Source organism: Pseudomonas sp. TH08 (genome assembly GCF_016651275.1).
In the GTDB taxonomy this organism is placed as follows: domain Bacteria; phylum Pseudomonadota; class Gammaproteobacteria; order Pseudomonadales; family Pseudomonadaceae; genus Aquipseudomonas.
Genome location: NZ_JAEKEE010000001.1, coordinates 243,971 through 301,332, shown reverse-complemented (window position 1 = coordinate 301,332; position 57,362 = coordinate 243,971). Strand labels below are relative to the sequence as shown.

The window sequence follows — 57,362 nt, the reverse complement described above, 5'->3', positions numbered from 1 at the left end:
CGGGGGTTCTGATGGCCAAGGCCAAGCGCATGTACGGCTGCACCGAGTGCGGCGCAACCTTTCCCAAGTGGGCGGGCCAGTGCGGTGAATGCGGTGCCTGGAACACCCTGACCGAAACCATGATCGAAAGCGGCGGCGCCACGGCGCCGACCGGTCGCACCGGTTGGGCCGGGCAACAGGCGCAGATCAAGACGCTGGCCGAAGTCAGCATCGAGGAGATTCCACGGTTCTCCACGGCTTCCGGTGAACTGGATCGCGTGCTCGGGGGCGGTCTGGTCGATGGTTCGGTGGTGTTGATCGGCGGTGATCCGGGTATCGGTAAATCGACGATCCTGTTGCAGACCCTGTGCAACCTCGCCAAAAGCATGCCGGCGCTGTACGTCACTGGCGAAGAATCCCAGCAACAAGTGGCCATGCGCGCGCGCCGTCTCGGCTTGCCGCAGGATCAACTGCGGGTGATGACCGAAACCTGCATCGAAACCATCATTGCCACTGCCCGGCAGGAAAAGCCCAAGGTGATGGTGATCGACTCGATCCAGACCATCTTCACCGAACAACTGCAGTCGGCGCCCGGTGGCGTATCTCAGGTGCGTGAAAGTGCGGCGCTGTTGGTGCGTTACGCCAAGCAGAGCGGCACGGCGATTTTCCTCGTCGGTCACGTGACCAAGGAAGGCGCGCTGGCCGGTCCTCGCGTGCTGGAGCACATGGTCGACACCGTGCTGTATTTCGAAGGCGAGTCTGACGGTCGCTTGCGTCTACTGCGCGCGGTGAAAAACCGTTTCGGCGCGGTCAACGAGTTGGGCGTGTTCGGCATGACCGACAAGGGTTTGAAAGAAGTATCCAATCCTTCGGCGATTTTTCTCACCCGTGCCCAGGAAGAAGTCCCGGGCAGTGTGGTGATGGCAACGTGGGAAGGCACCCGGCCGATGCTGGTCGAAGTGCAGGCGCTGGTCGATGACAGCCACTTGGCCAACCCGCGCCGGGTGACGTTGGGTCTGGATCAGAATCGCCTGGCAATGCTGCTCGCGGTTTTGCATCGCCATGGCGGCATTCCGACTCACGATCAGGACGTGTTTCTCAACGTCGTCGGTGGGGTGAAGGTGCTGGAGACGGCCTCTGACCTGGCGCTGATGGCCGCCGTCATGTCGAGCTTGCGCAATCGGCCATTGCCGCATGATCTGCTGGTGTTTGGCGAGGTGGGTTTGTCTGGAGAAGTTCGCCCCGTGCCAAGCGGTCAGGAGCGCCTGAAGGAAGCCGCCAAGCATGGCTTCAAACGCGCGATCGTGCCGAAGGGTAATGCGCCAAAGGAATCCCCTCCAGGCTTGCAGATCATCGCCGTCACCCGCCTCGAACAGGCCCTCGACGCACTCTTCGAATAAAAAACTATCTTCTGGTGAATTCTGTGGCGAGGGGATTTATCCCCGATGGCTGCGCAGCAGCCCCTTTTTTGGGGCCGCTACGCGACCCATCGGGGATAAATCCCCTCGCCACAGAGTCCCCACAGGGCAGATTGATTTGTGTTGGCGCTAGATTTCGATCAGGGCGCCCAGTTCGCGCTCAAGCTCGGCTTCATCCGCCAGGTTCAGTTCGATCAATCGGCGCAGACGCTGGATCGATTCCAGGCTGATATGTCGGCAGACGAAGCCCAGTTGTCCGTGATCTTCGTGCTTGAGTTGCACGTCCATCTCGATGTCGACGTCATCGCTCAGATGAATGTCGACGTAAAAAACCTGATCGACATTTCCCAGCCATGGCTCCGGCCGTTCGATCAGCAGGCCTTTGAGTGACAGGTCGATCAGCTTTACCGGCCAGATATATTCACCTTGGCGTAATTCGGTTCTGGCATCGAACGCAATTCGTTTGAAGCGGCGACGATTGGCAGGGTGCTCGCTCATGGCGCAATCCTCCGGATGTTCGCTGACTATAGACCCGCATTCTTCAACCGTGCCAGTGCAGACAAGCGTCTAGACCAACGTCGGGGTATGGTCTTTGGCGCCAGTAGCGCTAAACTCGGGGTGGCTGTCTTTCTTGTCCACCCTGGCTGGAATAATAAAATGAAAAATAATAATAGCCTGCTACGCCACTTACCCTGGCTAGTGCTGGCAATCGTAGGAGCGTGCGCCCTTGGCGTAGTGGCATTGCGCCGCGGCGAGGCGATCAACGCCTTGTGGATTGTGGTCGCTGCCGTGGCCATTTATCTGGTTGCGTACCGTTACTACAGCCTGTTCATCGCCAACAATGTGATGCAACTCGATCCGCGTCGGGCCACCCCCGCCGTACTCAACAACGACGGTCTGGACTATGTTCCGACCAACAAACACATTCTTTTCGGTCACCACTTCGCAGCGATTGCTGGCGCAGGCCCTCTGGTCGGCCCGGTGCTGGCGGCGCAGATGGGCTATTTGCCCGGCACGCTGTGGCTGATTGCCGGTGTGGTGCTGGCGGGCGCCGTGCAGGACTTCATGGTTCTGTTCATGTCGACCCGTCGCAACGGCCGCTCCCTGGGCGACATGGTGCGTGAAGAAATGGGCCGCATTCCGGGCACCATCGCACTGTTCGGCTGCTTCCTGATCATGATCATCATCCTCGCGGTGCTGGCGCTGATCGTGGTCAAGGCACTGGCGGAGAGCCCGTGGGGCATCTTCACCGTGATGGCGACCATCCCGATCGCGATGTTCATGGGCATCTACATGCGCTACATCCGTCCGGGCCGCATCGGTGAAATCTCCGTGGTCGGCGTGTTGCTGCTGCTCGGTTCGATCTGGCTCGGTGGGCAGATTGCCGCTGATCCGGTGTGGGCCAAGGCGTTCACCTTCACGGGTGTGCAGATTACCTGGATGCTGATCGGATACGGTTTCGTCGCGGCCTCGTTGCCGGTCTGGCTGATTCTGGCGCCACGTGACTACCTGTCGACGTTCCTCAAGATCGGCACCATCATCGCGCTGGCGATCGGCATTCTGGTGACCATGCCCGAGCTGAAAATGCCGGCGCTGACCCAGTTCGTTGACGGTACTGGCCCGGTCTGGAAGGGCGGCCTGTTCCCGTTCCTGTTCATCACCATTGCTTGCGGTGCGGTCTCCGGTTTCCATGCGCTGATTTCTTCCGGCACCACGCCGAAGCTGCTGGATAACGAAACCAACGCCCGTTACATCGGTTACGGCGGCATGCTGATGGAATCGTTTGTCGCGATCATGGCGATGGTTGCCGCCTCGGTGATCGAGCCTGGCGTGTACTTCGCCATGAACAGCCCGGCTGCGGTAGTCGGCAGTGATGTCGCTTCGGTTGCGCAAGTGGTCTCCAGCTGGGGCTTCGCGATCACGCCGGAAGCGCTGCAAGCGGTGGCCCATGACATCGGTGAAACCACCATCCTGGCCCGTGCCGGTGGTGCGCCGACCCTGGCGGTCGGTATTGCGCAGATCCTGCACAGTGTCCTGCCTGGTGAGAACACCATGGCGTTCTGGTACCACTTCGCGATCCTGTTCGAAGCGCTGTTCATCCTCACCGCTGTGGACGCCGGTACCCGTGCCGGGCGGTTCATGCTGCAGGATCTGCTCGGCTCCTTCGTGCCGGCGCTCAAGCGTACCGAGTCGTGGACCGCCAACCTCATCGCCACCGCCGGTTGTGTGGCGATGTGGGGCTGGTTGCTGTATCAGGGCGTGATCGATCCACTGGGCGGTATCAACACCCTGTGGCCACTGTTCGGTATCTCCAACCAGATGCTGGCTGGTATCGCGCTGATGCTCGGCACCGTGGTTCTGATCAAAATGAAGCGTCAACGCTACATCTGGGTCACCCTGCTGCCGGCTACCTGGCTGCTGATTTGCACCACCACTGCAGGCTTCATCAAGCTGTTCGACGCCAACCCGGCGATCGGCTTCCTGTCGCTGGCCAAGAAGTACAGCGACGCACTGGCCAACGGTCAGATCCTCGCCCCGGCCAAGAGCATCGATCAGATGCAGCACGTGATCTTCAACGCCTACACCAACGCAACGCTCACCGCGCTGTTCCTGTTCGTGGTCTTCAGTATCCTGTTCTATGCGCTCAAAGTCGGCATCGCCGCCTGGGGCAAAAAAGAGCGTACGGATAAAGAATCGCCATTCCAGGCTCTGCCGGACGCGTAACCAGAGGATTGCACCATGTTCAATGACCTGAGTCGCCTCGGTAAATACCTCGGTCAGGCTGCGCGCCTGATGGTCGGCATGCCCGACTACGACACCTACGTCGAGCATATGCAAACCAAACACCCGGACAAACCGGTGATGAGCTACGAGATGTTCTTTCGCGAACGTCAGGAAGCCCGTTACGGTGGCAAGGGTGGGCCGAAGTGCTGTTGAGCTGACAGCCTGAGGCCTGAGTTGTCCCCTGTGGGAGCGAGCCTGCTCGCGAATACGGAGTGTCAGTTGATGCATGGGTGACTGACACACCGCTTTCGCGAGCAGGCTCGCTCCCACAGTTGTTTTTGTGTTGTTCATTCCTTTTGTGAAGGGGGTCGATTTGACTTCTCCAATCCCGGTCACGGTACTCAGCGGTTTCCTCGGCGCCGGCAAGACCACCTTGCTGCGCCATATCTTGAAAGCCGAGCACGGCCTGAAAATCGCCGTGATCGAAAACGAATTCAGTGACGCCGGCATCGACACTCAGTTGCTCGGTGACGAACCGGTGCAAGTCATGACCCTGGCCAACGGCTGCGTCTGCTGCACCATCCACACGGATCTGACCAAAGCCCTGTACTTGCTGCTCGAGCGCCTGGACAGTGGCGAAATCGCCTTCGATCGTCTGGTGATCGAGTGCACCGGTCTGGCCGATCCGGCGCCCGTCGCGCAGACCTTTTTCATTGATGAAGAACTGCGTGAGCGTTATCTGCTCGACGGCATCATCACCTTGGTCGATGCCGCTCACGCCGATGTCCATCTGACCCAGACCATCGCTCAGGCGCAGATCGGGTTTGCCGACCGGTTATTGGTGAGCAAGACCGATCTGGTCGATGAAGCGGCTTTCACTGCGCTGAGTGAGCGCCTGACGCGGATCAACCGTCGCGCGCCGATCCGCATAGTCGAGCACGGCAGCATCGATCTGGCTGAACTGCTGGATGTGCGCGGCTTCAACCTCAATGCCGACCTTGGCGGCGGCTTGAGCCTGCGTCCGGTGAGCAAGGCGCCGTCGATTGATCGCATCTCCAGTCTGGTATTACGCACCGACCAGCCGCTGGATATCGATCAGCTCAGCGAATTCATGAATGAACTGCTGGAGGAGCACGGCAAACAATTGCTGCGTTACAAGGGCGTGCTGAACATTGCCGGCGAAGATCGGCGGTTGGTGTTTCAGGGCGTGCTGAAACTCTATGGTTTCGACTGGGATACCGAATGGGCCGAGGGTGAAACACGGGAAAGCGTGATCGTGTTTATTGCCGATGATTTGCCGGAAGAGAAGATTCGCGCGGGGTTTGCCGGAGTAGTAGCAGGCTGATGATTCTCGGCAGTCAGTAATGGCCTCTTCGCGAGCAGGCTCGCTCCCACAGTGGACTGCTTTCTTTCAGTTGGAATGCATTTCCCTGTGGGAGCGAGCCTGCTCGCGAAGGCAGTCTAACCGGTAACACAGGCTTCATGGGCTGAACCCAGCAACGTCTGCTCAAGATGATCCAGATGCCGATTCATCAGCATGCCAGCCCTGCAAGCATCGCCACGCTCCACCGCCTCAACCAGTGCCAAATGCTCCTGCCACGCGCAACAGCTGTGCGTCTGACATTCACTTCGCGCAATTGCCAGGGACGTCAGTGGCACCAGACTGCCGAGAAAATGCGCCAACGGTGCATTCCCCGCCATCTGCGCCAATTGCAGATGAAACTCCCCAGACAACCGAATCGCCGCTGCCCGCCGATCTTGCTCGACTGCCTGGCGCTCGCGCTCGATCAGTGCTCGCAGACGTTTCACCCCATCAACCGATGGCCGCTGACACGCCAGCCGCACCAACGTGCTTTCGGCCAGGCGCCGGGCATGCAGGGTCTGTCGCGTTTGCTCGGCATCCGGCGCGGCAACGCGCGGTCGATGGTTGGCGCGCAGCACCACGATTTGCTCATGGGACAACTTTGTCAGCGCCCGCCGAACATCCGCGCGACTGACGCCGAACATCAGCTTCAGGCTGTCTTCGGTAAAACGGCTGGCCGGGTCGATACGTTGTTCGAGAATCGCATCGAACAGTCGCGGATACAGATCATCCACCGGCGCCCGCAGTCGGGAGAAGGGCAGGGGCGCGGCGCTCGGCTGGGCGTGCGAGGGTGAAGCGAAACTGTTCATGGCCTGTCTCCATAAGGGCTCAGCGATTCAAGTTGTCTTCCGGAATATTCAGCTCGATGCCCATGCGCTGACCTTCGCGCAGAATGTGCCGGCGCATTTCGGCACTGGCCTGGGCGCTGTTCTTGCTACGGATCGCGCGCACCACGGCTTCGTTTTCTTCGAGGCGTTCGGCGAGGTGTTCCGGGGAGTTGCGCAACACTTCGGCGCTTTGCTTGAGGGCATTGCTGGTCTGCTGCACGACACTCTGGAAAATCGGGTTCGAGGTCAGGGTGAACAGCTCTTCGTGGAAGGCGATGTAGGCACTGACCCCGGCTTCGCTGTCGCCGGCCTCAAGGGCTTCGCGCATGTCCATCAGGGTCAGGCGTAACTGGCCGACTTCCTTGCTGCTGATCGACTGCGCGACCAGGCCGACAATAAACGGCTCGAGGGTGTAACGCAGTTGCAGCACGTCTTCGAGGCTGGCGCCGGCCACTGCACTGTCGTGGCTTTGGCTGTCGTTGAGCTGCGCGTCGAGTACCACCACGCCTTTGCCCGGCATCGAGCGCACGAGGCCGAGGGTTTCCAGAACGATCACCGCTTCACGCAGGCTCGGGCGACTGATGCCCAGTTGTTCGGCCAGTTCGCGCTGGCCCGGCAACATGTCGCCGGTGCGCCATTGACCCCGGGCGAGGGCGGCGCGGAGTTTTTCCACGACTGAGTTGACGACGGTTGATGTGCTGATCACTTGTCTTGCTCCATGTGCCTGTGGGAGGGAACCGCAAACTCAAGATCAACAGATCGCAGCCTGCGGCAACTCCTACAGGGGTTAAATCAGAACTCTTGCTGGTGCGCAGGAGTTACTGGTTTACGCGGTTGAAAGGTGTAGCCCTGCTGACCGCTGAGTACTTTGTTGGCGCGTTGTACGTCGATGTCTTTTTCCCAACGGGCGATGGCGACGGTGGCGACGCAGTTGCCGATGAGGTTGGTCAATGCCCGGCCGATGCCCATGAACCAGTCCACGGCCAGCACCAGTACCAGGCCGACCACCGGGATCGCTGGAATCGCGGTCAGCGTCGCCGCGAGGATCACCAGCGCCGAACCTGGAATGCCGTGGGCGCCTTTCGAGGTGATCAGCGATACCAGCAGAATCGTCAGCAAATCGGTCATCGCCAGCGGTGTACCGGTGGCGTTGGCGATGAAGACGATGGCGAGGGTCAGATAGATCGAGAAACCATCGAGGTTGAACGAGTACCCGGTCGGAATCACCAGACCAACCGTCGAGCTGCCGATGCCCAGATGTTCGAGTTTGCGCATGATCTGTGGCAACACGGCGTCGGACGAGGCGGTGCCCATGACGATCAACAGTTCTTCACGCAAGTATTTGAGCAGCGGCCACATGCGCAGACCGGACGCGCGCATCACCAGACCGAGAATTACGCTGACGAAGGCCGTGCACGTCAGGTAGAACAAACCGACCAGACTGCCCAAGTGCTGCAGCGAATCGAGGCCATATTTGCTGGTGGTGAAGGCGATGGCGCCGAATACGCCAATCGGCGCCAGACGGACGATCATGCCCATGATGCGAAAGATCACATGGCTCAGTTCGTTGATCAGCCGGGAGATCCCGGAAGCAGCTTCGCCGACCAGATTCAACGCGCTGCCAAACAGCACAGAGAACAGCAGCACTTGCAGGATGTTGTTGTCGGCAAAGGCGCCAATCACCGAGGTCGGGATCAGGTCCATCAGGAACTGCGTGGTGGTGTGCATGTGCTGGCCACGCTGGGCGATGTCGCCCATGTCGGCGGCAGACAATTGCTCCAGATGAATATTCGCGCCGCTACCGATGCCGGTACTGAACGCAAACACCAGACCGATCACCAGGGCGATGGTCGTGAGGATCTCAAAGTAGATAACTGATTTGAGGCCGATGCGCCCGACCTTCTTCAGGTCGCCCGCGCCGCTGATGCCGCTGACCACCACGCAGAACACGATCAGGCCGATGAGCATCTTGATCAGTTTGATGAAGCCGTCGCCGAGCGGTTTGAGCTGGGCGGAATATTCGGGAAGGGTCAGCCCGCAGACGATGCCGAGCACCAGTCCGAGAACCACTTGGAGGAAGATTGAACGCGAGCACCATCTGAGCATGGGAGGAATCCTGGTCGGTGTCCTGGCTGCCGTGCGCTTGGCGCATCAGATTCAGAACTTAATTATTGTGGTCTTACCGGTATGTCCAGTGCAGGCGCAGTCTACGCTCGGTTTTTTGGTGATCGCAAGTGAAAAATGACAAATTGGTTTGACCGGTCTGACCAGTTGGTCTGTGAGACCCATTCTTGAGCGGACAAGGCGTGAAGACAATTTTTGTTGGCGATTGGCAGTTCCGGAATGTGTATGCCGCTCCGTTGACAGGATGAAGTCGCGAAAATGCTTGTCGAGGGTTGTTGTCGAAGTCCTCACCGCGGACTTTAAAGCGCAGTGGCGGTGAGAACTTCTTCCGGTTTTATTGAAATTGTATGCGGTCGTTATTTAGCGCCGCGCTTGATGATGTCGAGTTTAAAGTCGAGTACCTGCCCGCCTTCTTTGCCAGTGCACACTAGTCCACCCACTTTTGAGTTTTCACGAACACTGAGTTTACGGCCGCCGCGGGTTTGAATCTTCAGGTTGTGTGTGTCCCCATGGAGTTGGTCGAGGGTGACAATCCGGTTGTTGGCATCCAGCAAGTTGTATGAGGTTTGATCGGCATTGTCGGTAAAGGCACTGATCAGGTCACGGTGCTCGTTACTCAAGGCGTAATTGTGATAGTGACTGCCCGTCAGCAAATAAATGAAGTAGTAGTCTTCAATACAGCGGAAGTGGAATCGGAGCTGGTCTGCCGGCACCTCCGGATGCACGCACAGTGTGTTGGATACATCGACGTGGGCGTCGAAGGTGAAGGCTTCGTAGTACCAGCGTTTTATGAAGGTCTTTTGTCCATAGGAAATGCGCGGCACGTGCAAGTTGCCATACTGGGTCTGCAGACGTGCAGTGAAAGACTTTTCTATATTCGTGCTCATGGGTATCTCCATCCATAGATGATAGGTAAATAATATTTTTTAGGTGCAATTTGTGCTGAAGGAAACTTACCAGTGTTCGTGCTGGTTGTTTTTTTATGCTGTTTCCGTGTTTTTCAACAGTCGGCAAGTTGCCGTTGATGTGTTCAATTGTTTTTCTTGTGTGGTTTGTTCAGGGCAAAAAAAGCCCGGCCAATTGGCCGGGCTTTGTGTTTCAGTTGCTAACTATCAAGCGCCGTACACCGGCAGTTTCTTGCAGATGGCTTTGACTTTCTCACGAACGGCGTCGATTACCGCTTCGTTGTTCAGGTCAGCCAGAATGTCGCAGATCCAGCCTGCCAGTTCTTTGCACTCTGCTTGCTTGAAGCCACGCGTGGTCACAGCTGGAGTGCCGAAGCGCAGGCCGGAAGTGACGAACGGCGAGCGTGGGTCGTTAGGTACGGAGTTCTTGTTCACGGTGATGAACGCTTTGCCCAGAGCGGCGTCGGCGTCTTTACCGGAGATGTCCTGCTTGATCAGCGACAGCAGGAACAGGTGGTTCTTGGTACCGCCCGAAACTACGTCGAAACCGCGTTCGATGAACACTTCGGCCATGGCCTGGGCGTTCAGCACCACTTGTTCCTGGTAAGCCTTGAACTCAGGCTGCAGTGCTTCCTTGAAGCAGATCGCCTTGGCAGCGATCACGTGCTCCAGCGGGCCACCCTGGGCGCCCGGGAATACTGCGGAGTTCAGCTTCTTCTCGATGTCGGCGTTGGCGCGTGCCAGGATCAGGCCGCCACGTGGACCGCGCAGGGTCTTGTGCGTGGTGGTGGTCACGACGTCAGCGAAAGGCACCGGGTTCGGGTAGACGCCAGCCGCGACCAGACCGGCTACGTGAGCCATGTCGACGAACAGGTAGGCGCCCACCTTGTCAGCGATTTCGCGGAAGCGCGGGAAGTCGAGGATCTGCGAGTAGGCAGAGAAACCGGCCACGATCATTTTCGGCTTGTGTTCAACCGCCAGGCGCTCGACTTCGTCGTAGTCGATCAGGCCGTTGGCGTCGATGCCGTACTGCACGGCGTTGTACAGCTTGCCGGAGGAGGAAACGCTGGCGCCGTGGGTCAGGTGACCGCCGTGGGCCAGGCTCATGCCCAGAATGGTATCGCCACCTTGCAGCAGGGCCAGGTAAACAGCGGCGTTGGCTTGCGAACCGGCGTGCGGCTGAACGTTGGCGTAATCGGCGCCGAACAGTTCTTTTGCACGGTCGATAGCCAGTTGTTCAACGATGTCGACGTACTCGCAACCACCGTAGTAGCGCTTGCCTGGATAACCTTCGGCGTACTTGTTGGTCAGGACCGAGCCTTGAGCTTCCATCACCGCTGGGCTGGTGTAGTTTTCCGAAGCGATCAGCTCAATGTGTTCTTCCTGGCGCTGAGCTTCTTGCTCCATGGCGGCAAAAAGGTCGGCGTCGTACTTGGCAATAGTCAAATCACGGCTGAACATGGCGGTCCTCAAGGATCGGGGGCAGAAAAGGGGGGCATTCTAACCCAATGGGTTTTGTATGGCATATGAAACGACATCATGTCGCAGACAAGTGGCGTTCATGAAAGATGTGCGGTGCTTTTGAAGGCCTCTTCGCGAGCAGGCTCGCTCCCACAGTAACCGAGGCAGGCCTGCGATTTTGTGATCGACATCAATTCGTGTGGGAGCGAGCCTGCTCGCGAAAGCCGCGCCACAGACTCTCAGTCGAACATGAAGAGGGCGTCATTGCTGAACTGCGCCTCAAACCGACTCGCCGGCATCGGTCGCCCGAACAGATACCCCTGAACCTCATCGCAACCATGCTCGCGCAGGAAGTCCAGTTGCTCGTGGGTTTCCACGCCTTCAGCGATCACCGCCAGATTCAGGCTGTGGGCCATGGCGATGATCGCCCGGGCGATCTGCGCGTCTTGCTCGCCAGACGGCAAACCATCAACAAACGTGCGGTCGATCTTCAGCACGTCGATCGGGAATTGCTTGAGGTAGTTCAGCGATGAGTAACCAGTGCCGAAATCATCAACCGCGATGCTCAGGCCAAGGTTTTTCAGCCCGGCGAGAATCTGCATGGCCTCGCTGACTTCACGCATCAGGATACTTTCGGTCAGTTCCAGCTCCAGACACGCTGGCGGCAGACCGGTTTCGCGCAGGATCGTGGCGATCCGCGTGCCGAGTTGGCCGTCGGAGAACTGTCGTGCGGAAATGTTTACCGACACCTTCGGTACGCGCACGCGGTTCTGGTGCCAGGTCTTCAGTTGACGGCAGGCCTCGCTGATTACCCAATCGCCAACGTCCACCACCAGCCCGAGTTCTTCCAGCACCGGAATGAAATCCCCCGGCGGCACCAGTCCGCGACGTGGATGACGCCAGCGCAACAGGGCTTCGGCACCGGTCAGACGCTTGCCGTCACCGCTGAATTGCGGCTGGTAATACAGCACGAATTCGTCCTGCTCCAGGGCATGGCGCAGGTCGCTTTCCAGCTCCAGACGCTCCAGCGCACTGGCGTTCATGTCGGCCTGGTAGAACTGGAAGTTGTTCTTGCCGCGTTCTTTGGCGTGATACATCGCAGTGTCGGCGTTCTTCATCAACTGGCTGAGTTCGTTGCCGTCCTGCGGGCTCAGCGCGATGCCGATACTGGCGGTGACGAAAAACTCGCGACCCTCGAGCACGAACGGTCGCACCAGGCTGCCGAGAATCTGTTCGGCGACATGGATAGCTCGGTTCAGCGCCATTTCGCGGCTGGACCGATGCTGCAGCAGCAGGGTGAATTCGTCGCCGCCCATCCGCGCCACGGTGTCGTCATCGTCGACGCAGGCCAGCAGGCGCGTGGCCATGTCCTTGAGCATGCGGTCGCCCGCAGCGTGACCAAGGGAGTCGTTGATCGGTTTGAAACGGTCGAGGTCGAGGAACATCAGCACCACCCACGACTTTTGCCGCTCAGCCGATTGCAGCGCGGTGTGCAGGCGATCCTGGAACAGCGTGCGGTTCGGCAAATGGGTCAAAGCGTCGTAGTAGGCGAGGCGGTGGATGCGCTGTTCGCTGGCCTTGCGCTCGCTGATGTCGCTGAAGAAGCACACGTAACTGGCCAGATCACCTTCATCGTCGAGCACCGCGGTGATGCCGACCCACGCCGGGTAATGCTCGCCGTTGCGGCGCTTGAGCCAGACTTCGCCTTCCCAGGTGCTGTGCTGATGCAGTTGCTTGAGCACGTAACGCAGATGAGCATCCTGTTGTTCGTCGACGGTGAGCATGTTCGGCAACTGGTCGAGCACTTCGCTCACCGCATAACCACTGACGCGGCTGAACGCTTCGTTGGCCTGAACGATGTAACCGGCCGGGTCGGTGATCAGGATCGCCGACGTCGAGTGCTCGAATACCGTGGCCGCCATGCGCAGGTCTTTCTCGGCGCGGCGTTGCTGGCTGATGTCGCGACCGACACCCAGCACGCCTTCGAATGCGCCGTGCTCGTCCCACACCAGCACCAGACGCAGCTCGATCGGGATCTTGCGGCCGTCGGCGCGCAGGCAGTCGAACAGGAACATTTGCGTCTGCACCTGGCTGCGCAACAGCGCCAGTTGCTCGGGTTTGTCCAGTGCTTTGCTGACTCGGTCCATCAGGGTGTAGATGCCGCTCAGTTGCTGCGGATTGGCGATGGTCGATTGCCAGCCGTTCTGGAAAATCCACTCGGCGTCGTAGCCCAGCACCGCTTGCACCGAGGGGCTGACGTAGTTCAGCGAGAGCTTGCTGTCGGTGGAGAAGATCACGTCACTGATGCTTTCGGCGAGCATGCGATAACGCTGCTCGCTGTCGCGCAGCGATTCACTGGCCTCGATCTGCTCGGTGATGTCCTTGGCCACACCGATGATCCGCGTGACCTGATCGTGCTTGTCGCGCGCCAACGCCTGTTCGCGAATGTCGAAACGCCGCCACTTGCCGTCGCGGTGACGGAAGCGCAGTTGGCATTGCAGTAACTGGCTGTACCCGGCGTGCCGCTGCATCTGCCGCGAACGATGGTAATAATCGGCGTCTTCCGGGTGCAGGAGGATTTCCCAGAAGTACTCGCCCATCTGGTGCAGTTCGGTGCGGTTGTAACCGAGGGTCTGGCCGAGGTGGTGGTTGCTGAAAATCATCCGCTGGCTGATCACGTCCTGCACATACAGATGGTCCGGCACTGTGCGCACCACGTCCGACCAGAACCCTTCGCGCTCCAGCAGCGACAGTTCGATCAGCTTGCGGCTGGTGATGTCGTTGATGCTGAGGATCACCGCTTTATAGTCGTGCTGCTCCTGCGGCAGGCGCAATACCATCCACAGGTGCTGATCGCGGCCGTTGATGTCCGGCAGTCTGATTTCCAGTTCCAGCTGCTTTTGCTGTTGAAGCACGGCGTCGAGCACTTGATTGCCGATCGCGCACTGCGGGTGCGGATGGCCGTCTATCAACAGTTGCCAGGCGTGCTCGCAGGAATTGACGTTGAGCAGTTGCAGCGCGACCTGATTGACCTCGGTCACGCGCAGTTCCTGGAGCAATTGCTGGCGCTGCTGCGGCTGGTCGAGCCACGCTTTGAGCTGGTCGCTGGTCTGAATCTGCGCTCTTTCAAAAACCTGTTTCAATCCGGACAGATCCAGCACACACAGGGCCACGCCGGTGCCTTCGAAAATGTCCTGATAGCGTCGGCGACCCTCATGCAACTGGCGCTGACGCCGACGCATGTTCAGCAGTGCGATCACCGGCAGCATTGAAAACGCCAGGCCGAGCAGGCATTTGCCGATGAACGCCGGCAGCAATTCTTCGAGCACACGCTGGCGGTCGAACAGACCACGCAATTGCCAGTCGCTGCTGCTCAGCGGCACGGTCAGTACGGTGTTGGCCAGATCGTCTGCGGTGAGTACCCCGGGTTTGGCTGCCGGCATGGCTTCGTCGCGACTGATGATCTGATGGTTGAGGCGGTTTTCCACCAGCCACAATGGGCGTACGCCGGTGTCACCCTGTTTGGTCAGCGAATCGAAAAAGGTCGGGGTCAGGCGCAAGGCCCAATAACCACGGGTGCTACCGCTGGCCTGGTGGAGCAATAGATGCACCACTGAGCCATCGTCGGCATTGCTGAAGTAATGCGCCTGGGCACGGCTGCGGCGAACCAGTTCGGTGAGATAGTCGGCATCGCTGCTGTCGACGGCACTGTCGCTGATGATTCTGCCGGACGGGCTGAGCAGGGCAACGCTGCGCAGGTCGGGCAGCGATTGCTGGAGCTTGCGTAGCAGCGCCTGCTGTTCGTCGGCTGACTGCGGTTGTTCGACGATCGGTAGGAGGTTGAGGGCGATTTGCGCGTTCAGCGCCATGTTCAGGCTGACCTGCGAGGCGAGGTCGGCGGTGTAGTCGATGGTGTACTGACGCTGGTTTTTCTGGGTTTCGCGCAGTTGATCGAGCAGTTGCCAGAACAACAGCGCCAACAGCAAAAGCACCAGCGTCGCCAGCGCGCCCTTTAATGTTCCGCGCAGGGGCGAGCCGGGCGCCGGATGGGTGCTGCTCACAGAGGCTGGCGGAGTGACATTGGACAAGCTGTAATCCTGCGGTTTGGCTGGACTGGCGCGACGTGCACTATAAGCCGGACGCCCGAAGGGCGGCTAGCATGCCTTGAGTTGTGGCGAAGTGCCAGCCCCTCGCGGCTGGACTGCCTTCCGTCATTCAGGTAGCTTTGCCGGTTACGCGGGAGCGTTCCAGCTCCTAGACTCAGACTTTTTCAGCGCGCACGCATTGATAACCATCAAGTGAACGACGCGCATGGTCTGGCCGGGCATCGCCTGCGCTGCAATCATTCATCTGTCACTGACCCAAGGTTCTCCATGGCTCAATACGTCTTCACCATGCATCGGCTGGGCAAAGTTGTTCCGCCGAAGCGGGAAATTCTCAAAAACATTTCGCTGTCCTTCTTCCCCGGCGCCAAGATTGGCGTGCTCGGCCTCAACGGTTCGGGTAAGTCCACGCTGCTGAAAATCATGGCTGGCGTCGACACCGAGTTCGAGGGCGAAGCCCGTCCGATGCCGGAGCTGAACATCGGTTATCTGCCGCAAGAGCCACAACTTGACCCAACCAAGACTGTGCGTGAAGTGGTCGAGGAAGCGGTCAGCGTGATCAAGAACGCTCAGGCTCGCCTGGACGAGGTCTACGCGGCTTACGCTGAAGAAGACGCCGACTTCGACAAACTGGCTGCCGAACAGGCCAAGCTCGAAGCGATCCTGCAAGCCAGCGACGGTCACAACCTTGACCGCCAACTGGAAGTTGCCGCCGACGCATTGCGTCTGCCGGCGTGGGACGCCAAGGTCGAATTCCTCTCTGGTGGTGAAAAGCGTCGTGTGGCCCTGTGCCGTCTGCTGCTGTCGGCCCCCGACATGCTGCTGCTCGACGAACCGACCAACCACTTGGACGCCGACTCCGTTGCGTGGCTGGAGCACTTCCTGCACGACTTCCCGGGCACCGTGGTCGCGATTACGCACGACCGTTACTTCCTCGACAACGTCGCTGGCTGGATTCTGGAACTCGACCGCGGCGCGGGCATTCCGTACGAGGGCAACTATTCGGGTTGGCTCGAAGCCAAGTCCGACCGTCTGGCTGCCGAATCCAAGCAGCAGTCGGCCCACGAAAAAGCCATGAAGGAAGAACTGGAGTGGGTGCGCAAAGGCGCGAAAGCCCGCCAGTCGAAATCCAAGGCGCGTCTGCAACGCTTCGAAGAAATGCAATCGCAGGAATTCCAGAAGCGTTCGGAAACCAACGAGATCTACATCCCGGCCGGCCCGCGCCTGGGCGACAAGGTCATCGAATTCAAGAACGTCACCAAGGGCTACGGCGATCGCGTACTGATTGACAACCTGTCGTTCTCGATGCCCAAAGGCGCCATCGTCGGCGTGATCGGCGGTAACGGTGCCGGTAAATCGACCCTGTTCCGCATGCTGATGGGCAAGGAACAACCGGATTCGGGCAGCATCGAAGTCGGTGAAACCGTGCAACTGGCGTGCGTCGATCAGAGCCGCGATGACCTCGATGGCAGCAAGACTGTATTCCAGCAGATCTCCGACGGTTCCGACCAGATCCGCATCGGCAACTACGAGATCCCGTCGCGTACCTACGTCGGACGCTTCAACTTCAAGGGCGGCGATCAGCAGAAGTTCGTCAAGGACCTCTCCGGTGGTGAGCGCGGTCGTCTGCACCTGGCGCTGACCCTGAAGGAGGGCGGTAACGTCCTGCTGCTCGACGAACCGTCCAACGACCTCGACGTTGAAACCCTGCGTTCCCTGGAAGAAGCCCTGCTGGACTTCCCGGGCGCCGCCATTGTGATCTCTCACGATCGGTGGTTCCTTGACCGCGTCGCGACGCACATCCTGGCGTACGAAGACGACTCGCAAGCGATCTTCTTCGAAGGTAACTACACCGAGTACGAAGCCGACCGCAAAAAGCGTCTCGGCGAAGCAGCTGCCCAGCCGCACCGTGTACGTCACAAGAAACTGGCCTGATATCGGGTTGGTTGCATGAAAAAGCGGAGCCTTCGGGCTCCGTTTTTTTTGCCTGAAGTTTTTCAGGGTACCGAGCCGCTACCTTCGCGAGCAGGCTCGCTCCCACATTTGAAATACATTCCCCTGTGGGAGCGAGCCTGCTCGCGAAAGCGGTGTAACTGTTGGTGCATGCCGCGAATCCGAGCTCCTCATTCAGGTGCGAAAACAGCTCGAAAAACGAGCTGATTTATATCCTGTGCACCATTTAATTTCATAACTGCGACATTTTGCGCTGTTCCTGTGCGCGAATCGTTTGCTACAGTCCGGCTCAATCTCTTCCAACGACAATAAATTTGCCGAGACTTTTCCCATGATCGAATCCGTCGAATCCTTCCTCGCACGCCTGAAAAAACGCGACCCGGATCAACCCGAATTCCACCAGGCTGTCGAAGAAGTCTTGCGCAGCCTGTGGCCGTTTCTCGAAGCCAATCCGCATTACCTGACTTCAGGGATTCTGGAGCGCGTCTGCGAGCCGGAGCGGGCGGTGGTATTCCGCGTTTCGTGGGTCGATGATCAAGGCAAAGTCCAGGTCAATCGCGGTTTCCGCATCCAGATGAACAGCGCCATCGGCCCCTACAAGGGCGGCTTGCGTTTCCATCCTTCAGTGAACATGGGCGTACTGAAATTCCTCGCCTTCGAACAGACCTTCAAGAACTCCCTGACTTCGTTGCCGATGGGCGGCGGCAAGGGCGGCTCTGACTTCGATCCGAAGGGCAAGAGCGACGCCGAAGTCATGCGTTTCTGTCAGGCCTTCATGAGCGAGTTGTATCGCCACATTGGTGCCGACGTTGATGTGCCGGCCGGTGACATTGGCGTCGGTGCGCGCGAGATCGGTTTCCTGTTCGGCCAGTACAAGCGCCTTAGCAACCAGTTCACCAGCGTCCTGACCGGCAAGGGCATGGCTTACGGCGGCAGCCTGATTCGCCCGGAAGCTACCGGTTTCGGCTGCGTGTACTTCGCCGAAGAAATGCTCAAGCGCCGTGAACAGACCGTTGAAGGCAAACGCGTGGCGATCTCCGGCTCCGGTAACGTTGCGCAATACGCAGCGCGTAAAGTGATGGACCTGGGCGGCAAGGTGATTTCCCTGTCCGACTCCGAAGGCACGCTGTACTGCGAATCGGGTTTGAGCGAAGAGCAATGGCTGGCGCTACTGGAACTGAAAAACGTCAAACGTGGACGCATCAGCGAACTGGCGACAGCGTTCGGTCTGGAATTCCGCGCTGGTCAGTTGCCGTGGTCGTTGCCATGCGACATCGCGCTGCCGTGCGCCACTCAAAACGAGCTAGACGCCGAAGCCGCGCAAACCCTGCTGCGTAATGGCTGCGTATGCGTGGCCGAAGGCGCGAACATGCCGACGACGCTGGAGGCTGTGGATATCTTCGTCGAGGCGGGGATTCTGTTTGCACCGGGCAAGGCGTCGAATGCTGGCGGCGTAGCAGTGAGCGGTCTGGAGATGTCGCAGAACGCCATGCGTCTGCTGTGGACTGCCGGTGAGGTCGACAGCAAGTTGCACGCGATCATGCAGTCGATCCACCACGCTTGCGTGCATTACGGCGAAGAAAATGGCCGGATCAACTACGTCAAAGGCGCGAACATCGCAGGCTTCGTCAAAGTCGCCGATGCGATGCTGGCGCAAGGCGTGGTTTAAGCCGGTTCGATGCGGATCACTTCAATCACTTGATCACCGACGGGGCGCTGCCACAGCACTTCGTCGTTGAGTCGAGCGCCCAACAACGCTCGGCCCAAAGGTGAACCCCAGTTGATCAGGCCTTTAGCGGCGTCGGCCTGATCTTCACCGACCAATTGCACGCGGCGTTCGGTATTGTGTTCGTCGGCGTAAGTGACCCAACTGCCGATATGTACCTTGTCGGTGGACGTGGCGGTAACCGCCACTTGCGCGCTGCCGAGGCGTTGATTGAAGTAACGCAGGTCGCGTTCCAGATCGGCCTGGCGTTGTTTGTCGGCCTGGTCACCCTTGGCCGATTGCTCGGCGTGCAGGGTTTGCAGTTCGGCCACTTTGGCCTGTAACTGCGCCAAGCCCTGTGGCGTGACGTAATTGGGTTGTTCGCTGACCTGCCGTTCAACGGGCTGATCGGCTTGTGCGGCGGCGTTGTCTTCGTTGACGAATGCGCGACTCATGGTGTCCTCCTCGTATGAGGTTTGGGCCATGTTCGCAGGCATTTGGTTTCACTGGATGTCTGGATGCGACCTACTGCGAGCGATAGGCCCGCCCGGCGTCCTGATCTTTCTGTTGTTGCCAGGCACGTTCGCGTTCATCCCAATGTTCGTTGCGGTAGTCTTCGCGATCCTTGTTTTCCAGCATTGCCTGACACTGGCGGAAACCGTCGGTCCAGCCGTCGGCGTATTGTTTGTCCTTGAGATAGCGCGGCACGTTCTTGCGAAATTCGCCGCTGATCGAGCCGGCAGCCTGACGACCACTGACACAACCGTCATCAAAACCGTCGGCGAAGGCCGGTGGATAACCTTTGGCAATCAAATCATCGTGGGTGGTCTGGCAACCGCTCACTAACAGCAAAACCCCCAACAAAGCCGCACACCGCCACATCGCACTCTCCCGCGCCGCTTCTTCGGCTTGTAAGGAGAGTCTAGAAGGGGATTCATGAGGCGGCTGTCGTAGGCGTGTGAAAAATCCATCAGCACCACCCATCCAAATGTGGGAGCGAGCCTGCTCGCGAATGCGGTGTGTCAGTCAGCATCAGTGCTGAATGACCCACCGCTTTCGCGAGCAGGCTCGCTCCCACAGGGTTTATCTGTCGGGCTTTAGATCAGTAGTGATACCACTTCACTTCAAGCATGACTTCGGTTTCCGGGGTGGCGAGGTGGCTGAACTCGCGCTGTGCACTCAGGCGCAAACCAAGATTGCGTGACAACTCCCACTGCTGATTCAAGCTCAGGCTGCGACGCACTTCGCCGTTGGTGAAGTAATCGCCTTTGGCTTCCAGGCTCATGTTGCCCAGCGGGTTTTTCCACAGCACGCCGCTGTTGAAACCGGCCGCCGGGGCTATGAATCCGGCGAAGTCGTTGTTGTGTTCGATTCGCACGGTGCCGAGGGCAAAGCCCAATACATCCTCACCCAACTGCCATGTGCCACCGCCACCACCATTGACGTGGCTGACCAGCGTTTCGTCGTCATGCTTGCCCGGCACGCGCTCTAGGCCACCAGTGACTTGCCACGACAGCGGTTGCAGCAGCTCATTGCGCGGGGTCAGTGAGCGGATGGTTGCCAGGTCCAGTTGCTGGAACTGCCAGTGATTGCCTTCGTACTGGCGCAGCTTCATTTGCAGGATCTCGATCTGCGCGCCGAGCGGGAAGCTTTCGGCGTTGTCGTTGAGATCGTGGTAAGCCATGCGCAAGCCATATTCGCCGAACGCACGATCGCCACGGGTGCCGAGGCCGGCCTGCCAGGTGCGCGATTCGTGGCCATCTTCCGGCAAGCCCGGTTGCGGGATTTGCAGATCCGGTGCCGGGTTCTTGTTGATTGCCCGCAGCAGTTCGAAACTGCGTTGTGCCCGTTGCGGATCGCGTTCCTGGCCATTGGCGCGATAGCGTTCCAAGCGGTAAGCCGCGTCGATGATCAAGGCTTGGCGATCACGGGGCAGGGCCTTGAAGGCCGGGTCCTGCAACTGCTGTTGATCGGCGCTGACCTTCAGGACCCATTGCTGTTCTTCGCCACTCAGCGGCTCGGCACGGCTGAGCAGTTCGCGTTCGCGGGAAGGACGGTATTCAATGCTTTCCACCAGCCCGGCTTCTTTCACCGCTTTGACAGTGTCGGTGGGAATCGCGGTCAGCGGGAATTGCTCGGTCAGACGCAGGCTCGGCCGTGCCACTTGCAGCAGTTCGAGCAAACGGTAGGAGCAGTTTTCATCGAAGAAGAAATAGTCGAACTGGATCTGCTTCAACTCCCACACATGCTCGACCATGCGTGCGGTTTCTTCCTGGGTCAGATTAAGCCGGTATTCCCACAGGTCGCGGTTTTCCAGGCTGCGGTATTCGGAGAGTTTTTCCTGATACGGCACCAGCGCGAACAGCCCCGGATAGCCGCCCATCAAGCCTTTCCAGGCGTAAAGAATGCTGTTGTCCGAACCTTCGATGTAGGCGCCGAAGTTGATCGCGTAACTGAGCAACGAGGTCTTGTCGGCCTGCACATCAGCCTGGTCGATGCGCAGCAGGGTGTGACCGAACATCGATGACGGGCTGTTCAAATAAGCCGCCGGGAAGATCATCACCGCGCTGTGCGGCGACACGTCCTTGATCCACTTTTTGTACTCGGCGCACTCGGGCGTCGGTAGGTCGGTCAGGTTCAATTGCGTCTTTAGCCAGCGGGTACGGGCCGGATAAACGCATTGCGCATGTTGCTCGCCGAGGCTGGCCGGGGCGTACAGCGCTTGCACGGTGGCGGCGAGTTCATGATCGGGATGTTCATTGCCATCGGGCGCGAGAAAGAATTTCTTGTCGCTGACATAGCTGCGCCAACCGCCAAGTTTGGCGGTTTCGTAGTGACCGAGGGAAATCCAGAAGCGGTCGTTGGCCAGTTGCTGCAAACGTTGAGGGTCGATGTGTGGCGCGGCGGACAGCGGGGCGCAGACACAGAGCGCCAGCCAGGCAAGGCGTTTGAGCATAGGTGGCAACTTAACTCGAAAGAAAAACAAAACCCGGATCGGGGGTTAACACTCCACCCTTGTGGCGAGGGGATTTATCCCCGTTGGGCAGCGAAGCGGCCCCAAAACCTATATCCCCAATGCATCAGCTATAACGCATGCACAGGTTCACGACTGCTGCGCAGCCGATCGGGGATAAATCCCCTCACCACAGGTTCAGCGTCACGGTGGAATCACTGCATAAAAAACAAAACCCGCTCCCCGAAGGAAGCGGGCGGGGTCGAGCTTAAGCCTGAGTTGCGTACTTGGCCAGACGAGGGTCCGATTTCAGTACAGCCAGGGTGTTGGTATGCACGTCTTCAGCGGTCACGTCAGCCTTGCTGAAGATCTGCTGGAAGTGCTCGTGAGTCACTGCAGCGAAATGCGCACGGTCTTCCGGCGCCACGCCCAGTACCACGGCATAGGTCGTCAGCGCTTCGCCGTTGCCCTTGGCCATGTCTTCGGACAGTTCGTTCATCATGCCATTCATGGCAAACCAGGATTTGCCGCCGTAGGTCAGCGACGCATTGGTCGAGCAACCGTTGGTACCGGAAGTCATACCAAAGGTAGCGTTACCGGAAGTGCCGTTGGTGGTGGAAGCAAGGAAGTGCGCTGGGGTGCCACGCTGACCTTCGAACAGCATGTTGCCCCAACCGCAATCCGGGCCGCCCGGAGCTTGCGCCATTGCGTTGATGGATACAGCGGTGAAGAGAGTACCGAGAAGAATCCGTTTCATAGCTTTGTTCTCTTTGTGTGCATACCAATGGACAGGGTTCTGGCCCCCAAGCTCTGTACGAAACAGACCCAAACGAAGCCAGTGGGCCGGTATTAGTTCCAGCCGCGCAGTTTGGAGTTTAGGCACGTTCCCGCAGTTCCGTGATTTTTTACAAAAGATTCGGTCATAAGCCCGGTTTCCGGGGGGCTGCTGCGCAGAGCGCGAGTTGTCTATGCTTTGTCACATGGCGCGCCTTGCCAGTGGGGCACGGGCAGCGCCAGAATGCCGCTATCTGCCCCGCCTGATTGTTAAGGAAGCCCGATGCCTGATCCTGTTGCTGCCAGCTTGCGTCTAGCGCCCGAAGCGCTGACCCGTCCGTTTTCCGCTGAACAGTTCAGCTTCACTACCACCAATGATCTGGAGCCCTTTCGCGGTGTGCTCGGCCAGGAACGCGCGGTCGAAGCCTTGCAGTTCGGTGTGGCCATGCCACGCCCCGGTTACAACGTCTTTGTCATGGGCGAGCCCGGCACCGGCCGGTTCTCGTTCGTCAAACGCTACCTGAAAGCCGAAGGCAAACGCCTGCAGACCCCGGCGGACTGGGTCTACGTCAATAATTTCGATGAGCCGCGCGAGCCTCGCGTGCTGGAGTTGCCATCGGGCACTGCAGGCGCATTCATCGGCGACATCAACGGCCTGATCGACAACCTGCTGGCGACTTTTCCGGCGGTGTTCGAGCACCCGTCCTACCAGCAAAAGAAAAGCGCCATCGACCGCGCCTTCAACCAGCGCTACGACAAGGCCCTCGACATCATCGAGCGTCTGGCCCTGGAGAAAGACGTCGCCCTGTACCGCGACAGCAGCAACATCGCCTTCACGCCGATGCTCGACGGCAAGGCGCTGGATGAAGCTGAGTTCTCGCAACTGCCGGAAGCTGATCGCGAGCGTTTCCACGAGGATATCTCCGGCCTCGAAGAGCGCCTGAACGAAGAGCTCGCCAGCCTGCCGCAGTGGAAGCGCGAGTCGAATAACCAGCTGCGCTCGCTCAACGAAGAAACCATTACGTTGGCGCTGCAACCGTTGCTGTCGCCACTGTCGGAGAAGTACGCCGAGAACGCGGCGGTCTGCGGTTACCTGCAAGCGATGCAGGTCTACCTGCTGAAAACCGTGGTCGAGCAACTGGTCGACGACAGCAAGACCGACGCCGTCGCGCGCAAGTTGCTGGAAGAACAATACGCGCCAAGCCTGGTGGTTGGGCATCCGGCCAGCGGCGGTGCGCCGGTGGTGTTCGAACCGCACCCGACTTACGAAAACCTCTTCGGCCGTATCGAATACACCACCGATCAGGGTGCGCTCTACACCACGTATCGCCAGTTGCGTCCGGGTGCCTTGCACCGCGCCAACGGCGGCTTCCTGATCCTTGAAGCGGAAAAAATGCTCAGCGAGCCGTTCGTGTGGGATGCGCTGAAACGCGCGCTGCAATCGCGCAAGCTGAAAATGGAATCGCCGCTGGGCGAGATGGGCCGTTTCGCCACCGTGACCCTCAACCCGCAGCACATTCCTTTGCAGGTCAAAGTCATCATCATCGGTGCGCGGTCGTTGTATTACACGCTGCAAGACCTCGATCCGGACTTCCAGGAGATGTTCCGCGTTCTGGTCGATTTTGACGAAGACATTCCGATGGTTGACGAGAGCCTGGAGCAATTCGCCCAGCTGCTGAAAACCCGCACGTCGGAAGAGGGCATGGCACCGCTGACCGCCGATGCAGTGGCGCGTCTGGCGACTTACAGCGCACGGCTGGCCGAGCATCAGGGGCGTTTGTCGGCGCGTATTGGCGATCTGTTCCAACTGGTCAGCGAAGCGGATTTCATCCGTCATCTGGCCGGCGATGAAATGACCGATGCCGGGCATATCGAACGAGCATTGAAAGCCAAAGCCACGCGTACCGGACGTGTGTCGGCGCGGATCCTCGACGACATGCTCGCCGGGATCATCCTGATCGACACCGATGGTGCGGCGGTCGGCAAATGCAACGGTCTGACCGTGCTCGAAGTCGGCGACTCGGCGTTCGGTGTGCCGGCGCGGATTTCTGCCACGGTATATCCGGGTGGCAGTGGCATCGTCGACATCGAGCGTGAGGTCAACCTCGGCCAGCCGATTCACTCCAAAGGCGTGATGATTCTCACCGGTTACCTGGGCAGCCGTTACGCTCAGGAATTCCCGTTGGCGATTTCCGCGAGCATCGCCCTGGAGCAGTCTTACGGTTACGTCGATGGCGACAGTGCGTCGTTAGGCGAGGCGTGCACGCTGATTTCGGCGCTGTCGAAAACGCCGCTCAAGCAGTGTTTTGCGATCACCGGTTCGATCAACCAGTTCGGCGAGGTGCAGGCGGTCGGCGGCGTCAACGAGAAGATCGAGGGTTTCTTCCGCCTCTGCGAAGCACGCGGTTTGACCGGTGAACAAGGTGCGATCATTCCGCAGGCCAACGTTGCCACGCTGATGCTCGATGAAAAAGTATTGGCGGCGGTGCGCGCTGGGCAGTTCCACGTTTACGCGGTGCGTCAGGCTGATGAGGCGCTGAGCCTGCTGGTCGGCGAGCCGGCCGGTGAGCCGAATGCCGAGGGTGAGTTCCCTGAGGGCAGCATCAACGCACGCGTGGTCGAGCGCTTGCGCGACATCGCCGAAATGATCAGCGAAGAAGACCTCAAGGAAGCCGAGAAGGAATTGGCGCAAGAGGCATTAGCCGAAGCCAAACCCGCGTAAGCCTGGCGCGGTAAAACTGTAGGAGTGAGCCTGCTCGCGATGGCGGTGTGTCAGTCGGCAGAAATGTTGCCTGACACGCTGCCATCGCGAGCAGGCTCACTCCTACACTATTTGTTTTGTGTCGATCTTCGGGAAAAGTGCCGTCAGTCTGGCGTCAATATTCACACAATGACCATTCGGCGCCTTCTGGTTCTATCTGGCTTGCGCAGCGGACTTTTCTTCTATTCTCTGCTCAAGGATATCGACAGTATCACTGGATCGAGCCAGTCCTCCCGTGAGGGCTGAACACCGGCTTCACCGAGGGTCGCCGCCATGTCGCGCAACCTCTGCCTCACCCGTCAATGCCTGGGTCTTGTGACCCGTATCGAATGCGCCATCAAACCCTTGGCCGGCGATAACGGCATGTGGACGCTGCTCTTCGCTGCCGGCATGGCCGGCGAACAACCTTCCGCAATCAAAGCCCAAGGCCCGTTTCACGGACCCGTAGCCGCAGAGTCGATTCTCGACACTATCGTCGAAAGCCTGACCTTGCACGGCTACGAATTGGCCGACGATCCGCAGATCTGGAGCCTGCACCTGCAAGCCCAACTGCGCCAGATCAACGGCGGCCGCAGCCGCAGCCTCAATTAACTCCTCCCCATGCAGGAGCTGCCGCAGGCTGCGATCTTTTGACTGTACTCTTCAAGGCGCAGTCTCAGGCAACGACGCCTTGTCGAGTTTGACCTCAAAGCCGTATTGCACGGTGGCGAGGTCTGTCCGCTGATAGGTCTCCACGCGCGTTGGACGGCCATAAAAGTAATGCACTCCAAACAACGCCGGGCCTTCTGCGCTGGCGTCATGGCTGACCGAGAGAATCTGTTTCAGGTAATTGCCGCTGTCGTCCTTGACGAAAAACCGCCATTCGTTGGCCGGGAACAGTTTCAGATCCACCACCAGCATGTTGTTCCTGATCTCCAGGCCTTTGGGCAATGCCTTGGCGTCGTAGGCTTGCTGCGCCACTGTCGCCAGAAACAGCGGCATCGAACCGACGGCAATCGCCGGGGTTTCCGGAAACAGATTCAGGTCATAGGTAATCGTCGCGCGCAGCGGATCGACCTGATAAGCCTCGGGCGGCAGTTCGATTGGCTCGTCGAGTTTGCCATTGTGTTTTTCGGTGAAGAACGTCACCGGGCTCTCGCCTGGATTGAAGTCGTCACCGAGCAATTCATCGTTGAAAGTTCGGCGGTGAGAGAACTCGATGCGCGCGGCGCTCGGTTCTTCCACGGATTGATGGATACGGATGCCGGCTTTCAGTTGCTCCTCCGTCAGCGTCGCGCCCTTGAGCCAGTTAGCGGCTTGATCGTCGTATACCACCACCGATGGGTCCAGTGCCTGAATGGCTTTATCAGTGGTGTGCTGATTGAAGGCGCGAATCGGCAGATCCAGCTTTTTACGGCTCACGGTGACGGCGGAGAAGTCCAGCACGCTGACTTCTAGTGTCTCGATGGGGCCATTGAAATAGACCTTGTTGTAGCGTTTCGGGTGCTGTTGCTCAAACGTCTGCTGATCGTCGTTCAACTGCTTTTCCAGGATATCGCTCCAGCTCTTCTGCTGTTGCAACTGCGCCAGTTGCTTCTCGTAGAAAGACACCTGCTCCGGGCTCTCGTTGATCGACCCGGCGCGCACCAGATATTGCCCGGTGGTGTCGCGAGCCTGAACGATTAGCGGATTGAGTTGGGCGCCGGCCACTTCCGGGGCCAGCGGCAGGCTGTTGCTGAATTCGACTTCGGCGTAGTTCTTTTCAAGCTTCAGCAGTTTGACGCTGAGGTTGTCGTTGGTGCGCGTCTGGCCGACATCCTTTTTCGTCAGGTCGAAGCTGTACAAACGACGCGGGGCAATCACTTCAACCTGGCCTTGCAGGCTGACCGGTTGCGGCTGGGTTTTCTTGTCGACGTCCAGCCCTTCGATGAATGGGTAGGTCACGGTCAGGTCATCGGGGTTGGTCACATTGGAACTGGACGGGCTGAGCTGAATGCCCGGGTCGGTTTCCGACCATTCCGGCTGATAAGCAATGACCCGTTTGTTGCTCAACGTCACCGATTGCCATTCCACGCCATGCGGGAACAGGAAGCCGCCGGGAATGTTCAGGTTGAATGGAAACACCGGTTGCAGATCGGTGAGGTAATCGGAGCTGGCATCCTTGTGCAGCACGAACAGCCCGTTGATGAAAGTATCGACCAGCGTTTGCGGGGCAGGGTAGTGCTTGAGCACCGCGAGGGCGTCTTCGCCATATTCGGTGCGTGGCGGATTGTCAGTGAGTTTGAGTTGCGCGCGTTCGAGCAGCAGCAACGAGCCGCCAAGCTCGGTGATGGCGTCCTTGAGTTTCGGATCGGTGATGGCGTCCAGCGATTGTTCGAACTTTGCGGTCTTTTCTTCCAGGCTGAGCGTGTGTTTCTCATCGCCGGGCGAGCAACCGCCCAGCAATAGGGCCAAGCAGATTCCGGCAGTCGTTATCGGCAATCGCACATCCATTTCCACTCGTCCTGTCCACTGTCGCTGGGCTGTCAATGCTTTGGACACTAGCAGAAATAAATCCACATACACACGCAGGTAGCGGATTTGCAGGCAGTTTCTGGCGGTCACAGGTGGCTGGTATACTCGCCGCCGATAACCACCCCCCCCCTTGTGTGAGATTCAATGGAACGCTTTATCGAAAACGCAATGTACGCCTCGCGCTGGCTGCTGGCACCGATCTACTTCGGGTTGTCCCTGGGCTTGCTGGCGCTGGCGCTGAAATTCTTCCAGGAAGTTTTTCACGTCATCCCCAATGTGTTCTCGATGGCCGAATCCGATCTGATTCTGGTGCTGCTGTCGCTGATCGACATGGCCCTGGTGGGCGGCTTGTTGGTGATGGTGATGATTTCCGGCTACGAAAACTTTGTCTCGCAACTGGACATCGATGAAGACAAGGAAAAGCTCAGCTGGCTGGGCACCATGGACTCTTCATCGCTGAAGATGAAAGTGGCGGCCTCGATCGTGGCGATTTCCTCGATCCACTTGTTGCGCATCTTCATGGATGCCAAGAACGTCGATCCCGAGCATCTGAAGTGGTACGTGATTATCCACATGACCTTCGTGCTCTCGGCCTGCGCGATGGGGTATCTGGACAAGGTGACCAAGCACTGATCATTTTTTGATCGCTGTAATAGCGCCGCCCGTCTGTTGTGAAACAGACGGGCGGTGGCGTTTGTGGCTTGTGCTTTGGTGCGCACCGGCCTATCCCTGTAGACGTCCTGACTCGCCATAGCGTGAGGTACGTTCATGAACCTGCAAGAGTTGAATGCGTTTGCCATCGCCAGAAAAGTCGATGAACTGAACCTGATCTCCATGGAAGGCGGGATTTACCTGCTCGAGGCACGAATGCACGGTGCGGCGTATCCGTTGAGAGATCTCAAAGGCGACATGTTGACGCTGCGTTCGGTGGAGCATGCTCGGGATTTGCTGCATAACTTTCCGGTGCTGCCCTTCAACCTCGTTCACACCTCGGTACATGATGAAATGTGTGGGCTCGGGGCCAGTGGCGAGGAAAGCCTGAAGGTGCCGATCGCCTGGCGCTCGGCCCTGTAGGCGCTGCGTCCCATCACCTGAGCATCTGTGCTAGTCTGCTCGCCCTTTTGGTTCCGGGCGCGCCGGGACGGGCTGTGCACGCACGGCAAGTCTTGTGGCCGTCCGCACAGCGGAGCAGTGTCATGTCCGAAGTAAATCTGTCCACCGACGAAACCCGCGTCAGCTACGGCATCGGCCGTCAGTTGGGTGACCAGTTGCGCGACAACCCGCCACCGGGCGTTAGCCTGGACGCCATTCTGGCTGGCCTGACCGACGCATTCGCCGGTAAGGAAAGCCGTGTGGGTCAGGAAGAAATGTCCGCCAGCTTCAAGGTTATCCGCGAAATCATGCAAGCCGAAGCGGCTGCCAAAGCTGAAGCGGCTGCTGGCGAAGGTCTGGCATTCCTGGCTGAAAACGCCAAGCGTGACGGCATCACCACTTTGGCTTCCGGCCTGCAGTTCGAAGTGCTGACTCAGGGCGAAGGTGCCAAGCCGACCCGTGAAGATCAAGTGCGTACTCACTACCACGGCACGCTGATCGACGGCACTGTGTTCGACAGCTCCTACGAGCGTGGCCAGCCTGCAGAATTCCCGGTTGGCGGCGTGATCGCTGGCTGGACCGAAGCCCTGCAACTGATGAATGCCGGCAGCAAATGGCGTCTGTACGTGCCGAGCGAACTGGCTTACGGCGCTCAAGGCGTTGGCAGCATCCCGCCGCACAGCGTTCTGGTATTCGACGTCGAGCTGCTCGACGTTCTGTAATTCCTGGCCTGCCTTCACGGCGGGCTAATGTAGGAGTGAGCCTGCTCCGGGCGGCGATCCGACGATAGCGTTTTTTCAGTCGACTGATTTGTTGTCTGACACCCCGTCATCGCGAGCAGGCTCACTCCTACAGTTTTTACCGCGTTTCATAGTTCTATCTTGTGATGCAGTTCATTGGTCGGGCGCAAGGCCCGGGCATAGCAGAACAGGAACAGATTGCGCACCAGCTCCTTGAGCACCAGCGGCTCGCTGGAATTCAGGCTGCTGACGTCCAGATCCCCCTGATCCTGCAGTTCATGCAAGGCTTCTTCTTCAAGCACCGCACAGACCTCGCCGGTTTCCCGATGGAGGATTCTGAGGTAAGGGTGTGGGCGATCCAGCCAAGCGTCGATCAAATAAGTCATGGTTCTCATCTCCATTGAAGGTGTTTGATGAGAATAATTCTTATTATCGAAATAGCAAGTGTCTATTGGCAGATTGTGGATTTTTAAGGGTAAAGATTGCGTAAGGTCAAAACGGCTGGCGTTTGGCTATCGCGTGGATTGGCTGGGGGAAAGCGGGGAGGGTGAAGCTCCATCCCACGTCGGGCGCGGGATGGATGACAACGGGTTCAGACTTTTCTGACGAACTCGGATTTGAGTTTCATCGGGCCGATACCGTCGATCTTGCAGTCGATGTCGTGGTCGCCATCGCACAGGCGGATGTTCTTGACCTTGGTGCCGACCTTGACCACCAGCGAGGTGCCCTTGACCTTCAGATCCTTGATCACGGTGATGGTGTCGCCGTCTTGCAGGACATTGCCAACCGAATCTTTTTTCACGGCGTCATCGGAAGTCACTTCGGCTTCACCGCCGGCAGACCACTCGTGGGCGCACTCCGGGCACACCAGTTGGGCACCGTCTTCGTAGGTATATTCGGAATTGCATTTCGGGCAGGGTGGCAGCGTGCTCACTAAGGCTCCTTGAGTGTGGATCGCTAAAAGTCGCACATTATATAGGGTTTTAGCTTTTCAGGCAGGCAAAAGCAAAAGATCGCAGCATCGACAAACCCCTGTAGGAGCTGCCGAAGGCTGCGATCTCTTGATCATGCTTTTGGATGTCAGTGAGTACGGGCGACCGCAAACTCACTCAGTTCAACCAGGGCATCCCGATATTCGCTGGCCGGCAGTGCATCGAGGCACTTGATTGCTCGGGCCACGTAATCACGGGCCAGTTGCGCGGTGTACTCCAGCGAGCCGGAGGCTTCCACAGCAATGCGGATGCTTTCCAGGTCTTCGATCCCGCCTTTCTGGATCGCCTGGCGCACCAGTGCAGCCTGCTCAGGCGTGCCTTCGCGCATGGTATAGATCAGCGGCAGGGTCGGCTTGCCTTCGGCCAGATCGTCACCGACGTTCTTGCCCAGGGTTTCAGCGTCGCCCTTATAGTCGAGCAGATCGTCGACCAGTTGGAACGCCACGCCCAGGTGATCACCGAAAGTACGCAGGGCTTCGCTCTGCTCGGCAGTGGCGCCGGCCAGTGCGGCGGCGCTGTGGGTCGAAGCCTCGAAGAGCATCGCGGTTTTGCCGCGGATGACTTCCATGTAGGTTTCTTCGGTGGTGCTGGCATCGCGAACCTTGGACAGTTGCAACACTTCGCCTTCAGCGATGATGCGCGTGGCCTGGGACAGGATCTTCATCACCGGCATCGAGCCCAGTTCGACCATCATTTCGAAGGAGCGCGAATACAGGAAATCGCCGACCAGCACGCTCGGCGCGTTGCCCCACATGGCGTTGGCGGTCGAGCGGCCACGGCGCATGCCGGACATGTCGACGACGTCGTCATGCAGCAAAGTCGCGGTGTGCAGGAATTCGATGGTGGCGGCCAAAAGGCGCATGTCTTCGCCTTCGCGACCCAGGGCCTTGCCACACAGCAACACTAATAAAGGACGCAGACGCTTGCCACCGGCCGAGGTGATGTAATCGCCGATTTTCGATACCAGCGGTACTCGGGAAGTCAGCTGCTTCTTGATGATGCCGTCGACGGCGCTAAAATCGTCCGCCACCGCGCGGTAGAAAGCTTGGGGTTGCATCAGCGAGAGTCGCTCCAGAAGGGTTGCGCGGCATGCTAGGACCCCCATCCAGACCTGTCAAGGCGCGGTCGGGCACTGTGAAAGCTGCTGCGGGCTGGGAGCCTTCGGCTTTACGCACGTAATCCTGCGTCAAAAACAGGCTCGGAATGCTCATTTACAAACCGTAAACTCCGCTTCCTCGCCTGTTTTTTCCTTGTCTTCCCTTCGCTCGCGACGCTTTCACAGCGCCTGAAGGCTACTTGCAAGCCTGCTGCGCCTTGCGTACAATCGCGCACCCTGAACTTCCTGGGCAGCACCTGCCTTACGCAATTGCAAGTGGGCCTTCCAGCCCCATGCAGCCATGCCAGCCAATACCTCTTCTTATAAAGAGCTGGGTGAGCAGGATTATCGGAGAAATACCATGTCTTATGCAGTAATCGTTACTGGCGGCAAGCAGTACAAAGTCGCCCCAGGTGAATACCTGAAGATCGAAAAACTGGAAATCGCTACCGGCGAATCCGTTACCTTTGATCGCGTTCTGTTGGTTGCCAATGGCGACGACGTAAACATCGGCGCTCCAGTTGTTGCTGGCGCTACTGTTGTGGCTGAAGTGATCTCCCAAGGTCGTCACGATAAAGTCCGCATCATCAAGTTCCGTCGTCGTAAGCACCACATGAAGCGTATGGGCCACCGCCAGTGGTACACCGAGATCAAAATCACCGGTATTCAGGCTTAATTTCAGCCTAATTCCTCACTAGGAGAATTGAACTCATGGCACACAAAAAAGCTGGTGGTAGTACCCGTAACGGTCGCGACTCAGAAGCCAAACGCCTTGGCGTCAAGATGTATGGCGGCCAGAAAATCATTCCGGGCAACATCATCGTGCGTCAGCGCGGCACCCAATTCCACGCCGGTTACGGTGTTGGCATGGGTAAAGATCACACCCTCTTCGCTAAAATCGAAGGCGTGATCAAGTTTGAAGTAAAAGGCGCGTTCAACCGCCGTTACGTGAGCGTTGTCGCAGCTTAATTGCGCAATCGCTGGAAGAGCCCTGTCTTGCGACGGGGCTTTTTCGTTTGTGGGGTGAGTCTCTTGCAAAACTGTTTGTATGGGCTGTCGGCGTGCGATGCAGGTCGTGTTTTGGGGTCGCTGCGCTCATTTTTGCAAGAGTCTTATGTCTTGATTGTTTTTCGGCTCGTCCGTATGGCGAGAGGCGTTGGTTATGAAGTTTGTTGATGAAGTATCGATTCGCGTAAAAGCTGGTGATGGCGGCAACGGTGCCATGAGTTTCCGTCGGGAAAAATTCATCGAGAACGGTGGCCCGAACGGCGGTGATGGCGGTGACGGCGGTTCCATCTACATGATGGCTGACGAAAACCTCAACACCCTGGTGGACTACCGTTACACCCGGCACTTCGATGCCGAGCGTGGCTCCAACGGCGGCAGCACCGACTGCACCGGCAAGAAAGGTGAAGACCTGATCCTGCGCGTTCCGGTCGGCACGACCGTGATCGACTCGGCGACTCAGGAAGTCATCGGCGACCTGACCAAGGCCGGTCAGAAGTTGATGGTCGTGCAGGGCGGTTGGCACGGTCTGGGTAACACCCGTTTCAAATCCAGTACCAACCGTGCGCCACGCCAGACCACACCGGGTAAGCCGGGTGAGCAGCGTGACCTGAAACTGGAAATGAAAGTACTGGCTGACGTGGGGCTGCTGGGCTTGCCGAACGCCGGTAAAAGTACCTTCATCCGTTCGGTCTCGGCCGCCAAGCCGAAAGTTGCCGACTACCCGTTCACCACGCTGGTGCCAAACCTCGGTGTGGTCAGTGTCGATCGCTGGAAGAGCTTCGTTGTTGCCGACATTCCGGGTCTGATCGAAGGTGCTTCCGACGGTGCCGGCCTGGGTATCCGCTTCCTCAAGCACTTGGCGCGTACGCGTCTGTTGCTGCACCTCGTCGACATGGCGCCGCTGGATGACACCAGTGCACCGGATGCCGCGGAAGTGATCGTCAACGAACTGATCAAGTTCAGCCCGTCCCTGGCTGAGCGTGATCGCTGGCTGGTGCTGAACAAGTGCGACCAGATCCTTGAAGAAGAGCACGAAGAGCGCGTCAAGGAAATCGTTGATCGCCTGGAGTGGACCGGTCCGGTCTACGTGATCTCGGCCATCGCCAAGATCGGTACCGAGCGTCTGTGCCACGACATCATGCGCTACATGGAAGATCGTGCTGATCGTCTGGCCAATGACCCGGCTTACAAAGAAGAGCTGGCCGATCTCGATCAGCGCATCGAAGACGAAGCCCGCGCGCAATTGCAGGCGCTGGATGACAAGCGTGCCCTGCGTCGTAGCGGCGTGAAGTCGGTCCATGACATCGGCGACGATGATTGGGACGAAGAAGATGTGGATGACGAAGACGGTCCGGAAATCATTTACGTGCGTGACTGATCCGTTGCGATAAACTTGAACGCCGCTCAATCGAGCGGCGTTTTAGTATCTGGAAATCGATCGTTGGTCAGCAATAGCCACGATTAACGTCACGGGCAGTGCCAGGTCGCGCTGTCCTCAAGCTAAGGTTGAAGATGATGCGGAGCAAGGTGACAGGTGCGCAGCGTTGGGTCGTGAAGATCGGCAGCGCTTTGCTGACAGCTGATGGCAAAGGGCTGGATCGCGCGGCAATGAGTGTCTGGGTCGAACAGATGGTGGCCTTGCATGAGGCTGGCGTCGAGTTGGTGCTGGTGTCCTCCGGGGCGGTGGCGGCCGGCATGAGCCGTTTGGGCTGGACCGCACGACCCAGTGCGATGCACGAGCTTCAGGCGGCTGCAGCGATTGGCCAGATGGGGTTGGTGCAGGCGTGGGAATCAAGCTTCGCCGAGCATGGCCGCCACACGGCGCAGATTCTCCTGACTCACGACGACCTGTCCGATCGCAAGCGCTACCTCAATGCCCGCAGCACCTTGCGCGCGTTGGTCGAGCTTAAAGTCATCCCGGTGATCAACGAAAACGACACCGTGGTCACTGATGAAATTCGTTTCGGTGACAACGACACGCTGGCCGCGTTAGTGGCCAACCTGGTTGAGGCTGATCTGTTGGTGATCCTTACCGATCGCGACGGCATGTTCGACGCTGATCCGCGCAACAATCCGGATGCGCAACTGATTTACGAAGCGCGTGCCGATGATCCGAGTCTGGATGCGGTGGCGGGCGGTACGGGCGGTGCGCTGGGGCGTGGCGGCATGCAGACCAAACTGCGCGCGGCGCGTCTGGCGGCGCGCTCCGGTGCGCACACCATCATCGTCGGCGGGCGTCTTGAGCGTGTGCTCGATCGCCTGAAGGCGGGTGAGCGTATCGGCACGCTGCTGTCGCCTGAGCGCGGCATGCTCGCGGCGCGCAAGCAATGGCTGGCCGGGCATCTGCAAACGCGCGGCACGCTGGTGCTGGACGATGGTGCGGTGTCGGCGCTGTCTCAAGGTAACAAGAGCTTGCTGCCGGTGGGTGTGAAGCTGGTGCAAGGCAGTTTCCGTCGTGGTGAGATGGTGGTTTGCGTGGCGCCGGATGGTCGTGAGATCGCCCGGGGCCTGGCCAACTACAGCGCGCTGGAAGCACAAAAAATCATCGGTCAGTCGTCGGAAGCGATTGTCGGTTTGCTGGGTTACATGGCTGAGCCTGAGCTGGTTCACCGTGACAATCTGATTCTGGTTTAAGGAAAACTCGATGCGCGTAGCAAAAGGATTGTTGGGTTTGTTGATGGCGCTGCCATTGCTGGCCTCGGCCGAGGAAATCGGTCAAGTGTCGACAGTGTTCAAGCTTGTCGGGCCAAATGACCGGATCGTGGTCGAGGCGTTTGATGACCCGAAGGTCGAGGGCGTGACCTGCTATCTGTCGCGCGCCAAGACGGGTGGAGTGAAAGGTGGTTTGGGTCTGGCCGAAGATCGTGCTGAAGCCTCCATCGCCTGTCGGCAGGTTGGCCCGATCAAGTTCAAGGGCGAACTGAAGGATGGCGACGAGGTGTTCAAGGAGCGCACATCGCTGGTGTTCAAGACCATGCAGGTCGTACGTTTCCTCGACAAGAAGCGCAACACCCTGGTGTATCTGGTCTATAGCGATCGCGTGATTGAAGGCAGCCCGCAGAATGCGGTGACGGCGATCCCGATTCTGCCTTGGGTTCCGGTCCAGCAATAACAGCGCAAAACCAACTGTAGGAGTGAGCCTGCTCGCGATGGTGGTGTGTCAGTCAGCAAATGTTTGTCTGGCTAACCGCTATCGCGAGCAGGCTCACTCCTACATTTTTGCTCTGCGTTCAGTAAATCGCAGGCAATAAAAAACCGACCCTGAGGTCGGTTTTTTAATGACTACGTCGATTAAGCAGCTTCTTTCAGTGCTTTGACGTGGCCATTCAGACGGCTCTTATGACGAGCAGCCTTGTTCTTGTGGATGATGCCTTTATCGGCCATACGGTCGATAACTGGCACAGCCAGAACGTATGCAGCTTGAGCTTTTTCAGCGTCTTTTGCGTCGATGGCTTTAACTACATTCTTGATGTAGGTGCGAACCATGGAACGCAGGCTGGCGTTGTGGCTGCGACGCTTCTCAGCCTGTTTTGCACGTTTTTTGGCGGAAGGTGAGTTGGCCACCGTCGAGCTCCTCGAAAGACTTTTTAGGAAATAGCAAACAAAATAGGCCGCGAATCATGCCGATGAAGAGAAGTCTTGTCAAGGGCACTTGAAACGTTCCGCTAAGTGGTAGGTATAAAGAGGCGGGATATTTATTTCCGGCGCTTGACCTGTAAACTCGCGAGCTTTGGCTCTGTGCTGCTGCGGCGCGGAGTATCGCATAAGTAGGCGCTTAATTCGCCTGCTGTTTATCGACAGGCACAAATTCCCTCAATGAATCTGCTCAAATCGTTGGCCGCCGTCAGCTCTATCACGATGCTTTCCCGGGTTCTGGGTTTTGTTCGTGACACGCTTATCGCCCGCACATTCGGCGCCGGGATGGCGACAGACGCCTTCTTTATCGCCTTCAAACTGCCCAATCTGCTGCGGCGAATCTTCGCTGAAGGGGCGTTCTCACAAGCGTTTGTGCCGATTCTTGCCGAATACAAAAGCCAGCAGGGCGAAGAGGCAACGCGCACTTTCATTGCTTATGTATCGGGCTTGCTGACGCTGGTGCTGGCCGTGGTGACCGCGCTGGGCATGATCGCCGCACCTTGGGTGATCTGGGCCACGGCACCGGGGTTTACCGACACGCCGGAAAAATTCCAGCTCACCTCTGATCTGTTGCGGGTGACCTTCCCCTATATATTGCTGATCTCCCTGTCATCGCTGGCTGGAGCAATCCTCAATACCTGGAACCGTTTCTCGGTGCCGGCCTTCGTGCCGACCCTGCTCAACGTCAGCATGATCGTGTTTTCGCTGTTCCTCACGCCGTACTTCGATCCGCCGGTCATGGCGCTGGGCTGGGCAGTCCTGGTTGGTGGTCTGGCGCAACTGCTCTATCAACTGCCGCACCTGAAAAAGATCGGCATGCTGGTGCTGCCGCGCCTGAACCTGCGTGACACCGGCGTCTGGCGAGTAATGAAGCAGATGCTGCCGGCAATTCTCGGCGTCTCGGTCAGTCAGATTTCGCTGATCATCAACACCATCTTCGCTTCGTTTCTGGTCGCAGGCTCGGTGTCGTGGATGTATTACGCCGACCGTTTGATGGAGTTGCCGTCCGGCGTATTGGGTGTGGCGCTGGGCACCATTCTGCTGCCGACACTGGCGAAAACCTACGCCAGCAAGGATCGTCACGAATATTCGCGAATTCTCGATTGGGGCCTGCGCCTGTGCTTTGTGTTGGTGCTGCCATGCTCGCTGGCGCTGGGGATTCTCGCCGAGCCGCTGACCGTTTCGCTGTTCCAGTACGGCCAGTTCAGTGGCTTCGATGCTGAAATGACTCAGCGTGCGCTGATTGCCTATTCTGTCGGTTTGCTCGGGATAATCGTGATCAAAGTGCTCGCGCCGGGCTTCTATGCGCAACAGAACATCCGTACCCCGGTGAAAATCGCAATCTTCACCCTGGTCGTCACTCAACTTTTCAACCTGGTGCTGATTGGCCCGTTGGCTCACGCTGGGCTCGCCTTGGCGATCAGTGCCGGTGCCTGTATTAACGCGGGATTGCTGTTCTATCAACTGCGCAAGCAGCAGATGTATCAGCCTCAGCCGGGTTGGGCCAAGTTTGGTTTCAAACTGATCGTGGCGGTTGCGGTGATGTCGGTGGTCTTGCTGGTCGGCATGCAATTCATGCCGGCGTGGGATCAGGGTCATATGCTTGAGCGCTTCCTGCGTCTGGGTGCATTGGTCGCGGCGGGCGTGGTCGCTTATTTCGGTATGTTGCTACTGCTGGGTTTCCGCCTGCGCGACTTCAATCGCAAGGCCTTGAGCTGAGGGTTTTACCCTTTATAAACGGGCGCGGGCCGGCAGTTTTGTCGGCTCGATCACTTTGCGTTACGGTGTTGCCTGTCGTCGACCGTCGGGTGTGGTTATAATCGACCACTTTATGAGCAAGAAGCGCGTTATGCAGCTGGTTCGAGGCCTCCACAACTTGCGCCCCCAGCATCGGGGCTGCGTCGCCACTATTGGCAACTTTGACGGTGTTCACCGTGGTCACCAGGCTATCCTGGCCCGACTGCGTGAGCGTGCGCTTGAGTTGGGCGTACCCAGCTGCGTGGTGATTTTCGAGCCGCAGCCGCGGGAATTCTTTGCTCCCGAGACCGCGCCGGCGCGTCTGGCCCGGTTGCGCGACAAGCTGCAACTGCTGGCCGCCGAAGGCGTTGACCGGGTGTTGTGCCTGGCGTTCAACCAGCGCCTGAGCAAGCTCAGCGCCAGTGAATTCGTCGACACCATCCTTGTGGATGGCCTCGGCGTGCAGCATCTGGAGGTCGGTGACGATTTCCGCTTCGGCTGCGACCGCCTCGGTGATTTCGATTTTCTGATGCAGGCCGGGCAGATTCACGGGTTTACCGTCGAAGCCGCGCAAACCGTCGAGCTGGATGGCATTCGTGTCAGCAGCACGCAGGTGCGCAACGCGTTGGCTGCCGCCGATTTTGCGCTGGCCGAACGTTTGCTCGGTCGCCCGTACCGGATCGCCGGTCGCGTGCTGCACGGCCAGAAACTGGCCCGGCAACTGGGTACGCCCACTGCCAATGTTCAACTCAAGCGTCGTCGCGTGCCGTTCACCGGGGTGTATCTGGTGGAGGTCGACATCGACGGCAAGACCTGGCCCGGCGTCGCCAATATCGGCGTGCGGCCCACGGTACAAGGTGATGGCAAGGCCCACCTTGAGGTCCATCTTTTAGATTTTGCCGGCGATCTGTATGACCGGCGTTTGACGGTGGTTTTCCACCAAAAGCTGCGTGAAGAGCAGCGCTTCGCCTCCCTGGAGGCATTGAAAACGGCGATCAATGCGGATGTCGCCACCGCCCGTGCACTAGCCGCACCTAGCGCCCATCGCTAATGAAGAGCCTTAAATGACCGACTATAAAGCCACGCTTAACCTTCCGGACACCGCCTTCCCAATGAAGGCCGGCCTGCCACAGCGCGAACCGCAGATTCTGCAGCGCTGGGACAGTATTGGCCTGTACGGAAAGTTGCGCGAGATTGGCAAGGATCGTCCGAAGTTCGTTCTGCATGACGGCCCTCCGTATGCCAACGGCACGATCCACATCGGTCACGCACTGAACAAGATTCTCAAGGACATGATCATCCGCTCGAAGACCCTGTCGGGCTTCGACGCACCGTATGTTCCGGGTTGGGATTGCCACGGTCTGCCGATCGAACACAAGGTTGAAGTGACCCACGGCAAGAACCTCGGCGCGGACAAGACCCGTGAGCTGTGCCGTGCCTACGCCACCGAGCAGATCGAAGGGCAGAAGTCCGAATTCATCCGTCTCGGCGTGCTGGGCGACTGGGCCAACCCGTACAAGACCATGGATTTCAAGAACGAGGCCGGTGAAATCCGCGCCCTCGCGGAAATCGTCAAGGGCGGTTTCGTGTTCAAGGGCCTCAAGCCAGTGAACTGGTGCTTCGATTGCGGTTCGGCCCTGGCCGAAGCGGAAGTCGAGTACGAGAACAAGAAGTCCTCGACCATCGACGTAGCGTTCCCAATCGCTGACGAAGCCAAACTGGCTGCAGCGTTCGGCCTGCCGTCGCTGGGCAAACCTGCTTCGATCGTGATCTGGACCACCACCCCGTGGACCATCCCGGCCAACCAGGCGCTGAACGTTCACCCGGAATTCAACTACGCCCTGGTCGACATCGGCGACAAACTGCTGGTGCTGGCTGAAGAGCTGGTCGAAGCATGCCTGGCGCGCTATGGCGTTGAAGGTTCGGTCATCGCGACCACCACCGGTAAAGAGCTGGAGCTGATCAACTTCCGCCACCCGTTCTATGACCGTCTGTCGCCGGTGTACCTGGCTGACTACGTCGAGCTGGGTGCTGGCACCGGCGTGGTTCACTCCGCTCCGGCCTACGGCGTAGACGACTTCGTGACCTGCAAGAAATACGGCATGGTCAACGACGACATTCTCAATCCGGTGCAGAGCAACGGCGTTTACGTGCCGTCGCTGGAATTCTTTGGCGGCCAGTTCATCTGGAAGGCCAACCCGGCCATCGTCGACAAGCTGACCGAAGTCGGTGCGCTGATGCACACCACCGTCATCGAACACAGCTACATGCACTGCTGGCGCCACAAGACTCCGCTGATCTATCGCGCGACTGCGCAGTGGTTCATCGGCATGGACAAAGAGCCCACCAGCGGCGACACCCTGCGCGTGCGTTCGCTCAAAGCGATCGAAGACACCAAGTTCGTCCCGGCCTGGGGTCAGGCGCGTCTGCACTCGATGATCGCCAACCGTCCGGACTGGTGCATCTCGCGTCAGCGCAACTGGGGCGTGCCGATCCCGTTCTTCCTCAACAAGGAAAGCGGCGAACTGCACCCACGCACCGTCGAGCTGATGGAAGAAGTCGCCAAGCGCGTTGAAGTCGAAGGCATCGAAGCCTGGTTCAAGATGGACGCTGCCGAACTGCTCGGCGACGAAGCGCCGCTGTACGACAAGATCAGCGACACCCTCGACGTCTGGTTCGACTCGGGCACCACGCACTGGCACGTCCTGCGCGGTTCGCACCCGATGGGTCACGAGAGCGGCCCGCGTGCCGACCTGTACCTGGAAGGTTCCGACCAGCACCGTGGCTGGTTCCACTCGTCGTTGCTGACCGGTTGCGCCATCGACAATCACGCGCCGTACCGCGAACTGCTGACGCACGGTTTCACCGTCGACGAAGCCGGCCGCAAGATGTCCAAGTCGCTGGGCAACGTGATCGCGCCGCAGAAAGTCAACGACACCCTGGGCGCCGACATCATGCGTCTGTGGGTCGCGTCGACCGACTACTCCGGCGAGATGGCGGTTTCCGACCAGATCCTGCAACGCAGTGCGGACGCTTATCGTCGTATCCGTAACACCGCGCGCTTCCTGCTTTCGAACCTGAGCGGTTTCAACCCGGCCACCGACATCCTGCCAGCTGAAGAAATGCTCGCGCTGGATCGTTGGGCGGTCGACCGTACCCTGCTGCTGCAACGCGAGCTGCAAGAGCACTACGGCGAATACCGTTTCTGGAACGTCTACTCGAAGATCCACAACTTCTGCGTGCAGGAGTTGGGCGGTTTCTACCTCGACATCATCAAGGACCGTCAGTACACCACTGGCGCCAACAGCAAGGCCCGCCGTTCGGCGCAAACCGCGCTGTTCCACATCTCTGAAGCGCTGGTGCGCTGGATCGCGCCGATCCTCGCCTTCACCGCCGACGAACTGTGGGAATACCTGCCGGGCGAGCGTAACGAATCGGTCATGCTCAATACCTGGTACGAAGGCCTGACCGAATTGCCGGCCGACGTTGAACTGGGCCGCGAGTACTGGGAGCGCGTCATGGCGGTCAAAGTCGCGGTCAACAAAGAGATGGAAATCCAGCGCGCGGCCAAAGCCGTCGGTGGCAACCTGCAAGCCGAAGTGACGCTGTACGCCGAAGACGCCCTGAGCGCCGATCTGGCCAAGCTGAGCAACGAACTGCGCTTTGTATTGATCACGTCGACCGCCAGCGTAGCGCCATTCGTACAGGCTCCGGCCGACGCGGTAGCCACTGAAGTCAGCGGCCTGAAGCTGAAGATCGTCAAATCGGCCTTCCCGAAGTGCGCCCGTTGCTGGCACTGCCGTGAAGACGTCGGCGTGAACCCGGAGCATCCGGAAATCTGCGGTCGTTGCGTCGACAACATCAGCGGCGCTGGAGAGGTTCGTCACTATGCCTAATGCCATTGGCCGTTTCGGACGGTTGAGCTGGCTTTGGTTGAGCGTGCTGGTTCTGGTCATCGACCAGGCCAGCAAGTTCTACTTCGAAGGCAAGCTCGAAATGTTCCAGCAGATCGTGATCATTCCGGATTACTTCAGCTGGACCCTGGCCTACAACACCGGCGCTGCTTTCAGCTTCCTGGCTGACAGCTCCGGCTGGCAGCGCTGGTTGTTCGCCCTGATCGCCATTGTGGTCAGCGCGGTGCTGGTGGTCTGGCTCAAGCGTCTGGGCCGCAACGAAACCTGGCTGGCCATCGCTTTGGCGCTGGTGCTGGGCGGGGCGCTGGGCAATCTGTATGACCGCATAGCCCTGGGCCATGTGATCGATTTCATTCTGGTGCACTGGCAGAATCGCTGGTACTTCCCGGCATTCAACTTCGCCGACAGCGCCATTAGCGTGGGTGCGGTGATGCTGGCGCTGGATATGTTCAAAACCAAGAAAACCGAAGAGGCCGTTCATGACTGAACAGGTATTGGCTGAGCAACGCATCGGCCAGAACACGGAAGTCACTTTGCACTTTGCATTGCGCCTGGAGAACGGCGACACCGTCGACAGTACGTTCGACAAAGCCCCGGCGACCTTCAAGGTCGGCGATGGCAACCTGCTGCCGGGTTTCGAAGCGGCGCTGTTCGGTTTCAAGGCCGGCGACAAGCGCACGCTGACCGTCGAGCCGGAAAACGCCTTCGGCCAGCCTAACCCGCAGAACGTGCAGATCATCCCGCGCTCGCAGTTCGTCGACATGGAGCTGTCACCAGGTTTGCTGGTGATCTTCAACGATGCGGCCAATACTGAGCTGCCGGGCGTGGTGAAAGAGTTCGATGACACGCAAGTGACCATCGACTTCAACCACCCGCTGGCAGGCAAGACGCTGACCTTTGACGTCGAAATTATCTCCGTCAAAGCGCTATAAGTAACACCGCAACCCATGTGGGAGCGGACTTTGCGAGAGCGAACTTTGTGGCGAGGGGATTTATCCCCGTTCGGCTGCGTAGCAGTCGTCGACCTATCAGTGCATTCATTGAGAATTGCGGTGACTGGTTCGGGGGCGCTTCGCACCCCAACGGGGATAAATCCCCTCAACACAGAGCTTTGCTCCTACAAGGGTGATTGATCTAATTTCTTGCGCGCAAGACACGAGGCACAGCATGCAAATCAAACTCGCCAACCCCCGTGGCTTCTGCGCCGGCGTGGACCGGGCGATCGAAATCGTCAACCGCGCTCTGGAAGTCTTCGGGCCGCCGATCTACGTGCGCCATGAAGTGGTGCACAACAAGTTTGTCGTCGAAGACCTCCGCAGTCGTGGCGCGATCTTCGTCGAAGAACTGGATCAGGTGCCGGACGATGTCATCGTCATCTTCAGTGCCCACGGCGTTTCTCAAGCCGTGCGTACCGAAGCCGCCGGCCGTGGCCTGAAAGTGTTCGACGCCACCTGCCCACTGGTGACCAAGGTGCATATCGAAGTGGCGAAATACAGCCGCGACGGTCGCGAGTGCATCCTGATCGGCCACGCCGGGCACCCGGAAGTCGAAGGCACCATGGGCCAGTACGACGCCAGCAATGGCGGCGCGATCTACCTCGTCGAAGACGAGAAAGACGTCGCCGAATTGCAGGTACATGACCCGGAAAAACTCGCCTTTGTGACTCAGACCACGCTGTCGATGGACGACACCAGTCGCGTCATTGATGCCCTGCGTTCGCGTTTCCCGGCCATCGGTGGCCCACGCAAGGACGACATCTGCTACGCCACGCAAAACCGTCAGGACGCGGTCAAGCAATTGGCCGACGAGTGCGACGTTGTGTTGGTGGTCGGCAGCCCGAACAGCTCCAACTCCAATCGTCTGCGTGAACTGGCTGAGCGCATGGCCACGCCCGCCTACCTGATCGACGGTGCCGAAGACCTGCAGAAGAGCTGGTTCGATGGCGTCGAGCGTATCGGTATCACCGCCGGTGCTTCGGCGCCGGAAGTGTTGGTACGGGGTGTTATCCAGCAATTGCAGGCCTGGGGCGCAACCGGTGCCGATGAGCTGGCCGGGCGTGAAGAGAACATCACGTTCTCGATGCCGAAGGAACTGCGCGTCCGCTCGATTTGATGTTCTGCGCTTTTTGACACAGCGCCTGCTCAGTTTTTGTACTGCTCAGGCGCACTCGACCGCTAGCCGCCAGCACGATCTGCTGCTGGCTGACCGGTTCGCGAGTCGAGCAGATATGTAATGTCCCAGCCTGAAATGCCCGCCCGGGCATCAGCGGTTGTCCCAGACTGCTGAAACGCACGTAACGACTCACCGACCAATTGCCGACAATCGGCACTCGCCCGTCACTGGCGCGTTCGACCAACAAAGGATTGTTGCTGTCCTTCGGACCTTCGCCGCTAAGATCAAGAATGATCCGCCAGCCCTGGCTCCAATCGCCGTTGATGCCGTGGATGACTACGCTCTGACTGTGCGTAATGGCCATGCTGCGAGCGGTGCGGATGCCATCAAGCAGCGATTGCGCCGCCAGATCACGATTATTCGATTCCTTGAGTGTGGCAAACGCCGGGCTGACCAGTAGCAGAACAATTGCGCCAATCGCCAGTCCCATAAGCAGTTCAATCAGGCTGAAGCCTTGTGACGGCATGAAATTTCCCTCCATGGCGGGTGATGAACGGCGCGATCCGTGCGCCGCGCAGGGCAAATCAACCGACACAGGTCGGTTGGATGTTCTAGCGTGTAGAAGCAGGTATAGCCGACGGCAACGGAGGGCATCGATGGGTTTTCGTACAAAAGGTTTCACGCTGATCGAAGTGTTGGCCGCGGTGGCGATCTTTGTGATCCTGATCACCCTGGCGGTACCGGCGTTTACCAAGTCGATACAAAGCAGCAAGGCCGATACCGAAATGGCCGATCTGCAACGGGCGATCAATTTTGTCAGGCTCGAAGCCATTGACCGCGGCACCACCCTTCGCCTGCGCCCAACGGCCGGCGGCAGCGTATGGACCGGCGAATTGTCGGTCTACGACAGTACTGGCACTCCGGCCAATGTATTGCGGGTTGTTCCAGCAATGAGCAGCGGCGCAACTCTGACGCTACCCTCAGGAGTGACCGCACTGGATTTCAATAATCTCGGCGGTCTGGCGGCACCGTCGACGGCGGTGGTCATCAGTTACACGCTGGGCACACAAAGCAGGACGCTGAACGTGTGTTTGAACGGACGAATTCAATTGAGTGGAAGTTGCGGATGAGGGCAGGGAGTAGAAGCGCACAGGAGGGCATGACGCTGATCGAGGTACTGGTCGCGTTGCTGATTCTGACGGTAGGGCTGCTCGGCGCGGCGGCGGTGCAACTGAATGCGCTGAAGTACACCGACAGCTCGCGGATGACCAGTCAGGCCAGTTTCATTGCGTACGACATGATGGACCGTATTCGCGCCAACTCAGGTGCCGACTACACCGTCACGCCACCGACCTCGGGCAATCTCAGCGTTGCCCGCGATCAGGACCTCTACGATTTCACCACCAATATTGTCAATTTCGGCGGCCCGACCGCCACCGGCAGCATCACGCTCAATCAACGGGTCTATACCATCACCATCAACTGGAGCGACGCACGCGCGGCCAACACCGCCAGCGCGCCGCGCAGTTTTGTCCTGAGCAGTCGCGCCGCGGTCGATCCGGTGACCACGCCATGAAGCGCCATAATCGGGGATTCGGCCTGATCGAGATGCTCATTGCCTTGGCTCTGGGGCTGATCGTGGTGCTGGGTGTGGTGCAGATTTTCATCGCGGCGAAAAACACATATGTCAGCCAGAACAGTGCCGCTGCCATGCAGGAAGATGCGCGTTTCGTGTTGAGCAAGATGATTCAGGAGCTGCGTATGGTCGGGATGTTCGGTTGCCTGGGCACCATCACCGATGCCAGTACGGCGGGGGATTTCAGTGCTGCACAAATCCTCCCGATCAGTTGGGATAACGCCAATCAGAAACTGACGCTGGTGACCGCCGACGTCGGGGGCAATGGTGGCACGCCTACCTGGACAGTGGTGTCCGATTGCCGCAACAGCGCGACGGCTTATACCGGATTGCGAGCGGCGGCGAGCGGGCAAATCGCTTTTCCGATTCGTCGTCTGGTCTACAGCTTCAGTAACAACCAGATTCTGATGGGCACTGGCAGCGGCACCCCGACCCAGCAGGTGCTGGTGAATAACGTCAATGCCTTCAACGTCACCTTCGGTCTGGCCGCCTCGGCGACGGATGTAGCGGCTTCGAGCTACAGCAGCAACCCCAGCGATCCGGCGCGCATCCGCAGCGTGCGTCTGAGTCTGACCCTCACCGACCCGAACAATCTGGTCAGTAATCAAACCTTCAACGTGGTTGCCGCTTTGCGCAACCGCTTGCAGTGAGGGCCGGCTGATGAGTCGTTCTCTCCAGCAGCCTCAGACCCAGCGCGGCATGGTGCTGCTGGTCACGCTGGTGTTTCTGTTGCTGCTGACCGTGATCGGTCTGTCTTCGATGCAGAGTGCCAATCTGCAGGAAAAAATGGCCGGCAGTGTGAGCCTGCGCAATCAGTCATTCCAGACGGCCGAGGCGACGTTACGTGTCGGTGAAAGTGCCGTGCAGCTTGCCAATTATTCATTGGCCGTGTGTGCCAGCACGACTCAATGTGCACCACCGGCGGAATCTTCGGTGGTCAGTTCTGCTGGACTCAATTCGACTTCGGGCGTGACCTGGATCGCCGCCGGCAATGGTTTTTATGGGGTGCAGAACATCGGCACCACGCTCACTGCGGTGAATGTGCCGAGCAATACTTCGGCGACGCTGTATCGAGTGACCGCTGTCGGCATCGCCGGCACTTCGCGTAGCGTAGTGGAGAGTGTCTATGCGAAGTATTGATCGGTGCCGGATGCTGCTGCTTGGCCTGTTGCTGAGTTTTTATCTGGCGGCGCCGGCCTGGGCGTTTACGCCTTCCGACTCACCGCTGCTGAGTGCTGCAGCGGTACCGCCCAATGTGATGCTGCTGATCGACGACTCCGGCAGCATGAACAGCATTATCTATGCGACAGGGTTTGATCCGACGGTTACCCGCACCCCCGCACGGCAATGCAACGCAGTGCTCGGGCTGTGCCTGACGTCATCAACGATCACCGGCGATCCGGTGTTTCTGTCGAGCCTGCCGACCTCCGGTTGCTCGGGCGGCGCCTATGCGTTTTACAACAACAGCCTGATTCCACAATGCCTGAAGCTGCCGGATCCGGTCGGTAGTGGCAACACGCGATACACCGGCGATTACATTGCCTATCTGGTAGGGCTGGCCAATGGTGCAAACCGTGACTTTACGACCGGCACGATCCCTACCGACTACCGGATCAACGTTGCGCGTAACGTGTCGACTGCGTTGGTGAGCAGCAACCGGACCTTGCGCATCGGCCTGTCGACCTTCAATCCGGTTACCAGCAGCAACCAGGGGAATGGCGGCTACATCGCCCGTTCGATCAGCGATTTGGCCCCGGTCACCGGCAGCGTGACGCAGGCTCAGGCGGACACCAACTACAATGCACTGATCTCGTCGATTAATGGCTTGAGCGCTGTGGCCAACACGCCATTGGCGGAAACCTATTACGAAATCACCCGCTACATGCGCGGCATGACGCCGTACTACAACACCACGCCAACCACCTACACCAGCCCGATCCAGTACCGTTGCCAGAAAAACTATGGCGTGGTGATCACCGACGGTTTGCCGACCTTCGACCGTACCTTTCCGACCAACGATCCGTTGGGCGGCAGTCGCTTACCGAACTGGGACGGCGTCAACAATGATGGCAACAACCTTAACGGTGATAACGAAGGCGACACGCTGTATCTGGATGACATCGCCAAATTCGCCTTCGATATCGACATGCGTTCGACCGGTACTGATGCTGCGGGCAAAAGTTGGAATGCGGTGGATTTTCCCAAGCAGAACATGAACACCTACACCGTCGGCTTCACGGCGGCCAACACCATGCTGTCCGATGCTGCGAGTTACGGGCAGGGCAGGTATTACCAGGCAAACGACAGCGCCGGGCTCAACACGGCTTTGTCATCGGCATTGAGCGATATCACCTCCAAGGCTGGCTCTGGCGGCAGTGGCGTCACCAGTGGCACCACGCTGAGCAGTAGCAGCAGTTTTTTTCAGACCAGCTACGACCCCAAGGACTGGCGCGGCACGATCAAGTCATTTGCCTTCAATTCCGCTGGCGCAGTGAATACCTCAGCGACACTCTGGACCACCGATACGACGATAGTGCCCGGCGTCACCGCGCCCACTTATCAATCGTGGAACACTTCGAGCAACGCGGCGGTCACCCTTGCCTACGGCAATTTCTCCGCCACGCAACAGACCACACTGAGCCAGAGCCTGCCTACCGGCATCAGCGGTAGCGATCTGGTGGAATGGAGCAAAGGCACCAACAAAACCGGGCTCAAGGTACGCAGCGTTCTGCTGGGCGACATCATCAATTCGCCGCTGGTACTGGCCTCGCCCACGGACAAAACCGCGTCGGATCTGTCGGGCGACACCACTTACAGCACCTATCTGACCACCAAAGCCGCGAACATGAACACCAGCCTGGTGGTGAATGCCAACGACGGTTTCGTCAATGTCATCAACTCGGCCAACGGTACCCGGCGCTACGCCTATATGCCGTCCAGTGTGTTGCCGTCGCTACGGCTGATTGCCGACCCGGCCTACATCAATGGCGTCAGCCACAAGTTTCTGGTGGATGGGCAGGTCGGCGTGTATGACCTGCAATTCAACAGTGCCTGGAAAACCCTGGCCATCGGCGGTACAGGCGCCGGTGGCAAGACGTTCTATGCGCTGCAATTGTTCGACGCTTCGGCGGGCAATGCGCTCAATGCCTTGTGGGAAGTCAGCGCGCCAACCACCGCCAGCACAGCCAACGTTTTCAATGATCTGGGTTATGCCTACGCCCGCCCGGAAGTGGCACGCTTGGCCGATGGTCGCTGGGCGGCATTCATCGCCAATGGTTATGGCAGCAATTCGGGCGTGGCGGCGCTGTATGTATTGGATGTGCGCGACGGTTCGCTGATCAAGAAAATGGTCATCGACAGCACTGAAACCACCAACGGACTGTCGTCGGTAAAGCTCAAGGTCAATTCATCGAACGTGGTTCAAGCCGCTTATGGTGGTGACTTGAAAGGGCGGTTATGGAAGTTCGACTTGAGCGCGACGAGCACCGACAGCTGGGGCGTGGCATTTTCCGGCAAGCCGCTGTTCACCACGGCCGGCGGCACGACGCAGCCGATCACTGCCCAGCCGTTGCTGGCGGACAACTCGCTGGGTGGCAAACAGATTTTCTTCGGCACCGGCAAGTTCAACGAAACGGCCGACAAGACCAACAAGGATCTGCAGGCTTTCTACTCAGTGTGGGACGCCGATGGTGGTTCGGGGCAGTTGACGGTCAGCAGCCTGCAGGCGCAGGCGATTACCGGGGTGTTCTCCGGCAGTACCGGGCAGTTCGTGACGACGACCCAGAACGACACGACCTATCCGGCAGAGAAGGGCTGGTATTTGCCGCTGGTGTATAACAGCGCGTTGACCGGCGAGCGGGTGATCAATCAGGCCAGTCTGGTGCTTGGGCGGATTGTGTTTACCACTGCCAGTGTTGATACCACCGATCCCTGTTCAAGTTTCGGTACCGGCAAACTGGTCGAACTCGATGCGTTCAGCGGTAAGATGCTCAACTACGCCGTGCTCGACACCAATGCCGATGGCGTGGTTGACAGCAATGACACGATTTCCAGTGGCGTGGTGTTCAATGGCGGTATTCCGACCCTGAACTCCATCGTCAATGGCGGGACGGGCAAAGTCGTGACCGATACCAGTGGCACCATTAGCACCCTGGTGGAAAAGGGCGGCGGCGGCAGCCGTCGCATCATGTGGCGACAAATACAGTAAGTGAGAGTTTGAGGCATGCGCAGATCCAACCGCGGGTTTACCCTGATCGAAATCATGATCGTGATTGCGATCATCGGGATCGTCATCACCATCGGCTATCCAAGCCTCACCGAATACGTGAAGAAGGGCCGTCGCGCCGAGGTGGTGACGCTGCTGTCGGAACAATCGCAGATCCTCGAACGGTTCTATACCAAGAACAATGTTTACACCGGGATCACCGGGTTGAGCGCGGGTAATGATTTCTACACCATAACGCCGACGATCACTGACCAGACGTTCCTGCTGACGGCGACTCGCAAGACCGGCACGACCATGGCCACCGACAAGTGCGGGGATTTCACCCTGACCAATACCGGTGTCAGAAGCATGAACAACGCGACCACCGGGCTGACCACCAAGGATTGCTGGGGCCGCTGAGGCGCTTTCTTTCGGGCGCCTTTTGCGCCCACTGTCTTTTTTACGGTTGGATCAAACATGACCAGGCAACAGCAAGTGGTGATTGTCGGTGGCGGGGTGATTGGCCTGCTGACCGCTTACAACCTCGCCTCCGAAGTGCGCAGCGTGGTGCTGCTGGATCGTTCGAATGTCGGCCAGGAATCGTCCTGGGCGGGGGGCGGTATCGTTTCGCCGTTGTATCCGTGGCGTTATAGCCCGGCAGTGACTGCGCTGGCGCACTGGTCGCAGGATTTTTATCCACAGCTCGGTGAGCGCTTGTTTGCCGATACCGGCGTTGATCCTGAAGTACACACCACCGGCCTGTATTGGCTGGATCTGGAAGACGAAGCGGAAGCGCTGGCCTGGGCCGAACGGGAAAACCGCCCGTTGCGGGCTGTGGATATCTCGGCGGCGCATGACGCGGTGCCGGTGCTTGGCGGCGGTTTTTCGCGGGCGATCTACATGGCCGATGTCGCGAATGTACGTAATCCGCGTCTGGTGAAATCGTTGAAGGCAGCCCTGTTGGCACTGCCGAACGTGACGGTTCACGAACAATGTGAAGTCAGCGGTTTTGTTCGCGAGGGCGCGCGGGTTGTTGGCGTAAAGACTTCCACAGGTGTCATCGAGGGCGATCAGGTCGTGTTGACGGCAGGCGCCTGGAGCGGTGATCTACTGAAGACGCTGGACCTGTCGCTGCCGGTCGAACCTGTCAAAGGCCAGATGATCCTCTACAAGTGCGAGGCAGATTTTCTGCCGAGTATGGTGCTGGCCAAGGGGCGTTATGCAATCCCGCGTCGTGATGGACATATCCTGATCGGCAGCACGCTGGAGCATGAAGGCTACGACAAGACGCCGACCGAAGTGGCGCTGGAAAGCCTCAAGGCTTCGGCGATCGAGTTATTGCCGGCGTTGGCGGATGCCGAAGTGGTGGGGCATTGGGCAGGGTTGCGGCCGGGCTCGCCTGAAGGCATTCCCTACATTGGTCGGGTGCCGGGGTTTGATGGCTTGTGGCTGAACTGCGGGCATTACCGCAATGGGCTGGTGCTGGCGCCGGCGTCGTGTCAGTTGTTTGCCGATGTGATGTTGGGTCGGGCGCCGATTATCGATCCGACGCCGTATGCGCCTGCGGGGCGGATTTAAAGTCAGGATCAAAAGATCGCAGCCTTCGGCAGCTCCTACATTGAAATGCGTTCCCTGTAGGAGCTGCCGAAGGCTGCGATCTTTTAGAGGCTAATCCAGACCGAGTTTTTTCAGTCGATAGCGCATCGATCTGAACGAAAGACTCAAGCGCTGCGCCGCCGCCGTGCGATTCCAGCGGGTTTCCTCCAGCGCCTGCAAAATCAGTTTGCGCTCGACGTTTTCCAGATAATCCTCGAGGTTATCGATCTGCGTCAGATCGGCAATCCCGCCATCCGCCGCGCAATTGCCTTCGCTCAGCCGCAAGTCCTCAGCCTCGATCAGCTGGTTCTCGCACAAGGTGTGCGCGCGCTCGAGCACGTTCTCCAGTTCCCGCACATTCCCCGGAAAGCGGTAACGCTTCAGCGCTTCCAATGCCGCTGCATGTAGACGTGCCGCCGGTTGGCCGCTACCGCTGGCCAGTCGCTTGAGCATATGAGCCGCCAACACTTCAATGTCATCGCGGCGCTCACGCAGGCACGGCACGCGCAGTTCGATCACGTTCAACCGGTAATAAAGGTCCTGACGGAAACGCCCGGCAGCGACCTCGGCATCGAGATCCTTGTGCGTGGCGCAGAGAATCCGCACATCGACCACGCTTTCCTGCTGGCCGCCGACGCTGCGTACGGCTTTTTCCTGAATCGCCCGCAGCAACTTCACCTGCATCGAAAGCGGCAAGTCCGCCACTTCATCCAGAAACAATGTGCCGCCGTGAGCCGCCTGAAACAGCCCCGGTTTGTCCTCGACCGCGCCGGTGAAACTGCCTTTGCGATGACCAAAAAACTCGCTTTCCATCAGCTCCGAAGGAATCGCCCCGCAGTTCACCGGTACAAAGGGCTGGTGGGCGCGCGGCCCCTGTTCGTGAATCAGGCGTGCGACCAATTCCTTGCCGCTGCCGGATTCGCCGCTTATGTACACCGGCGCCTGGCTGCGGGCGAGTTTATCGATCTGTTTGCGCAGATTACGCATCGGCAGCGAATCGCCGAGCAAGCGCCGATCAATCGAGGTACAGGCACTGCCAGCCGCGGGCATACGCAAGGCTGTAGCCACCAGTTCGCGCAGCCGCGTGAGGTCCACCGGTTTGGTGAGGAAGTCGAACGCCCCGGCTTTCAGCGCGTTGATTGCTGTTTCCAGGCTGCCATAGGCGGTGATCATCGCCACCGGCAGTTGTGGATACCGTTGCTGGATATGCTGCACCAGCTCCAGCCCCGTACCGTCAGGCAGGCGCATGTCGGTCAGGCACAGTGCGAAGGTTTCGCGCTGCAACAGTGCCTGGGCTTCACCCCGATTGCGTGCGCTGAAAGTATCGAGTTTCATCCGTCCCAGGGTAATTTCCAGGAGTTCGCGGATATCCGGCTCGTCGTCGACGATGAGGATTTTTTGCCGTGGGCTCGTGTTCAACTTTGTTTCCGTCCGTGAGCAAAGGTGATGCGAAAGCAGCCGCCGCCTTGGCGTGGTTTGAAGTCTAGGCGCGCCTGGTTGCTTTCGCACAGCTCACGGGACAGATAAAGCCCAAGGCCGGTGCCTTGGCTGCTGGTGGTAAAGAACGGTTCGAACAGGTGCGCTTGCTGATCGAGCGGTACACCAGGGCCGTTGTCCTGCACTTCGAGCACGGCCAACTGGCTTTCCGGGTCGACGAATAACGCCAGCCAGACCTGGGCCTGCTCATGCAGCAGGGCACTGTGGCGCCAGCCGTTGCGTAGCAGATTGTCGAGAATTTGCGTGAGCTGGTCGGGGTCCATCAGCGTGGCGAATTCACCCGAGTTGATCCGAAGGTGAATCTGCTGGCGCTCGCTGGCCTGCTCGCGGCTTTCAGCAACGAAGTTTTCCAGCCACGGCTTGAGATCCAGCCGTTGCGGCGCACTTTGCTGGCGACGGGACAGTTGCAGAACGTTTTCGATGACACGATTCATGCGCTGAGAGTGATCTTGAATAATCTGCGTCAGACGCCGATCCGCGCCGTCGAGTTCCTCGGACTCGGCCAACAACTGCGCGGCATGACTGATGGCACCGAGCGGATTGCGAATCTCGTGCGAGATGCCGGCGGTCAAACGCCCGAGTGCGGCGAGTTTCAGTTGCTGGGCTTGTTGGGCGACCTGCGCGAGGTCTTCGAGGAAGACCAGGGTTTGCTGGTTCGGACTCTGTTCGAGGGCGATGAAGTTCGGCTGCAGTTCGAGGCCGTTGCCGGGGATCTTCAGGCTTTGCGGGCGCAAGGTCGGGTTATTCATCCACAGTTGCAGGCGATCAACCAGCGCTGGCGAATAGTCATCGATCATGTGGCCCGTTAAATGCGCTTGCGCGAGCAAGGTCTGGGCGCTGTGATTGGCCAGTTGCACCCGGCGTTCCGCGTCGAGCACCAGGATGCCGGTGCGCATGCGTTGCAGGATCAATGCGTTGAGCGCTTCGAGGCCGACCACTTCGCTCGCGCGTTGCTCGGCGAGTGTTTCGCTGACTTCCAGGCGTCGAATCAGCCCCTGCACCAGCAGCGACGCGGCAAAGCACAGGGCGCCGAGGGTGCCGGCCTGTAAGTAATCATTGGCACTGAGCGGGTGGCTGAAGCCCAGTAGAAAGCTTGAGCCGACCATGCCGAGTGCGCCTATGGCGGCGATCAGCAGGCCGATGCGTCGGCGCAGGAGGGTATTGCTGATTGCTACTGAAACGATCAGCAGATTGCCTATGGCGCTGGCGACACCGCCGGCGGCATAGAACAAGCCGCACAGCAGCAATACGTCGACCAGCGCCAGGCTGAACAGCTGCGCCGGGCGTCGGGTGTTCTCGAGGAACACCACCAGCAATATGTTCAACACCAGATACAGCCAACTGCCGCTGCGCAGCAAATCGTCGTCAATCGACGTCAGCAGGCGGTTGTCCATGTTGCTGGAGATCAACAGCACCAGGGTGATGCCGACACTTAAACGGTAGAGATGATAAAGGCGCAGCAGACGCTGAGCCTGTTTGCTGTCGGCGTTGGCGGCCTCAGCGATCACTGGCACCCGGGCCTTGCTCGAGGTGAGCCTGGCTGCAATACCACTGTTGTTGAACGCTCAGCGCGCGGTCGCGCGGCAGATGTACGCCGCAGTGGGCGCAACGCACCATCGGCGACGCGTCTTGCTCGCGCGGGGCACGGTTGGATTGATTTGAAGCGACGGGCGCCTTGAATTTACGCCAGAGCCATACCGCGGCGAAAATGACGGCGATCCAGAACAATAAACGAAGCATGATGAGCGGCTTTTCGACTGATGATCCGGCAGTTTAGCCAAGGACCCGACTAGCGCACAGCCTATTAAAGCGCGGACATGAAAAAGGGAGATCCGCAGATCTCCCTTTTTTGTCCATCCGGTGTGATCAGTCGAACACGCCGAAGGTCATGTAGCTGAACCACGAACGGTCGCTGGTGGACTCAGGCTCCGGTTCTTCGATCACGTCGCCGTTTTCGTCTTTAGGCTTGAGATCGTTCGGGATCGCGTCTTTCGCGTCCTGGAACTGCTTCTGTACGTCCTGGTTGGCGCGGGTTTCGCCCGGCGGCAGCGGTGGACGCGACTCGATCAGACCCAAAGTCGCCTTGCTCAGGAACGAACGGTTATCGGCTTCGGCAACCCGTGGCACGAACTGACCGTCCTGCAGGCTCGGGTGATTCGGGTAGTTGAGCTTCAGGGTTTCCAGGCTGGTGGCCGCCAGTTCGTCCAGGTGCAGACGCTGATAGGCTTCAGTCATCACCGCTAGGCCGTCGCCGACCGATGGGGTTTCCTGGAAGTTTTCCACTACATAGCGACCACGGTTGGCGGCAGCAACGTAGGCCTGACGGGTCAGGTAGTAGTCGGCCACGTGGATTTCGTAGGCCGCCAGCAGGTTGCGCAGATAAATCATGCGCTGCTTGGCGTCCGGCGCGTAGCGGCTGTTCGGGTAGCGGCTGGTCAGCTGAGCGAACTCGTTGTACGAGTCGCGCGCGGCGCCCGGGTCACGCTTGGTCATGTCCAGCGGCAGGAAGCGCGCCAGCAGGCCGACGTCCTGGTCGAAAGAGGTCAGACCTTTAAGGTAGTACGCGTAATCCACGTTCGGGTGCTGCGGATGCAAACGAATGAAACGCTCGGCGGCGGACTTTGCAGCTTCTGGCTCGGCGTTTTTATAGTTGGCGTAGATCAGCTCCAGCTGTGCCTGATCGGCGTAGCGACCGAACGGATAACGCGACTCCAGAGCCTTCAGCTTCGCTGTGGCACTGGTGTAGCTGTTGTTGTCCAGGTCAGTCTGAGCCTGCTGATACAGCTCGGCTTCGCTGAGGTTTTCGTCTACGACTTCCTTCGATGAGCAAGCAGCGGTCAATGCGAGGATGGCGATCAGCAGCAGGTGTTTCACTTGCATGGCGGCTTGCGTCCCTATGACGGCCGCTGTCTTGGGCGGGGCCGTCCTGTTATGATGAGCGCCCCGTTGAAAAGCCTCGGGGCAAAAGACGCCGTATTTAACCACAAGCGCGCAGCCGAAACCAAAAGCTGTGCCGACGCACAGTCAGAGCATGTCCGATAAAATTGAACTTCGCGCAGAGGTGCCGTCCGAATTGGGCGGCCAACGCCTCGATCAAGTCGCTGCCCAACTCTTCGCTGAGCACTCACGCTCGCGCCTTTCCGCCTGGATCAAAGAAGGTCGCCTGACTGTGGACGGGGCGGTCATCCGCCCTCGCGACATCGTGCACGGCGGTGCCATCCTTGAGCTGACTGCCGAGCAGGAAGCCCAGGGCGAGTGGATCGCCCAGGACATCGAACTCGACATCGTCTATGAAGATGACGACATCCTGGTGATCAACAAGCCTGCGGGCCTGGTGGTGCACCCGGCTGCCGGTCACGCTGATGGCACCTTGCTCAACGCCTTGCTGCACCACGTGCCGGACATCATCAATGTCCCGCGCGCCGGTATCGTGCATCGTCTGGACAAGGACACCACCGGTCTGATGGTGGTGGCCAAGACCATTCAGGCGCAGACAAAGCTTGTTACTCAATTGCAGAGTCGCAGCGTCAGCCGCATCTATGAGTGCATCGTGATTGGTGTGGTCACCGCCGGTGGCAAGATCAACGCGCCGATCGGTCGCCACGGCCAGCAGCGCCAGCGCATGGCGGTGATGGAAGGCGGCAAGCCTGCTGTCAGCCACTACCGCGTGCTGGAGCGCTTCCGTTCCCACACCCACGTTCGGGTGAAACTGGAAACCGGTCGTACTCACCAGATTCGCGTACACATGTCGCACATCAACTTCCCGTTGGTCGGCGACCCGGCGTACGGCGGTCGTTTCCGCATTCCGCCGGCAGCGAACCTGAACATGGTCGAAACCCTCAAGAACTTCCCGCGTCAGGCCCTGCACGCGCGTTTCCTTGAACTGGATCATCCGACGACCGGTGTGCGCATGAGCTGGGAATCGCCGCTGCCAGAAGATTTCGTCTGGCTGCTGACCCTGCTCAAACAGGATCGCGAGGCATTCATCGGATGAACTGGCTGACGCCGGACTGGCCTGCGCCGGCCAGCGTCAAAGCCTGCGTTACCACCCGCGAGGGCGGTGTCAGCGAGGCGCCGTTCGACAGCCTCAATCTGGGCGATCATGTTGATGATCGTCCTGAGGCTGTCGCCGAGAACCGTCGGCGCCTGACTGATCACTTCTCTATACAGCCTGCCTGGTTGCAGCAAGTGCACGGGATTGCCGTGGCGCATGCTGATCCGGGCATTGTTGCGACCGCTGACGCCAGTTGGACCGCTACGCCCGGCATTGCCTGTGCGGCGATGACGGCCGATTGCTTGCCCGCGTTGTTCTGCGACCGTGCCGGCACCCGCGTGGCGGCGGCTCATGCCGGTTGGCGTGGTCTGGCGGCGGGTGTGCTGGAAGCGACGCTCGACACGCTGGATGTTCCGGCGCAAGACGTGCTTGTCTGGCTCGGCCCTGCCATTGGCCCGCAAGCCTTCGAAGTCGGCCTGGAAGTTCGGGAAGTCTTCATCAATCAATTGCCGGAAGCGGCCACAGCTTTCGTGCCGAGCCACAATGCCGGCAAGTTCATGGCTGA

At 59.0% G+C, this 57,362-nt stretch carries 52 protein-coding genes (1 of these 52 cut by a window edge); 31 read left to right on the top strand and 21 right to left on the bottom strand.

All coding sequences use genetic code 11. The features are described 5' to 3' along the window. The first annotated feature begins 11 nt into the window (after positions 1-11). On the top strand, positions 12-1,379 hold the full coding sequence (gene radA, locus JFT91_RS01445) for a DNA repair protein RadA (protein ID WP_007909773.1): 1,368 nt from the start codon (positions 12-14) through the stop codon (positions 1,377-1,379). A gap of 147 nt (positions 1,380-1,526) precedes the next feature. On the opposite strand, the gene JFT91_RS01440 is transcribed toward radA, so the two are convergent. Then, complete coding sequence (locus JFT91_RS01440) at positions 1,527-1,895, bottom strand: PilZ domain-containing protein (RefSeq protein WP_201231392.1); 369 nt, start codon at positions 1,893-1,895, stop codon at positions 1,527-1,529. A gap of 159 nt (positions 1,896-2,054) precedes the next feature. On the opposite strand from JFT91_RS01440, the gene JFT91_RS01435 reads away from it, so the two are divergent. The 3 genes from JFT91_RS01435 (at position 2,055) to yjiA (ending at position 5,466) form a co-directional block, all read left to right on the top strand. After that, positions 2,055-4,121, top strand: coding sequence for a carbon starvation CstA family protein (locus JFT91_RS01435; RefSeq protein ID WP_201228576.1), 2,067 nt, complete (start codon positions 2,055-2,057; stop codon positions 4,119-4,121). A gap of 15 nt (positions 4,122-4,136) precedes the next feature. After that, entirely contained in the window at positions 4,137-4,334 is a 198-nt protein-coding gene (locus JFT91_RS01430; protein ID WP_003228401.1) for a YbdD/YjiX family protein, read from the top strand. A gap of 160 nt (positions 4,335-4,494) precedes the next feature. Continuing rightward, positions 4,495-5,466 carry a GTPase gene (gene yjiA / locus JFT91_RS01425; protein WP_201231391.1) on the top strand — a complete coding sequence of 324 codons (972 nt, stop codon included), beginning with the start codon at positions 4,495-4,497 and terminating at the stop codon, positions 5,464-5,466. Between the two features lie 116 nt (positions 5,467-5,582). On the opposite strand, the gene JFT91_RS01420 is transcribed toward yjiA, so the two are convergent. From JFT91_RS01420 to morA, 6 genes are all read right to left on the bottom strand, one after another. After that, on the bottom strand, positions 5,583-6,293 hold the full coding sequence (locus JFT91_RS01420; RefSeq protein WP_201231390.1) for a GntR family transcriptional regulator: 711 nt from the start codon (positions 6,291-6,293) through the stop codon (positions 5,583-5,585). 19 nt (positions 6,294-6,312) lie between these two features. Further along, positions 6,313-7,017, bottom strand: coding sequence for an FCD domain-containing protein (locus JFT91_RS01415; RefSeq protein WP_201228572.1), 705 nt, complete (start codon positions 7,015-7,017; stop codon positions 6,313-6,315). Positions 7,018-7,103: 86 nt separating this feature from the next. Beyond that, complete coding sequence (locus tag JFT91_RS01410; RefSeq protein WP_201231389.1) at positions 7,104-8,417, bottom strand: C4-dicarboxylate transporter DctA; 1,314 nt, start codon at positions 8,415-8,417, stop codon at positions 7,104-7,106. 374 nt (positions 8,418-8,791) lie between these two features. Then, complete coding sequence (locus JFT91_RS01405; RefSeq protein ID WP_201231388.1) at positions 8,792-9,322, bottom strand: hypothetical protein; 531 nt, start codon at positions 9,320-9,322, stop codon at positions 8,792-8,794. 225 nt (positions 9,323-9,547) lie between these two features. Further along, positions 9,548-10,801 (bottom strand): serine hydroxymethyltransferase, encoded by a 1,254-nt coding sequence (gene glyA / locus JFT91_RS01400; protein WP_129395595.1) that lies wholly within the window; start codon positions 10,799-10,801, stop codon positions 9,548-9,550. Positions 10,802-11,040: 239 nt separating this feature from the next. Next, entirely contained in the window at positions 11,041-14,889 is a 3,849-nt protein-coding gene (morA, locus tag JFT91_RS01395) for a cyclic di-GMP receptor MorA (RefSeq protein ID WP_201228568.1), read from the bottom strand. Positions 14,890-15,174: 285 nt separating this feature from the next. On the opposite strand from morA, the gene ettA reads away from it, so the two are divergent. Together ettA and gdhA are read left to right on the top strand one after the other, a co-directional pair. After that, entirely contained in the window at positions 15,175-16,839 is a 1,665-nt protein-coding gene (ettA, locus tag JFT91_RS01390; RefSeq protein WP_008078577.1) for an energy-dependent translational throttle protein EttA, read from the top strand. Between the two features lie 349 nt (positions 16,840-17,188). Next, positions 17,189-18,526 carry an NADP-specific glutamate dehydrogenase gene (gene gdhA / locus JFT91_RS01385; RefSeq protein WP_201198082.1) on the top strand — a complete coding sequence of 446 codons (1,338 nt, stop codon included), beginning with the start codon at positions 17,189-17,191 and terminating at the stop codon, positions 18,524-18,526. On the opposite strand, the gene JFT91_RS01380 is transcribed toward gdhA, so the two are convergent. The 4 genes from JFT91_RS01380 to JFT91_RS01365 form a co-directional block, all read right to left on the bottom strand. After that, a complete protein-coding gene (locus tag JFT91_RS01380; protein WP_201231387.1) occupies positions 18,523-19,017 on the bottom strand; it encodes a GreA/GreB family elongation factor in 495 nt (164 codons plus the stop codon). The genes gdhA and JFT91_RS01380 overlap by 4 nt on opposite strands. Before the next feature lie 70 nt (positions 19,018-19,087). Beyond that, positions 19,088-19,444 (bottom strand): hypothetical protein, encoded by a 357-nt coding sequence (locus tag JFT91_RS01375; protein WP_201231386.1) that lies wholly within the window; start codon positions 19,442-19,444, stop codon positions 19,088-19,090. A gap of 220 nt (positions 19,445-19,664) precedes the next feature. Further along, complete coding sequence (locus tag JFT91_RS01370) at positions 19,665-21,518, bottom strand: Lnb N-terminal periplasmic domain-containing protein (RefSeq protein WP_201231385.1); 1,854 nt, start codon at positions 21,516-21,518, stop codon at positions 19,665-19,667. 265 nt (positions 21,519-21,783) lie between these two features. Continuing rightward, complete coding sequence (locus JFT91_RS01365; protein WP_007909797.1) at positions 21,784-22,272, bottom strand: DUF3015 domain-containing protein; 489 nt, start codon at positions 22,270-22,272, stop codon at positions 21,784-21,786. 300 nt (positions 22,273-22,572) lie between these two features. On the opposite strand from JFT91_RS01365, the gene JFT91_RS01360 reads away from it, so the two are divergent. Further along, positions 22,573-25,011 (top strand): Lon protease family protein, encoded by a 2,439-nt coding sequence (locus JFT91_RS01360; protein WP_201228563.1) that lies wholly within the window; start codon positions 22,573-22,575, stop codon positions 25,009-25,011. Between the two features lie 312 nt (positions 25,012-25,323). Beyond that, positions 25,324-25,641: a PA4575 family protein gene (locus JFT91_RS01355; RefSeq protein ID WP_201228562.1), complete on the top strand. Its 318-nt coding sequence runs from the start codon at positions 25,324-25,326 to the stop codon at positions 25,639-25,641. Positions 25,642-25,692: 51 nt separating this feature from the next. On the opposite strand, the gene JFT91_RS01350 is transcribed toward JFT91_RS01355, so the two are convergent. Next, the gene (locus JFT91_RS01350) at positions 25,693-27,522 is read right to left on the bottom strand and encodes a hypothetical protein (RefSeq protein ID WP_201231384.1); all 1,830 of its coding nucleotides are present in this window, start codon (positions 27,520-27,522) and stop codon (positions 25,693-25,695) included. Between the two features lie 165 nt (positions 27,523-27,687). Between JFT91_RS01350 and JFT91_RS01345 the strand changes: the two genes are divergently transcribed. The 3 genes from JFT91_RS01345 to bamJ all read left to right on the top strand — a co-directional run bounded on the left by JFT91_RS01345 (position 27,688) and on the right by bamJ (position 29,357). Next, complete coding sequence (locus JFT91_RS01345; RefSeq protein WP_201228560.1) at positions 27,688-28,176, top strand: TIGR00645 family protein; 489 nt, start codon at positions 27,688-27,690, stop codon at positions 28,174-28,176. A gap of 135 nt (positions 28,177-28,311) precedes the next feature. After that, the gene (locus tag JFT91_RS01340) at positions 28,312-28,617 is read left to right on the top strand and encodes a DUF6482 family protein (protein ID WP_201228559.1); all 306 of its coding nucleotides are present in this window, start codon (positions 28,312-28,314) and stop codon (positions 28,615-28,617) included. A 122-nt stretch (positions 28,618-28,739) separates the two neighbouring features. Next, positions 28,740-29,357, top strand: a complete 618-nt coding sequence (gene bamJ / locus JFT91_RS01335) for a BamJ family beta-barrel-assembly machinery protein (RefSeq protein ID WP_008078561.1) — start codon at positions 28,740-28,742, stop codon at positions 29,355-29,357. A 146-nt stretch (positions 29,358-29,503) separates the two neighbouring features. Here bamJ and JFT91_RS01330 read toward each other — a convergent pair whose 3' ends face one another. From JFT91_RS01330 to JFT91_RS01320, 3 genes are all read right to left on the bottom strand, one after another. Beyond that, positions 29,504-29,761, bottom strand: a complete 258-nt coding sequence (locus JFT91_RS01330) for a PA4570 family protein (RefSeq protein WP_150602192.1) — start codon at positions 29,759-29,761, stop codon at positions 29,504-29,506. Between the two features lie 206 nt (positions 29,762-29,967). Further along, positions 29,968-30,309, bottom strand: a complete 342-nt coding sequence (locus tag JFT91_RS01325; protein ID WP_201231383.1) for a zinc ribbon domain-containing protein YjdM — start codon at positions 30,307-30,309, stop codon at positions 29,968-29,970. 146 nt (positions 30,310-30,455) lie between these two features. After that, positions 30,456-31,424, bottom strand: coding sequence for a polyprenyl synthetase family protein (locus JFT91_RS01320; RefSeq protein WP_201231382.1), 969 nt, complete (start codon positions 31,422-31,424; stop codon positions 30,456-30,458). 400 nt (positions 31,425-31,824) lie between these two features. On the opposite strand from JFT91_RS01320, the gene rplU reads away from it, so the two are divergent. The 5 genes from rplU (at position 31,825) to JFT91_RS01295 (ending at position 35,583) form a co-directional block, all read left to right on the top strand. Continuing rightward, the gene (rplU, locus tag JFT91_RS01315; protein WP_003176051.1) at positions 31,825-32,139 is read left to right on the top strand and encodes a 50S ribosomal protein L21; all 315 of its coding nucleotides are present in this window, start codon (positions 31,825-31,827) and stop codon (positions 32,137-32,139) included. A gap of 35 nt (positions 32,140-32,174) precedes the next feature. Next, the gene (gene rpmA, locus JFT91_RS01310) at positions 32,175-32,432 is read left to right on the top strand and encodes a 50S ribosomal protein L27 (protein ID WP_003176049.1); all 258 of its coding nucleotides are present in this window, start codon (positions 32,175-32,177) and stop codon (positions 32,430-32,432) included. A 193-nt stretch (positions 32,433-32,625) separates the two neighbouring features. Beyond that, the gene (gene cgtA, locus JFT91_RS01305) at positions 32,626-33,849 is read left to right on the top strand and encodes an Obg family GTPase CgtA (protein WP_103303602.1); all 1,224 of its coding nucleotides are present in this window, start codon (positions 32,626-32,628) and stop codon (positions 33,847-33,849) included. Between the two features lie 137 nt (positions 33,850-33,986). Then, the gene (gene proB / locus JFT91_RS01300; RefSeq protein ID WP_201228558.1) at positions 33,987-35,105 is read left to right on the top strand and encodes a glutamate 5-kinase; all 1,119 of its coding nucleotides are present in this window, start codon (positions 33,987-33,989) and stop codon (positions 35,103-35,105) included. Positions 35,106-35,115: 10 nt separating this feature from the next. Then, on the top strand, positions 35,116-35,583 hold the full coding sequence (locus JFT91_RS01295) for a CreA family protein (protein ID WP_201228557.1): 468 nt from the start codon (positions 35,116-35,118) through the stop codon (positions 35,581-35,583). A 179-nt stretch (positions 35,584-35,762) separates the two neighbouring features. Here JFT91_RS01295 and rpsT read toward each other — a convergent pair whose 3' ends face one another. Beyond that, the gene (gene rpsT, locus JFT91_RS01290) at positions 35,763-36,035 is read right to left on the bottom strand and encodes a 30S ribosomal protein S20 (protein ID WP_003228351.1); all 273 of its coding nucleotides are present in this window, start codon (positions 36,033-36,035) and stop codon (positions 35,763-35,765) included. A gap of 252 nt (positions 36,036-36,287) precedes the next feature. On the opposite strand from rpsT, the gene murJ reads away from it, so the two are divergent. The 6 genes from murJ to ispH all read left to right on the top strand — a co-directional run bounded on the left by murJ (position 36,288) and on the right by ispH (position 43,870). After that, positions 36,288-37,826, top strand: coding sequence for a murein biosynthesis integral membrane protein MurJ (murJ, locus tag JFT91_RS01285; protein ID WP_201231381.1), 1,539 nt, complete (start codon positions 36,288-36,290; stop codon positions 37,824-37,826). A 130-nt stretch (positions 37,827-37,956) separates the two neighbouring features. Next, positions 37,957-38,895 (top strand): bifunctional riboflavin kinase/FAD synthetase, encoded by a 939-nt coding sequence (gene ribF, locus JFT91_RS01280; RefSeq protein ID WP_201231380.1) that lies wholly within the window; start codon positions 37,957-37,959, stop codon positions 38,893-38,895. 13 nt (positions 38,896-38,908) lie between these two features. After that, positions 38,909-41,740, top strand: coding sequence for an isoleucine--tRNA ligase (gene ileS / locus JFT91_RS01275; RefSeq protein ID WP_201231379.1), 2,832 nt, complete (start codon positions 38,909-38,911; stop codon positions 41,738-41,740). Continuing rightward, the gene (gene lspA, locus JFT91_RS01270; protein ID WP_201149004.1) at positions 41,733-42,245 is read left to right on the top strand and encodes a signal peptidase II; all 513 of its coding nucleotides are present in this window, start codon (positions 41,733-41,735) and stop codon (positions 42,243-42,245) included. The genes ileS and lspA overlap by 8 nt, the downstream gene beginning before the upstream one ends. A 7-nt stretch (positions 42,246-42,252) precedes the next feature. Then, positions 42,253-42,690: an FKBP-type peptidyl-prolyl cis-trans isomerase gene (fkpB, locus tag JFT91_RS01265; RefSeq protein ID WP_178087437.1), complete on the top strand. Its 438-nt coding sequence runs from the start codon at positions 42,253-42,255 to the stop codon at positions 42,688-42,690. Between the two features lie 235 nt (positions 42,691-42,925). After that, a complete protein-coding gene (gene ispH, locus JFT91_RS01260; protein WP_096820867.1) occupies positions 42,926-43,870 on the top strand; it encodes a 4-hydroxy-3-methylbut-2-enyl diphosphate reductase in 945 nt (314 codons plus the stop codon). On the opposite strand, the gene JFT91_RS01255 is transcribed toward ispH, so the two are convergent. After that, entirely contained in the window at positions 43,827-44,396 is a 570-nt protein-coding gene (locus JFT91_RS01255) for a GspH/FimT family pseudopilin (protein WP_201228553.1), read from the bottom strand. The genes ispH and JFT91_RS01255 overlap by 44 nt on opposite strands. A gap of 130 nt (positions 44,397-44,526) precedes the next feature. Here JFT91_RS01255 and JFT91_RS01250 point away from each other — a divergent pair, with 130 nt between their 5' ends. From JFT91_RS01250 to thiO, 7 genes are read left to right on the top strand one after another with little or no spacing between them, the layout of a single operon-like run. Then, positions 44,527-45,000: a GspH/FimT family pseudopilin gene (locus JFT91_RS01250; protein WP_201228552.1), complete on the top strand. Its 474-nt coding sequence runs from the start codon at positions 44,527-44,529 to the stop codon at positions 44,998-45,000. After that, positions 44,997-45,446: a type IV pilus modification protein PilV gene (pilV, locus tag JFT91_RS01245; RefSeq protein ID WP_201228551.1), complete on the top strand. Its 450-nt coding sequence runs from the start codon at positions 44,997-44,999 to the stop codon at positions 45,444-45,446. The genes JFT91_RS01250 and pilV overlap by 4 nt, the downstream gene beginning before the upstream one ends. Then, positions 45,443-46,156, top strand: a complete 714-nt coding sequence (locus tag JFT91_RS01240) for a PilW family protein (RefSeq protein ID WP_201228550.1) — start codon at positions 45,443-45,445, stop codon at positions 46,154-46,156. The genes pilV and JFT91_RS01240 overlap by 4 nt, the downstream gene beginning before the upstream one ends. Positions 46,157-46,166: 10 nt before the next feature. Beyond that, entirely contained in the window at positions 46,167-46,646 is a 480-nt protein-coding gene (locus JFT91_RS01235; protein ID WP_201228549.1) for a pilus assembly PilX family protein, read from the top strand. Then, positions 46,633-49,713 (top strand): pilus assembly protein, encoded by a 3,081-nt coding sequence (locus JFT91_RS01230; RefSeq protein ID WP_201231378.1) that lies wholly within the window; start codon positions 46,633-46,635, stop codon positions 49,711-49,713. The genes JFT91_RS01235 and JFT91_RS01230 overlap by 14 nt, the downstream gene beginning before the upstream one ends. Before the next feature lie 15 nt (positions 49,714-49,728). Next, positions 49,729-50,130, top strand: a complete 402-nt coding sequence (locus tag JFT91_RS01225) for a type IV pilin protein (RefSeq protein WP_201228547.1) — start codon at positions 49,729-49,731, stop codon at positions 50,128-50,130. 57 nt (positions 50,131-50,187) lie between these two features. Then, entirely contained in the window at positions 50,188-51,288 is a 1,101-nt protein-coding gene (gene thiO, locus JFT91_RS01220) for a glycine oxidase ThiO (protein ID WP_201231377.1), read from the top strand. 90 nt (positions 51,289-51,378) lie between these two features. Here the strand turns inward: thiO and JFT91_RS01215 are convergent, their stop codons facing one another. From JFT91_RS01215 to JFT91_RS01200, 4 genes are all read right to left on the bottom strand, one after another. After that, the gene (locus tag JFT91_RS01215; protein WP_201231376.1) at positions 51,379-52,725 is read right to left on the bottom strand and encodes a sigma-54-dependent transcriptional regulator; all 1,347 of its coding nucleotides are present in this window, start codon (positions 52,723-52,725) and stop codon (positions 51,379-51,381) included. Then, positions 52,722-54,311, bottom strand: coding sequence for an ATP-binding protein (locus tag JFT91_RS01210; RefSeq protein WP_201232223.1), 1,590 nt, complete (start codon positions 54,309-54,311; stop codon positions 52,722-52,724). The genes JFT91_RS01215 and JFT91_RS01210 overlap by 4 nt, the downstream gene beginning before the upstream one ends. Beyond that, entirely contained in the window at positions 54,301-54,543 is a 243-nt protein-coding gene (locus JFT91_RS01205; RefSeq protein ID WP_201231375.1) for a PP0621 family protein, read from the bottom strand. Before JFT91_RS01205 ends, JFT91_RS01210 begins: the two co-directional genes overlap by 11 nt. Before the next feature lie 126 nt (positions 54,544-54,669). Beyond that, positions 54,670-55,683, bottom strand: coding sequence for an outer membrane protein assembly factor BamD (locus JFT91_RS01200; protein ID WP_201228543.1), 1,014 nt, complete (start codon positions 55,681-55,683; stop codon positions 54,670-54,672). A 151-nt stretch (positions 55,684-55,834) separates the two neighbouring features. On the opposite strand from JFT91_RS01200, the gene rluD reads away from it, so the two are divergent. Next, a complete protein-coding gene (gene rluD, locus JFT91_RS01195; RefSeq protein ID WP_201148851.1) occupies positions 55,835-56,797 on the top strand; it encodes a 23S rRNA pseudouridine(1911/1915/1917) synthase RluD in 963 nt (320 codons plus the stop codon). Continuing rightward, positions 56,794-57,362, top strand: partial view of a peptidoglycan editing factor PgeF gene (gene pgeF / locus JFT91_RS01190; protein ID WP_201231374.1) — the 5' portion only. It continues 181 nt past the right edge of the window; the window shows 569 of its 750 coding nt (coding positions 1-569); the start codon lies at positions 56,794-56,796; the stop codon falls past the right edge of the window. Before rluD ends, pgeF begins: the two co-directional genes overlap by 4 nt.

What these genes read in the sequence shown, in the direction of transcription:
- thiO (WP_201231377.1), top strand. Translation starts at nt 50,188, where the DNA reads ATGACCAGGCAACAGCAAGTGGTGATTGTCGGTGGCGGGGTGATTGGC.
- JFT91_RS01225 (WP_201228547.1), top strand. Translation starts at nt 49,729, where the DNA reads ATGCGCAGATCCAACCGCGGGTTTACCCTGATCGAAATCATGATCGTG.
- JFT91_RS01230 (WP_201231378.1), top strand. Translation starts at nt 46,633, where the DNA reads ATGCGAAGTATTGATCGGTGCCGGATGCTGCTGCTTGGCCTGTTGCTG.
- JFT91_RS01295 (WP_201228557.1), top strand. Translation starts at nt 35,116, where the DNA reads ATGCGCGTAGCAAAAGGATTGTTGGGTTTGTTGATGGCGCTGCCATTG.
- ileS (WP_201231379.1), top strand. Translation starts at nt 38,909, where the DNA reads ATGACCGACTATAAAGCCACGCTTAACCTTCCGGACACCGCCTTCCCA.
- JFT91_RS01255 (WP_201228553.1), bottom strand. Translation starts at nt 44,396, where the DNA reads ATGCCGTCACAAGGCTTCAGCCTGATTGAACTGCTTATGGGACTGGCG.
- JFT91_RS01235 (WP_201228549.1), top strand. Translation starts at nt 46,167, where the DNA reads ATGAGTCGTTCTCTCCAGCAGCCTCAGACCCAGCGCGGCATGGTGCTG.
- JFT91_RS01435 (WP_201228576.1), top strand. Translation starts at nt 2,055, where the DNA reads ATGAAAAATAATAATAGCCTGCTACGCCACTTACCCTGGCTAGTGCTG.
- JFT91_RS01345 (WP_201228560.1), top strand. Translation starts at nt 27,688, where the DNA reads ATGGAACGCTTTATCGAAAACGCAATGTACGCCTCGCGCTGGCTGCTG.
- JFT91_RS01410 (WP_201231389.1), bottom strand. Translation starts at nt 8,417, where the DNA reads ATGCTCAGATGGTGCTCGCGTTCAATCTTCCTCCAAGTGGTTCTCGGA.
- rpmA (WP_003176049.1), top strand. Translation starts at nt 32,175, where the DNA reads ATGGCACACAAAAAAGCTGGTGGTAGTACCCGTAACGGTCGCGACTCA.
- lspA (WP_201149004.1), top strand. Translation starts at nt 41,733, where the DNA reads ATGCCTAATGCCATTGGCCGTTTCGGACGGTTGAGCTGGCTTTGGTTG.
- JFT91_RS01360 (WP_201228563.1), top strand. Translation starts at nt 22,573, where the DNA reads ATGCCTGATCCTGTTGCTGCCAGCTTGCGTCTAGCGCCCGAAGCGCTG.
- JFT91_RS01205 (WP_201231375.1), bottom strand. Translation starts at nt 54,543, where the DNA reads ATGCTTCGTTTATTGTTCTGGATCGCCGTCATTTTCGCCGCGGTATGG.
- murJ (WP_201231381.1), top strand. Translation starts at nt 36,288, where the DNA reads ATGAATCTGCTCAAATCGTTGGCCGCCGTCAGCTCTATCACGATGCTT.
- JFT91_RS01375 (WP_201231386.1), bottom strand. Translation starts at nt 19,444, where the DNA reads ATGTGGCGGTGTGCGGCTTTGTTGGGGGTTTTGCTGTTAGTGAGCGGT.
- proB (WP_201228558.1), top strand. Translation starts at nt 33,987, where the DNA reads ATGCGGAGCAAGGTGACAGGTGCGCAGCGTTGGGTCGTGAAGATCGGC.
- JFT91_RS01240 (WP_201228550.1), top strand. Translation starts at nt 45,443, where the DNA reads ATGAAGCGCCATAATCGGGGATTCGGCCTGATCGAGATGCTCATTGCC.
- JFT91_RS01340 (WP_201228559.1), top strand. Translation starts at nt 28,312, where the DNA reads ATGAACCTGCAAGAGTTGAATGCGTTTGCCATCGCCAGAAAAGTCGAT.
- ettA (WP_008078577.1), top strand. Translation starts at nt 15,175, where the DNA reads ATGGCTCAATACGTCTTCACCATGCATCGGCTGGGCAAAGTTGTTCCG.
- JFT91_RS01405 (WP_201231388.1), bottom strand. Translation starts at nt 9,322, where the DNA reads ATGAGCACGAATATAGAAAAGTCTTTCACTGCACGTCTGCAGACCCAG.
- cgtA (WP_103303602.1), top strand. Translation starts at nt 32,626, where the DNA reads ATGAAGTTTGTTGATGAAGTATCGATTCGCGTAAAAGCTGGTGATGGC.
- ispH (WP_096820867.1), top strand. Translation starts at nt 42,926, where the DNA reads ATGCAAATCAAACTCGCCAACCCCCGTGGCTTCTGCGCCGGCGTGGAC.
- rplU (WP_003176051.1), top strand. Translation starts at nt 31,825, where the DNA reads ATGTCTTATGCAGTAATCGTTACTGGCGGCAAGCAGTACAAAGTCGCC.
- glyA (WP_129395595.1), bottom strand. Translation starts at nt 10,801, where the DNA reads ATGTTCAGCCGTGATTTGACTATTGCCAAGTACGACGCCGACCTTTTT.
- pilV (WP_201228551.1), top strand. Translation starts at nt 44,997, where the DNA reads ATGAGGGCAGGGAGTAGAAGCGCACAGGAGGGCATGACGCTGATCGAG.
- rluD (WP_201148851.1), top strand. Translation starts at nt 55,835, where the DNA reads ATGTCCGATAAAATTGAACTTCGCGCAGAGGTGCCGTCCGAATTGGGC.
- JFT91_RS01430 (WP_003228401.1), top strand. Translation starts at nt 4,137, where the DNA reads ATGTTCAATGACCTGAGTCGCCTCGGTAAATACCTCGGTCAGGCTGCG.
- JFT91_RS01355 (WP_201228562.1), top strand. Translation starts at nt 25,324, where the DNA reads ATGTCGCGCAACCTCTGCCTCACCCGTCAATGCCTGGGTCTTGTGACC.
- bamJ (WP_008078561.1), top strand. Translation starts at nt 28,740, where the DNA reads ATGTCCGAAGTAAATCTGTCCACCGACGAAACCCGCGTCAGCTACGGC.
- JFT91_RS01350 (WP_201231384.1), bottom strand. Translation starts at nt 27,522, where the DNA reads ATGGATGTGCGATTGCCGATAACGACTGCCGGAATCTGCTTGGCCCTA.
- JFT91_RS01200 (WP_201228543.1), bottom strand. Translation starts at nt 55,683, where the DNA reads ATGCAAGTGAAACACCTGCTGCTGATCGCCATCCTCGCATTGACCGCT.
- JFT91_RS01365 (WP_007909797.1), bottom strand. Translation starts at nt 22,272, where the DNA reads ATGAAACGGATTCTTCTCGGTACTCTCTTCACCGCTGTATCCATCAAC.
- JFT91_RS01320 (WP_201231382.1), bottom strand. Translation starts at nt 31,424, where the DNA reads ATGCAACCCCAAGCTTTCTACCGCGCGGTGGCGGACGATTTTAGCGCC.
- JFT91_RS01440 (WP_201231392.1), bottom strand. Translation starts at nt 1,895, where the DNA reads ATGAGCGAGCACCCTGCCAATCGTCGCCGCTTCAAACGAATTGCGTTC.
- JFT91_RS01380 (WP_201231387.1), bottom strand. Translation starts at nt 19,017, where the DNA reads ATGAGTCGCGCATTCGTCAACGAAGACAACGCCGCCGCACAAGCCGAT.
- JFT91_RS01250 (WP_201228552.1), top strand. Translation starts at nt 44,527, where the DNA reads ATGGGTTTTCGTACAAAAGGTTTCACGCTGATCGAAGTGTTGGCCGCG.
- JFT91_RS01370 (WP_201231385.1), bottom strand. Translation starts at nt 21,518, where the DNA reads ATGCTCAAACGCCTTGCCTGGCTGGCGCTCTGTGTCTGCGCCCCGCTG.
- ribF (WP_201231380.1), top strand. Translation starts at nt 37,957, where the DNA reads ATGCAGCTGGTTCGAGGCCTCCACAACTTGCGCCCCCAGCATCGGGGC.
- JFT91_RS01420 (WP_201231390.1), bottom strand. Translation starts at nt 6,293, where the DNA reads ATGAACAGTTTCGCTTCACCCTCGCACGCCCAGCCGAGCGCCGCGCCC.
- gdhA (WP_201198082.1), top strand. Translation starts at nt 17,189, where the DNA reads ATGATCGAATCCGTCGAATCCTTCCTCGCACGCCTGAAAAAACGCGAC.
- JFT91_RS01330 (WP_150602192.1), bottom strand. Translation starts at nt 29,761, where the DNA reads ATGACTTATTTGATCGACGCTTGGCTGGATCGCCCACACCCTTACCTC.
- radA (WP_007909773.1), top strand. Translation starts at nt 12, where the DNA reads ATGGCCAAGGCCAAGCGCATGTACGGCTGCACCGAGTGCGGCGCAACC.